We start from the raw sequence: 44,009 nt of genomic DNA, 5'->3' as shown, positions 1-44,009 counted from the left end.
TCAGGCGCTTAACTTGGCCCATTCTGGCGCGGTGCTGTCGTCTTCGAGGCCACCGTTGCGGGCGAATTGTTCCAGCGTCATGGAATCGAGAACGCCAGCAATGGCTTCGCGCACGAGCAGCATTGACCGGCGCACCTGACAGGCGCGGTGATCTTCGCAATCTTCGCAGGGCTGATAGGCCATTCGGCTTGCGCAGCGGATGGGTGCAAGCGGTCCGTCGAGAACGCGGACCACCTGGCCTATCGTGACATCGGCTGCCGGTTTGGAAAGGCTATAGCCGCCGCCGGGGCCTTTCTTGGAGCGCAGGATGCCATCGTTGCGCAGTTCCAGAAGAATGGCGTCGAGAAATTTCTTGGAGATATTATTCTTGGAAGCAATCTCGGCGACGAAAGCGCTTTCGCCGGGTTCAAGCAAGGCAAGATGCGCCAGTGCTTTCAAACCATATTTGCCCTTCTTCGTCAGCATGAACACTCCACGGATAGTCGCCAATGGCTGGTTGCGCATGCTTTTGCACGAAATCGAGCGAATAGATAGTCTATTTACAGGTAATAGACCCCGATGCGCTTCCCGCCGATGATCTCGACTGCGATATCCATATCGTAAATGTCGCTCAGAATTTCCGGATGGATCAGGTCGCCCATGGGCCCAATGTGTTGCCCAATTAAAGAAAAAACACTGCCATAAGCTAAAAACTGGCGGCTGGTCGCAGCCCGATACGACAAGACCCAATATCCCTGCTTCGGCTTCGTCACAATTGCTGCAGTCGGTTTATTGATAGTTCTAGTCCACTAGCGCTAGTTATTACCGGAGACGTATGGTTGACTGCGGGCAGGTTCTACTAAGACGAGGGGAAAAACCAATCCGTATGGATTGGCGATAACCTCGATCGGACATTCATTGTTCGGCACCAGCAGACCTCTGTTGTCCCCCGATCGCTTTGCTGTCTGAGGTAAGGAAATTACCCACAGGATCAGCGCCCAGCACAAAAACGGCTGCGCAGCGATAATAAGATATATGACCTTGATATCATCCATATCTTATCGTTGCAGAGAGGCGGGGCGTCATAAAGAAATGCGTCGCTACGCGGTGTCAGAAATTTTAGATTTAATTTCTTTTGGCCGGTTTCTCGCCGAAATGGAGATTTTCTATCAGCAAGTTCAGTGCTCCATTTAGATTGTACGTGCTGTTTCCCGTAAGCGGAACCGGCACGAGCTTTTCTGTCCTTGTCGGGATAACCGTTTCGTTTCTTCCTTGTTGTACCCAATGTTTCGTTAGCTTGCATTTTCGGAATGGATTTTCTTCACTGAGCGCAAGTTTGAAAATAGAATACTTTTTTTATAGAAAATATCGATTAACCTTCCATCAAGCGCGAGTTTAGGCCTGAAAATCTGCTCGGCGAAGCTATTAAGGGCCGTGTGACGATCAACGGAAGCAGAGGTTGCAACCGCTGTCCGAAATCGCCACTTCGACGAGGGGATTACGATGAAATTAGCGACTTTCAGTGTCATTGCGACACTTGCATTATCGGTTACGGCTGCGGCGCATGCCGAAACGGTGAAGATAGGGGTTGTGCCGGGGGCTTACGCCGAAACGGTCGAGGCGCTTATACCCGAAGCGAAAGCAGCCGGTATTGAAATCCAGCCTGTCGAATTCACCGACTGGACCACGCCGAATGTTGCGCTGGATGCCGGGGATATCGATGTCAATTATTTCCAGCATCGTCCGTTTCTCGATAATGCGATCAAGGACCGTGGCTACAAGCTGAGTGACGTTGGAACGGGCATTCTTGCCAATATCGGACTTTATTCGCTCAAGCACAAAAGCTTCGATGAGATACCGGAAAATGGAAAAGTCGCGATTGCCAATGACCCGGTCAATCAGGGGCGCGGCCTGCTGTTGATCGAGAAGGCCGGTCTGATCAAGCTGCGGGAAGGCGTCGGCTTTCAGGGCACGCTTGACGATATTGTCGACAACCCGAAAAACCTCACCTTCACCGAGGTTGAGGGTCCACAATTGGCGCGAGTAACCGGCGATGTCGATCTGGCGCTCGGTTATCCGCATTTCATTGCCGCTTCCGGCCTGTTCGATCCAGGTTCAGGACTGCTCTATTCGGGCATCGATGACCGTCGTTTTGCGATTTTGTTCGTGGTCAAGGAAGATCGCAAGGACGACCCGACGCTCAAGAAATTGGTAGAGCTTTATCAGCATTCGGATGCTGTCCGTCAGGCTGCCGACAAGGCCTACCATTCCAACGGCAAACTCTACACGCTCTCATGGCAGCACTGAGCGGAGAGGTTTTCGGAACGGCGGCAAAGCCGATACGTTCCGCAGCAATAGAGGGGGCGACATCGGCCGTCGCTCCTGCGATCCGCGCCGGTTCGGTCACTTTCGAACGCCTGAGCAAAACCTACGTCTCGTCCGTGGGTTCGGTGAATGCACTTGAAGCAATTGATCTTGCGATCCCGGCCGGTGGCATATTCGGCATAATCGGTCGAAGCGGGGCAGGAAAATCCAGCCTGCTTCGAACGATCAATCGCCTGGAGGAGCCAACAGAAGGCCGCGTCCTCGTCGATGGACAGGACATCGGGCGTCTGGATGAAAACGGACTTGTTGCGTTGCGCCGCCGTATCGGCATGATTTTCCAGCATTTCAATCTCTTGTCCGCCAAGACAGTCTGGCAGAACGTGGCACTTCCTCTGATAGTCGCCGGGGTGCCGAGACCGCAAATCAACGAACGGGTGGACGAAGTGCTGGCTCTGGTCGGTTTGGAGGGCAAGCATAACGTCTATCCGTCTCGTCTTTCCGGCGGGCAAAAACAGCGCGTCGGCATTGCTCGCGCGCTTGTGCACAAGCCCGAAATCTTGCTGTGCGACGAGGCAACATCGGCACTCGATCCGGAGACAACGCTTTCCATTCTGCAACTGCTGAAGGATATCAATCGCAGGCTGGGATTAACGGTCGTTCTCATCACGCATGAAATGAGCGTTATCCGCGAGATTTGCGACAATGTTCTTGTTCTGGAAGATGGCCGCATTGCCGAGAAGGGACCGGTCTGGGAGGTCTTCGGCGCACCGCAACATGCGGCTACGCGCGCCTTGCTGCAACCGCTGAAGCATGACGTGCCCGACGATATCGCGGCTGATCTTGAGACCTCGCCCGTTAGGGGCGGTGAGACGGTTCTGGAAATTCGCTATACGGGCGGGGAACGAGCCGGTCCGGACCTTTCGCAATTGGCAACGGTGCTCGGCGGCTCTCTCAGCCTGCTGCACGGTTCCATCGATCGCATCCAGGGTCATGCCCATGGAACGCTTCTGATCGCGGCGAGGGATGTTGCTCATGAAAATATCGACGCGCTGCGAGGGCAGGTCGGCAGCGTGAGGATACTCGGTTATGTCCGCCGCAATGTATAGCCGCCTCTGGCTGGCATTTATCGATACGGTGCACATGGTTGGTGTGTCCGCATTGATCGCGCTTGTGATCGGAATTCCCATCGCGGTGTTTCTGGTTGTTTCGTCACCCGGCGGCTTCTTCGAGGCGCCAAAGTTGAACCGGATCATTTCTGCTGTCGTCAACGGATTTCGCGCCACGCCTTTCATTGTCCTTCTGGTGGCGCTGTTGCCGCTGACCCGACTTGTGACGGGTACCACGATTGGCGTGTGGGCAGCCATTGTTCCCCTGTCGATCAGCGCGACGCCATTCTTTGCGCGTATCGCGGAAGTCAGCCTGCGCGAAGTGGACAAGGGCCTGATCGAGGCTGCTCAAGCGATGGGCTGCCGCAAATGGCACATCGTGCGTCATGTGCTGCTTCCTGAAGCGCTTCCCGGTATCGTCGGCGGTTTTACCATAACGGTCGTGACCATGATCGGCGCTTCGGCGATGGCGGGCGCCGTCGGAGCCGGCGGGCTGGGCGACATGGCTATCCGTTATGGCTATCAGCGGTTCGATACGACCGTCATGCTGGCCGTTATCGTAGTGCTGATTGCCATGGTCACAATCGTGCAGTTCGCAGGTGACTTTGCGGTGCAGCGATTGCGTAATCGATAGATGAACGAGGAGAATTGAATGGGCAGGAAGAGCATCGTCGCGGAGCGTCGCGCCAATCATACCAGACGCCCCTCGCCCGCAACGGCGGTGCGCCCGATTGTAACGGACGAAGAGGCTATTGACGCAGCCGAAACGCTGGCACGCCGTTTTGGCAAGAATGCGGCCCTGCGCGATAAACACCGCGTTCTGCCATGGGATGAAATCGAAGCCTATAGCGCAAGCGGCCTGGGAACCATTACCGTGCCGAAAGCCTATGGCGGCCCCGAACTTTCCTTCGTAACGCTGGTTCGCGTGTTTGAAATTCTCTGCACCGCAGATCCTTCGCTCGGGCAGATTCCGCAAAACCATTTTGGCGTGCTGGCGCTTTTGCGCGATCTCGGTTCGGAAGAACAAAAACAGCGCTTCTATGCCGATGTCCTTAAAGGAGAGCGGATCGGTAATGCGGGTCCCGAACGGGGACGCAAGTCGATCAGCCATGTCGCGACACGTGTAACAGCCAAGCCTGGAGGATTAAGGCTCACCGGACAGCGATTTTACTCGACGGGCGCATTGTTTGCACACTGGATTCCGACGCGCGCTATCGATGACGAAGGCCGCCCCGTGCAGGTGTGGGCTCGTTTCGACGCCCCGGGACTGACTGTCATTGACGACTGGTCGTCCTTCGGTCAGCGTACGACAGCGAGTGGAACGGTGGAATTCGATGATGTTCCGATAGAGCCGATACAGGTCGTGCCCGTCTGGCCCGCTGCCGATCAGCCGGGGCTATGGGGGCCGATTTCCCAGATTATTCAGGCGGCAATCGACGCGGGTATCGCGCGTGCCGCCATCGACGAAACAATGGCTTTTGTCCGTGACCGCGCGCGACCCTGGATGGATTCGGGCCTAGAAAGAGCTGCGGACGATCCGACCATCATTCATGAAATCGGGCATCTGGAGACGGAACTGGAAGCAGCACAGGCGTTACTGCATCATGCTGCCGGTATTCTGGACGCATTGAGTGTGCAGCCAGTCACTGCGGAAACCAGTGCAAAAGCCTCGGTTGCCGTGGCTGAGGCGAAAATCCTTACGACCGAAATCGCGCTCGAAGCCAGTGAAAAGCTTTTCGACCTTGCCGGATCGAGCGCCACGCGTGCAGCGCATGGGCTCGACCGGCATTGGCGCAATGCGCGGGTGCATACACTGCACGATCCGGTGCGCTGGAAATGTCATCTTCTCGGAAATTATTATCTGAATGGTGCCCTCCCGGTACGCCATCAATGGAACTGATAAAGGTGGACGAAGCGATGAATGCACGGTCTCAACCAGCCACGCATGCAGCACCCGAAGCCGCTGCACGGCCCACTTTGATAGCCAGCGATGGCGAGGCGATCACCGCAGCCAGACAATTGGCGGTCCAATTTGCCCGCACCGCGAGCGCGCGTGATGCCGGGCGATTGCTGCCCTGGAGCGAACTGGAAACATATAGCGCCAGCGGCTTTTGGGGGGTGACCGTGCCGCGGGCCTATGGCGGAGCCGAAGTTTCCACCGTTACCCTGGCGCGGATCATCGCGATCATTGCTGCGGCAGACGGCTCGCTGGCACAAATCCCACAGAACCATTTCTATGCGCTCGAAGTGCTGCGCGTCGGCGGTTCGGAAGAGCAGAAACGGTTTTTCTTCGAGCGGGTGCTGGCCGGCGATCGCTTTGGAAATGCTCTTGCCGAAATCGGTAAGCGCGATTTCAAGCGCCGTACCCGTCTGGTTCGTGATGGGACGAGTTGGTACGTTCACGGCGAGAAATTCTATTGCACCGGCGCAATTTACGCCCACTGGATTCCCACCCTGGTCTTGGTCGAAGAAGGCGGCGAAGATGTGAGCTATCTCGCATTTATCCCGCGCAATGCAACGGGCGTATCGGTTATCGACGACTGGGACGGGTTCGGGCAGCGTGTGACGGGGAGCGGATCCGTCCTTTTCGAGAATGTGCAAGTCGAGCCAGACTGGATCGTGCCTTTCAAGGCTTCGTTCGATCGCACGACGACCATCGGCCCCCACGCCCAGATCATGCACGCTGCAATCGATCTCGGTATTGGCTTTGGTGCATTTGAAGAAACATTGCGTTTTGTTCGCGAACGATCACGCCCATGGCTGGATGCGAATGTCGAGAAAGCTTCCGACGATCCGCTCCTGTTGCACCAGATCGGCCATGTTCGCGTGCGGCTGCGGGCAGCCGAAGCCCTAGTGGAGCGCGCCGCTGCTTCGGTGGATGAAGCGCAGCAGGCTCCGGATGAAGACAGTGTTGCCCGCGCTTCGATTGCTGTGGCCAAGGCTCGCATCCTCACGACCAAAGCGAGTTTGCTGGCAGCCAACAAGCTGTTCGAGCTTTCGGGCACTTCTTCAACGCAGTCGGAAGACAATCTTGATCGTTATTGGCGAAATGCCCGCACACATACGCTTCATGATCCGGTGCGCTGGAAATATCAGGCGGTCGGAAACTTTCACCTGAATGGCAAGCGTCCACCGCGCCATGGCGCGATCTAGAGCATGTCTCCCAAAAGCGAGAACCGACTTTTGAGGTAAAGACATGTGTAAGAACAAATAGACAGAGCATTTAATTCGAAGATGTCCTGGTTGGTGACAACAGCAATGAAAAAGCAGATTCTTCTAAACGCTTTCAATATGAACAGCGTGGGGCACATCAATCATGGCCTGTGGGCGCATCCGCGTGACAGGTCAACCGACTACAAGAAGATCAGTTACTGGACGTCGCTCGCAAAGACGCTCGAACGCGGATTATTCGACGGAATTTTTATCGCCGACATTATCGGTGTCTATGACGTCTATCAGAAATCGGTTGAGCTGACTTTGAAGGAGTCGATCCAGCTTCCGGTCAATGATCCGTTGCTGCTGGTCTCGGCCATGGCCGCAGTAACGGAAAATCTTGGCTTCGGCATCACGGTCAACGCCAATGCAGAGCCGCCCTACACATTTGCACGCCGCATTTCCACGCTCGATCAGCTGACCGATGGGCGCATAGGTTGGAATATCGTCACCGGATATCTGGACAGCGCCGCACGTGCTGTAGGGCAGGGCGCGCTGACCGCCCATGACACGCGCTACGATAGGGCTGAGGACTATCTGGAAGTGCTCTATAAGCTCTGGGAGGGAAGCTGGGAAGACGATGCCGTTCGCGTCGACAAAGCTGCGCGCATCTATGCCGATTTTGCCAAAGTCCGGCCGATCCATCATCAGGGAGCGTTCTATCAGGTTGAAGGCTATCACCTCTCGGAACCGTCCGTTCAGCGGACCCCTGTTCTTTATCAGGCAGGAACGTCCGGCCGCGGTCGGCGGTTTGCCGCCCGGCACGCCGAATGCATTTTCATCACGGCTACGGACAAGGCGGCTGCCCGTACGACGGCAAGGGCGTTACGCGAGGCGGTTGTTGCAGAAGGCCGAAAACCAGACGACGTCAAGATATTCATCGGAATTTCCATCATTCCGGGACGAACCGAGCACGAAGCGCAGGAAAAGCGCCGGGAATATTTGAGCTATGCCAGTCCGGAAGCGGGACTGGCGCATTTTTCGGCCAGCACGGGTATCGATTTCTCGCGATACGATCTGGATGATGCAATCGAATATGGAACATCGAATGCGATTCAGTCGGCCACCGAATTGGCGCAGACGAAACGCTGGACCAAGCGCGACCTTCTCAACGAACTTGCGCTCGGCGGGCGTTATCCGTTGATTGCCGGTACAGCATCCGTCATCGCTGATGAACTGGAAAGCTGGATCGACGAAGGTGAAATCGACGGCTTTAATCTTGCCCGAACTGTGACGCCGGAATGCTATGAAGATTTTGTCGATCTGGTTGTGCCGGTTCTGCAGGAACGTGGCTGTTACAAGACCTCCTATGGGACTACCAGTTTGCGCAACCGGCTCTTCGGTGCTGGCAGCCGTTTGCCGGACTATCATCCCGGCGCGAGCTTTCGAACGTTGAAATAAAATCAAAAGTGTTAAAGTGCTCGATAGCTTCCACTAGTATTTAGGTGAGAAAACAAAAATACAACCCTGAGGCACAACCGATCTCATTGCGCTCGCCGCAGCTGATGCCGAGGAAAGTCGCTGATAATACAGGAAGCCAGACCCTTGTACTCGTCGTCGAATTTCATGCGCCGGTTTCCAAAGCCTTGGCATAGCCGGTGTTTCCGGCCAGAATGACGAAATCCACCAGCAGCTGAATACCGTGTTTCAATCCATGGCCCATCGCCAATTTCTTCCTTCTTCACTACAAACATCTCTCCGCCGCTGATCATCGAGAGCTTCCCACGCCATCGTAACATAGCGAGGCATCGCCATGTCGATCAGCGCATGGAAGACGGCCTAGGGGAGAGAGCTGCGTCTGGTCTCCAATTAAGCCGACGCCTCCTACCCCAGTGTTAATATTGAGGTGCTTGGTTTGGCGGTACGGGCAGGCCATTAAAATCCCAGACCATTTTAACAGGGGCACGTCATGCCCGCGGTTGCAATTTCGCACATATCCCTTCGATTATATGTTTGAAGCTGACGGACGCTCGGTTGGAAATATAATCTATCAATTTTATATAAAATAGAAAGACAGGTTGTTCTCTTTTTGATTCTGCATGTTGAATTCCGCCTTTATCTGAACCACTTTTCCATTTCGCTCGCGTCCCGTAATAAGACAGAAAAATGTGTATTCCCATACACTTAACTTCAAGAAGCTGGATCCGGGACAAATGGAAAAGTGGTTCAATTCGTGCCGCAAATCAACATGCCAGCATGTCTTCGACCATGCGAAAGCTTAGCGGAAACCGGAAATACAACCACACTGCTTCGGCAATAATCTCAGGCGGAAAGCGGTGGCGGTGGTAAAGCGAGGAGCGATTGTCGTGCATGCCTCTTATCAACTGCTGAGACTTACATCAAAGTTAACGTTACGGTGCCGTCGAAGGACAGATCAACAAGCTGAAGCTTCAGGCACGGTTGATCGGCGCAATGTCAAAGAAGCAGTCATCAAATATGCATCGGACCCAATATTCCACGCAGAAACACAGAAGGGGAAATTCAACCCACCTGCAGTGATTACAAGGCTCACGGACGTGCCGAGAAACAAAGGAGCAAGAGATCCAGGCGGTTTATTCAGCTGGTCAGGGTGTCGCTCTCTGTATCTCACATAGCTGATGCTCATGGTTCCTCGCGAATTGACATTTCGCTCAGCTTGGTATGAGTCTGCGTGTGACGCCGTCTGAAAAACTTCTCACACTCTGCCCCTGTCACGCGGAGTGCAGATACCTCTCTTAAAATGAAATACCAGCATGGGGCTTTAAATGAGTTGCAACGGCGCGGTCGAGCGCTTCGATTGCCCGTTGAGCGCCCTTTATACGACCAGTTGCCGCCAGTGACAATGCAGAGTTCGCCCCGAAAACGAGTTCGGATACTGCGTCCACTCCCAACGTGATTGACGGGTCTTCGCCATTTTGCCTTACCCCCTCTCCATTGATCGTCCACACGCCATTATTCTCGGAGATCTGTTGGTCTTCAATCCGCAGAACCACATCTTGAGTAGCGTTATAGCTACGAGCGTTTAGGAATTTGTGCAAGTCCAGCGGTCTTATCCAGCTCTCATCGCGGAGTTCCGACGTTTGCACAGCCCGCAGATTCTCGACAAACAAAGGTAGCGGATCGTCAACCGGTCGTGACGGCAGAATAACCTTGTGAAGGATATCCTGGGAAAATAAGTGGCCGATTAGTGCGCGCCAGGCGTCGTCGTCGTGAGCCACCATATCATCGACAATTGCTGTTCTTTGAGTGGAAGTAAACCAGTTCTCCGATGATTGAATATGAAACCTTATATATCCCCGTTCGGCGCCCTCAGACCCAACCACCGCCGCATGGTGAGGTGCGGATGCCTTTCTGGTACGTAACTCCTGTATTCTCCACCATGCGTTCCAGCGTGACAAGGTTGCTGCCCGTGGTTTCGGAATCGCTTTGGCAATTCTCTGGAACAATTCAAAGCTCTCAACTGCATCGACAATACGTAAATCACTACGCCGTTCAAGTTTTGGCCGTCCACCATTGGAAAGGTCAACTTCCTGCCGAACAGACCAAGACGCGATTCCGTATCCGTAGCGTCCATAGATGCGAGCGTCGGATGCACGCAACCCCGCGACAACATAACCTTGCGCATGAGCGCGTCTCAATTGCTCGCTCAGCAGCGCGCGGGCAATACCGTTGCGGATCTGGGTCGGGGCGACACCAACGTGCGTCACTGCGAGGTGACTGACGTAATTGCCGCCGGGTAGGGCAACAGAACCGTCATAACCATTGACCACACCCTGCAGTTCACCGTTGATAAATCCACCGAGCGGCGAACCGCTCTCCAGATAGTCGGTTTCGGCCTTCGCATCGGCGTGACCGATGTCTCCAATGCCAAGCATGGCCTGACGAAACTGGGCAAAGGCCTGTCGCTTTTCTTGCGTGCTGGTAAGGGCGCGAACCAATATGGGGCGGGTCTGTTCAGTCATGTGGAGTATCCCGAAAATTGAAAGCAGCAAGGCACGCGCCCCGCATTATAAATGGGCAGCCGTCTTTGGTGTCCTGTCAGGGCAGGACACCTGTCTCTACATCACTACATCGGGGCCAGCAGACCACGGGCTTTCAGGCGGGCGGCAGCGCCTTCACCGAAATGCCAGGCCTCTTCCAGATGCGGCTGGCCGGAGAAGATGAAATGATCAAACCCTGCCTTGTGGTAGGTCTCGACCAGGTCTGCCACCTGCTCATGGCTGCCGACGAGCGCGGTTCCCGCACCACCGCGCACGAGACCGTAACCCGACCACACACCGGGATGGATTTGCAGTTCACGGGCTGATTTTGGCGGTCCATCCCGTTCGGCATGCAGCGCCGTCATATGACTTTGGCCAACCGATTCCGATTTTGCTGCAAGGATTTTGGCGTTTGCCACCTGATCAGGGGAAACCCAACCGAGTAGCTTGTCGGCGACCGCCCATGCCTCATCCTCGGTCTCGCGGGAAATCACATGCAGGCGAATACCAAATTTCAGGTCACGACCTTTGGCCGCCGCCTGTGCTATCAGCTTCTTGATGTTCTCGGCTTCCAACTCAGGCTGGCGCCCCCAGACCAGATAGACATCGGAATACGATGTGGCGACCTCGGTTGCCGCGCCACTTGCACCACCAAAGAAGATCTGCGGCAGGCCGTAAGGGGCAGCATTGATGCGCGCTTCGCGTATGTCGTAATGTTTGCCGTTGAAGGAAAACGGTTTTTTCGCGTTTTCATCGGAGACGCCGCGCAGCACCTGAATGAATTCTGCAGTCCGCTCATAACGGGCGTCATGATCAAGGTGGTCGCCAAACCGTGCCTGTTCAAACCGATCACCACCGGTCACCACGTTGAGCAGCAAACGACCCTGCGTCACCCGCTGAAAGGTGGCAGCCTGATGCGCAACAAGGGTTGGCGAAATCAGACCCGGACGAAAGGCAACCAGAAATTTCAGCCGTTTTGTCTCGGCCGAAAGGGCCGCCGTGGCAATCCATGCGTCTTCGCACCATGAACCGGTTGGGGTCAGCACGGCGTGAAAGGGCTGCGCTTCGGCCGCGCGTGCGACCTCGCCAAGATAGGCGAGGGTAGGCGCACGGTAACCGCCGGCAAAATCGATCAGGTGGCTGTCATTGCCGGAACCGGTCAGGCCGCGACTGTCACCATTGGTTGGCAGATACCAGTGCAGATGAATTTTGCCACTCATGACCGGATCTCCGAAACGACGGATGAAGGCCGCTTCTGTCGTGAAGAAAAGCTGTTGTGTTTCATGCGAAGTCTCGTTGTGTGAAGGAAGGAACCCGGTGGACTGCCTCATCGCGCCGGCCAGGTACGGAGGCGATGAGGGTGCGGGCATAGTCTGATTTTGGTGCGCGAATAAGCGCATCGGCGGGGGCAACCTCGACAATCTGACCGCGTTGCATCACCGCAATCCGGTCGGCAATCGACACGGCGACCCTGATGTCATGGGTGATGAACAACATCGCTAGGCCAAAGTCCTTTTGCAGCTCGGTCAGTAGTGTCAGAACCTGCGTCTGCACCGAAACATCCAGTGCCGAAACCGGCTCATCGGCCACCAGTAATCTGGGCTGCAACATCAGCGCACGCGCCAGCGCGATACGCTGTCGTTGGCCGCCCGAGAAGGCGTGCGGTTTGCGGTCGGCGGCGCTCAAATCAATGCCCACCCGGCGCAAAAGCTCGTTCATGCGCGCCTCTGCCTCATCCCTACTGACGCCGAAATGCCGGGCAGCCTCGGTCAGGATGCGACGTATGCTGTGGCGCGGATTGAGAGAGGATTGCGGGTCCTGGAACACCATCTGCACCAGCGGGCGTCGCTCGCGGGTAAACAGGTCCTTGGCGTTTTCAATGTCATCTCCGGCAAAGCGGAAGGTGCCGGCATCCCGTTCAATCAGCCCAGTAATGACTTGACCGAGCGTTGATTTGCCCGAACCGCTTTCGCCGACCAAAGCAAGCGTTTCACCCTGCCGCAGCAGCAGGTCTACGCCACCAAGCGCTGCCACCGGTTCCCGTGTTTTGCTGAGCAGACGGCGGGAGGCGGCATGGGTTTTGCGGATGCCGTCAAGCTGCAGTAGAACGGCACCACCGACCGGTGGGCGATGTCTGTTGTCATCAAGGTCGGGCACGGCTGCCAGCAAGCGGCGTGTATAGGGGTGCTGCGGCCGCGCCAGCAGATCAGGGGCGGTGCCAGTCTCAACGATTTCGCCGTTCTGCATGACCACGATACGGTCGGCAATGTCGGCAACCACACCAAAGTCATGGGTGATAAACAGCACGGCAAGGCCGCGTTTTTCGCGCAGATCAAGGATCAGTTTGAGAATTTCCGACTGGGTTGTGACATCCAGCGCCGTGGTCGGTTCATCGGCAATCAGCAGTTCCGGTTCGCAGGCAATGGCCATGGCAATCGCCACGCGCTGCCGCTGCCCGCCAGACAGTTCATGCGGATAGCGCTGGCCGATCGTGTCCGGCTCCGGCAGCTTCATGGCGGCAAACAGTGCAGCGATCTTGTCCTTAGGTGCAGGAAAACCGTGCGCCTCAAGCGTTTCCGTCACCTGCCGACCAACCGTCAACAGCGGGTTGAGGGCAGTCATCGGCTCTTGAAAAATATAGCCAATGCGCGTACCACGCAGTCTGCGCAGCTGTACCTCATTGAGAGAGAGAACATCCTGGCCGTCAAAGGACAGAGCACCGCCGGTAACCTTCAATATGTTGCCTGGCAGCAGACCGGCAATGGCTGACGCAAGCACTGATTTGCCGGAACCGCTTTCGCCGACGATGCACAGCACTTCGCCGCGTTTGATCGACACCGTGGCGTTGGACACAGCAAGAGATCGATCAGCCCCTTTGGGAAGGGCAATGTCGAGCCTGTCTATGGCAACAAGTGGGGTGCGTTTCTGGCTCAAGGCTGATGCCTCCCGGCATGTTTGGGGTCCAGCCAGCGTTCCAGCCCATCACCAACCAGATTGAAGGCGAGCACAGTCAAGAAAATTGCCAGCCCCGGCAGGGTCGACAGCCACCAGTTGACGCTGAACGAGGTTCTGCCGGACGCGAGCAGGAACCCCCAGGACACGGAGTCGCGACTGCCAAGGCCAAGAAAGCTGATGCCGGATTCAATCATCACAGCACCCGCAATCAGCAGCGAGGCCTGCACCATCACCTGCGGCAGCACATTGGGCAACACATGCAAAAGGGCAATGCGGAGATGCGACAGGCCACTGATCCGCGCAGCGCGCACCCAGTCGAGACGCCGCAGCGATAGCACTTCTGCCCGCACGATCCGCACGATGGGCGGCCATGAGATCAAAGCGATTGCAAACACGACGGTCCAGCGGGTGGGCGAGAGAATGGCAACGATCATGATCGTCAGCAGGAAACCGGGGATTGTCTGGAAAAACTCGGTGATGCGAATGATCAACTCGTCAACGATCTCGCCAAAGTAACCGGCCAGCAGCCCGAGCACGACACCGAGGCTGACGGCAAATGCAACGACACTGACGGCTACCGCCAGCGTTGCCCGGCTGCCATGCACGAGACCGGCGGTCAGGTCACGCCCCAGCATATCGGTACCAGCGGGAAAGCCAGGCGAGAGGGGCGGCAGGTTTGGCCGCGCCACCATACGCCATGGATCGCCGGGATAGATCAGATCGGCAAAGATCACCAGAATTGCCAGTGCGGCCAGCACCGCAAATCCAAAGATCACAGGTGGTCGGAGCAGGGGATGGTTTGGCCAGCTGATCATACCGTTCCCTCCCGCTCAAGGCGCGGATCGATCAGCCGATAGGCGGCATCAGCAATAAGATTGGCAAGGATCACCCCGAAGGACGAAACGATGAATACGGCAAGAAGCACGTTATAGTCACGGGTGGTAAGCGCGTTGAACGCCAACCTGCCAATGCCCGGCCAGGCAAACACCGTCTCGACAAGGATCGAACCGCCAATCAACTGGCCGGCCTGCAAGCCGGCAATGGTGATGGTCGGCAACAGGGCATTGCGCAGCAGATGGTCGCGCCAGATCCGCCAAGGCGAGAGGCCCTTGGCGCGCGCCGTGCGAATGAAATCCATGCCGGACACCTGAAGAAGTGCGGTGCGCGATACCCTTGCATGGATCGACATATGGAAAAGCCCAAGCGTCAGCACCGGCAGCGCCATATGGGCCAGACGGTTGACAAAGGCCGGCCACCCGCCTTGCGAGGCGATGGAGGCTGTTTCCATACCATAGGAGGGCAACCAGCCGAGTTTGACGGCAAAGATGATGATGAAGACGAGGCCAACCCAGAACATCGGCATGGCAAAAAATGCCACCGAAATGGTGGTGATGATGCCATCCAGTGCTGAACCCGGCTTTCGGGCTGCAAGCGCACCCAGCGTCACGCCGAGAACGATCGAGAACAGAAAACCGCTGATCGTCAGCACAAGTGTTGCCGGAACCTTCTCCAGCACAATGTCGATCACCGGCCGCTGGTCGCGGTAGGACAGTCCAAAATCGAAGGTCGCGACACTCTGCAGATATCTCCACATTTGCAGATAGACCGACCCATCCAGCCCGAGATGGCGGCGCAGGTCTTCGACAAAGGCGGGGTCACTGCCGCCCTGATCTCCGGCCAGAATAAGCGCCGGATCACCCGGCGCCAGACGCAGCAGCAGGAAACTGCCAACGACCACAAAAAGCAGGGTCAGCAGAGCCTTGGAAAGCCGCAACCCAATCGCATAGACGGTTACGGCAGCCCGGCCCCCCTGCGTCGTGTTTTGCCTCGCTGCCATCACTTCTTCAGCCAGACATTCGCAAAATTGTCATCGGTGCCGAGCGCCGTGGTGATCAGGTCCTGAACCTTGTCGCGGTAGAGCGTCGGAAAAACGATGTCATGGGTCCATACCATCGGCACTTCATGCGACAGGATTTTCTGAACCTGGGAATAGATCTGCTTGCGCTTGGCATCGTCCTGCTCATGCGCACCCTGATCGAGCAGGGTATCCACCACCGGGTTGGAATACCCGTTGATGTTGCCGCCGGTGCTGCCGGCATTGTCGCCCTTGACGGTCGTGTAACCGTAGGAAATGCCAATGCCCGGATCGGCCGTGGTGTAGACGAAGTTCTGGGCAATATCATAATCGAAGGTGGTCAGGCGTTTGAACCAGCCGGCAACGTCAACTGACTGGATTTCAACCTTGATACCAACCGCACCCAGCGCCTCACGCAAATATTCCGCCTGCCGCGACCACAATTCACCATAGGGCAGAGGCACCAGCTTCAGCGTGAAACGTGTGCCATCGCCACCCACCTTGTAACCGGCCTCGTCCAGCAGGGCTGCGGCCTTTTCCGGATCAGAGGGGTAAGTCGTCTCGACGCTTGCATCCTTGTAAGCCGACAGGCTGGAGAAGGGGCCGTTGATCGGTTTGCCATAACCAGCAAAGATCGTGTTGATGATGAAGTCGCGGTCAATCGCCTGGGTGATGGCCTGACGGACCGTCCGGTTGGCGAGAACCGGATTGCGGTTGTTGATATGCACATAACCGATCGGCTGCAGGAACTCCCAACCACCTTCATTGACCGCAACACCCTCAAGTGCAGAAAGGCGCGGAATGTCGAAATTCTCGACATCACCGGAGCGCAGCACGTCGACCTGTCCAGTTTCGAAGGCAATCGAGCGGGAGTTCGCATCCGGCACGATCTGGAAATCAATTTCATCGAGATAGGGTTTGCCCGCATCCCAATATTTGTCGTTACGAACCAGACGGATGATGCTGCCCTTTTTCCACTCCGAGAACTTGAACGGACCGGTGCCGATAAATTCCGAATTGGCAGGTGCGGCGCGCAGATCGGTTACGCCGACATATTTATGGGCCGGGACGATCGCCACATTGAGCGACCACAGGAAGGCCGGGTAGGGCGCCTTCAGCGTAAAGACAACGGTCAGATCATCAGGCGTTTCGATGTGGTCGATCTGCGCGCTGAGGTCTTTTGAACGTGCGTGCTGGATCGGCAGGAAGTCGCCGATGCTGAAGGCAACATCCTTTGACGTGAAAGGCTCGCCATCATGCCAGGTAACGCCGGGGCGCAGCTTGAACGTATAGGTCTTGCCATCGGCGGAAATCTCCCAGCTTTCCGCCAGCCGCGGAATAGGTTTGATGTCCCTGGCGGAATAACCAAGCAGCGAATCGTAGATCTTGTTGCCAACAAAGGTCGCCGGACCCAAGCGGTTGATGCCGGGATTGAGCGAGATGGGCTCCGGCTGGACAATCAGGTTCAGTGTGCCTCCGGTCTCCGCCGAAAAAGCCGTGGACGCGAAGGCCAAGCCGACAATCGCTCCAGTTAATCCAAGCGCAAATGATCTCCAGTCGCGAGCAAACATCTCTTGATCCTCAATTCTATAGTTTTAGTAGATATGATCGAAAAAGGGATCAAAGGTGCGCTGCTTCTGTTCTAAATTTGGGCCGAAAAATGAAATTCTTCTATCGTTAAGTGGTGAAGGCATGATTGCGCAGCGCCGCTTGTGAGCAAGAGCGAACAAAAGTTAGCGGAAGCGTATTCCCCATACGGTGTGTGAGGCGGACAGATATTTTCCCGAACGCGCGGAGTTTGGAACTTTGCGACACTCGCAGAATTTTCGAAATCTATAAATATTATAGACATTATCAATTAAGGTTGTTCCAATGAAATCTTATTCTCACTGCTCAGCACTGGGACGTGTTGCATCGAGCCTTGCCATTATCGTTTCGCTTGGGGGAGAGGCGCTGGCAGGTGAGCCGCAATATGGCGGTACGCTGCGCATTGCTTCCCTGCAGGCAGATCTCGATGCCTTTGATCCGCTGACGGGTTACAGCACCGATTCCTGGGAGATCCTGCGGGCAGTCACCCGCCAGCTGGTCACCTATCCTGGCGCATTCACCGATATCAAGGACGATACCAAGCTGGTGCCTGACCTTGCCAAGTCCTGGGACGTGTCGGATGAAGGCAAGACCTACACCTTTCATCTGAAAGACGATGTGTTCTTTTCCGGCCCCATCGATCGCAAGATTGTAGCAGGCGATTTCGTATATAATATCAAGCGCTTCTGCGACCCGAACAAGCAGGTCGCAGCCATCAACTACTTCAATCTGGCGATATCAGGCTTCAAGGCCTATTGCGAGGAGTTTGCCAAGGTTCCACCAGGTGATCTTGCCGCAACCAAGGCATTCATCGATTCCCACGAAATCTCTGGCGTCAGCGCCCCTGATGACAAGACACTCGTGATCAGGTCGGATTCAAAAAACTACGACTTCCTCAACATTCTCTCGATGAACTTCGTGTCGCCGCTGCCGCCGGAAGTCGCGTCGAAATATTTCCCTGACTCTGCGGAGTTCCGCAAGAACTTCCCCTCCAGCGGTCCTTATTACGTGGATAGCTATCAGGATGGCCAGAAGCTGGTGCTGAAAAAGGCCAAGGGCTTCAAGGCCGAAAGCGACGAAGCCCGCAAAGCCTATGTCGATGAGATCATCGTTGATTTTACCGCCAACAGCGAAGACAGCATCGTCCAGAAGATCGAAGCGGGTGAGGCGGATCTGTCGCTTTATCTCGACACACCGCCAAGAACCGCAATCAGACGTTTCCAGACCCAGAAGGCGGAACAGCTGCATTCGTCCAACAGTGGTGCGGCCAACTTCATCACCTTCAACGCTCGCCCGGAAGCCCAGAGCGACGGCGCCAACGCGCTGAGAAAGCTGGAAGTGCGCCAGGCTCTGACCTATGCCGTCAACCGCGCCCATCTGGTGCAGGTACAGGGTGGCCCGATTGCCGCCGTGCCGCTGTCGCAGATCATCACCTCGACCATTCTCGGTCACGAGGCGTTTGATCCGTACCCGACCGAAGGCAACAAGGGTGACGCGGCGAAGGCCAAGGAGTTGCTGGCAAAGGCCGGTTACCCCAATGGCGTGAAGTTTGATGCAATCTACCGCACCACCGCCCAGTTTGAGGCAATTGCCGTTGCGGTGAAGGAAGATGTCGCTGCCGCCGGTATCGAGCTTAACCTGATCCCGGTTCCGCCAACCCAGTGGTATGCCTTCATTCAAGACGCCAAGAGCAGATGGGATATTTCGCTTGGTGGACAGTTCGCGCCAGACTGGCAGGGTCCAAGCACCCGCATGCTTCTGGGAGGCTGGCTCAACTCGGATGCTGCACCTTGCGGCACCGGCAATGTCAACTCTATTTGCTACAGCAATGCCGAGCTGAACAAGCTGGCCGCTGAGGCATTCCCTTCGGATGACCCCGGTCCGATCTGGGCCAAGGCTGACAAGATCGTCTCTGCCGACATTCCGTGGATCCCGCTGTTTGAAAAGCGCAAGATCGCCATCACCTCAGACCGCATTACCCACTGGGCATGGTCTTCGCTGGCTGTTCAGGCGGATATCACTAACATCGCAGTGAAGAAATAAGTCCGATGAGCGTCTTCTCCGTACACGATTTGCAGGTTCGTTTTGGCACCGTCGAGGCTGTCAGAGGCGTATCATTTGATGTCGAAGCGGGAAAGACGCTGGCCATCGTCGGCGAGTCCGGATCGGGCAAGAGCACCAGCCTGCTGGGGGCGGCTGGTCTCCTGCCAGCCTCGGCAAAGGTGCGCGGCAGTGTTCTCTACCGTGGGCGGGAGATACTAGGTGCGTCACCGGCGGTGTTGCGAAAGATAAGGGGGGCCGAGATCGGCTTTATCTTTCAAGATCCGCTGAGCAACCTTCATCCGCTCAAGACGATTGGCGACCAGATCGGTGAGGCGATATCGGCTCATCGATCCATCGGCAAAAAGGAGAAGCGCGAGCGTGTACTTGCGCTTCTCCACGACGTTGAAATATCGAACCCGGAAAAGCGGCTGGATGATTATCCGCGCCATCTCTCGGGCGGCATGCGCCAGCGCGTGATGATTGCCATTGCCATTGCGCTGAACCCCGGCCTGATCATCGCCGATGAGCCGACCACGGCGCTCGATGTGACTGTTCAGGCCTCGATCCTTGATCTGCTGCGACGTTTGCAGGAGAGGCACGGTACCGCACTGGTCTTCGTCAGCCATGATCTGGCTGTCGTGTCCGATATCGCCGATGATGTGGTGGTGATGCGAGACGGTCTTGTGGTCGAACGTGCCGCCGCCGATGCCATCTATGCCACGCCAAAACATTCCTATACACGCGAATTGCTGAGTGCAGCACGGCTGGATGGCCCAAGAACTTATACACAGCCACCTGCGGTCAGCGCAAGCCAGTCGCTGCTTGATGTGGACGGTCTCAGCCGTTCCTTTGTTGCAGGCCAGCCGGTCCTGGAGGACGTAACGTTTTCTATCGCCAAGGGCGAAATTCTCGGGCTGGTTGGTGAATCCGGTTCTGGAAAATCAACCATTGGCCGGCTGATTGCCGGTCTTGATCGGCCGGATGATGGCTCCATTGCACTCTCCGGCACCAATTATGCACGGGCCGGCCGCCCTACCACGCTGACCGGCGCCGCACGCCGCGACATTCAGGTGGTGTTTCAGGACCCTTACGCCAGCCTCAATCCGCGTCGATCCGTTGAATCCATTCTTGGCGACAGTTTCGTCATCGCCGGTGAACGCGACCGCACGCGCCTGCGCCAGCAGGTTCACCAATTGCTGGCAGAGGTGGAACTACCGGAGGCCATCGCCAGCCGTTTCCCGTCGCAACTCTCGGGTGGTCAGCGGCAACGTGTTGCCATTGCACGGGCAATTGCTTCACGGCCATCGCTCGTTGTCGCGGATGAGCCGGTGTCGGCACTCGATATCACCACTCAGGCCAAGATCGTCGAATTGCTGCGCCGTCTGCGAGATCGCATGGGAATTTCTTTCCTGTTCATTTCCCATGATCTCGCTGTGGTCGGTGAATTATGCGATCGCATCATCGTGCTGGAGAAGGGGCATATCGTTGAGGCTGGCCCAACCGGGCGCATCTTCGAACGTGCCGAACACACCTACACAAAACGTTTGCTGGCCTCGATGCCCGGCAGCAAACGGCAACCCGTCAATACAGTTGTGAAGGCCGTGTCCTATGTCGGTTGAGATCATTGAGGACGCACCGCGCCGTCACTGGTTGCCGGAATTTGTCGGCGTCTTGTGGCGTGAGCGAAGCGTGCGGGTTGGCGCCATCATCGTTTTTGCAGTGCTGGTCGCAGCGGTCTTGGCGCCACTGGCTGCCTATCTGACCGGGCATGGCCCGACGGACCTGTTTCCGGATGTGGCGCTGGATGAAATGGGCCTGCCGGTTGGCCCATCCTGGGCCTTTCCGCTGGGCGCTGATGGAAATGGCCGCGATGTGTTCGTGCGCACACTGTTCGGCGCGCAGATTTCACTGCTGGTCGGTATTCCCGCGACCACGGCTGCAATGATCATCGGCACGTTGATTGGCATGATCAGCGGTTTTCTGGCGGGCCGGGTCGATCGGATCGTCAGTCAGGCAATCGATGTTGCCATGTCGTTTCCCTTCGTCGTCACTGCACTCAGCCTGTTGTCATTGAACAGGGGCGAGCAGGGCATGCCGTTGATTTCGCCTGTCGTTGTGGTCATTTTGGTGATTACGCTGTTTTCGTGGACCTACTTTGCCCGCCTGACGCGCGGCATGGTGCGGGAACTGCGCTCAAGTCCGATGATCGAGGCATCGCTGGTGGCGGGCGCTTCAAAATCCCGCATCATCTGTCTCGATATCCTGCCCAATATCCTGCCGACCCTGCTGGTATATTGGGCGGTGCAACTTCCGGCCAACATAGTGGCGGAGGCCACCTTGTCGTTCCTCGGTGTGGGCATTCAGGCACCGGTACCAAGCTGGGGCAACATGATTGCCGAAGCCCAGCGCACCTCGCTTTATCAGGACCAGCCCTGGTTTTTGGCCGGACCCGCTCTTGCGCTTTTTCTCACCGTGGTCGGCTTCAACACCCTGAGTTCCGGTTTGCGAACCGTGCTCGATCCGCATCAGAGGCGTTTGTAATCCATGACCAGAAACTTCATTTCAACCGTGTTTCGGTCCGCGTCGACACTCGTCATCGTACTGATCCTGTCTTTCTTCATCACTCGCATTGCCTATCGTAATCCTGCGGCCATGCTGGCGCCACGCAACGCCACGCAGGAAACCATTGACGGTGTGGCGCGGGCCTTGCGCCTCAACGAGCCATGGTACGATCAGCTGTGGTATTACCTGTTTCGTGGTCCTGACATTCAAGGCGCGCCGATGGGCTTGATGCACTGGCCACCGGCGCTTGGATTTTCGTTTCGCAAGCAGGCGCCAGTCACCGATCTCATTCTGGCAAAGGCCCCGGTGACCATTTCGCTGGCACTTGGCGCACTGGTCATCTGGATGGCGATCTCCATCATTTCTGGCGTTGTTGCCGCCCGGTGGCATGGCCGTTTCATTGATCATGTATTGGCGCTTTTTGCCTATGTCGGCCTGTCGATCCCGACATTCCTCAGCGGCATTCTGATTTCCTATTTTTTCTTTTATCAACTGACCAACCATGGTTACAGCTGGTTTCCGAGCAGCGGTTATGTGCCCCTGACGGAGAACGCGCTGGAATGGGCGCGTCATCTGGCATTGCCCTGGGCAACGCTGGCCATTGCTGAAATCGGCATTTTCCAGCGCATCGTCAGGGCAGGCATGCTCGATGTTCTGGGCCAGGATTATATCCGCACCGCCCGCGCCAAGGGGCTCAGCGAAAGCCGCATCTACCTGTCGCACGCCTTAAAGGCGGCCCTCAATCCCATCATCTCGCTGGGTGGGCTTGAGCTTGCCGTGATCATGGGCGGCGCAATCGTCACGGAAACGATCTTCGGTCTCGATGGTATTGGCCGGATGGCGATTACCGCCGCACTGGACGGCGATTTTCCGCTGGTCATCGGCACGACTATCTTTGCCGCATCCGTTTTTGTGGTTTGCACCCTGATCGTTGATTTGGTCGCGCAATGGCGTGACCCGAAGTGATCCGACGTGACCCGGCCAATCCAGTCCGATGCGCTGATGCCGGCGCTTAACCCCTCAAACCCGACAATCCTGCAGATGGCCTTCAAGGCTCGTCGCCAACACAACAGACATTCGCGCCCGCATCTTTTGCTGATGCTGTGCCACTATGAAGGAGAATGACATGACCGCAGTAGATGCAACGATTTCACGCAGCTATTTGCGCCCCGCAACGGCACGAGAAGAGGCACTCGTCGAGCGCTTCCAGCCGGTCTTTGACCGTATTGCCGAAGGCAGTATTGAGCGTGAGCGCAACCGCACCTTTCCCTTTGAACAGGTGCAGTGGCTGAAGGATGCCGATTTTGCTCTGGTGCGTGTGCCGGTGGAGTTTGGCGGTTTTGGTGCCTCGCTTGAGCTGGTGTTTTACCTGCTTTCCCTGCTGGCAGAGGCCGACGCCAATGTCGCCCATATCTGGCGCAACCATCTGGCCTTTGTTGAGGACCGCCTCAATGCCCGGCCATCCGCCGCCAATGAACGTTGGCTGCAGCGCTTCCGCGACCGCGAATTTGTTGGTGGCGGCTGGACGGAAGCCAATAACGGCACCTATGCCACCATCAAGACCACAGTCACTAAAACCGATGACCACTACCGGGTATCCGGCGCCAAGTTTTATGCCACCGGCAGCCTTTATGCCGACTGGCTGGATGTTATCGGCAAGGACGCCGACGGCACGCTGATCACCACACTCGTCAACCGCCACCAGCCCGGCGTTGAGCTGACCGATGACTGGCCGGGTTTTGGCCAACGCACCACGGCCAGCGGCAGCGCTGTTTATACGGATGTTGTGGCGCATGAGGGCGATGTTTTTCCAGCCAGCGAACGTGTTGTCTATCAGGGGCATTTCTACCAGACGGCGCTGCTGGCGGTTCTGACCGGCATCACCCGGGCCGTGCTGCGTGATGGTATCAAGGCGCTCAAATCCCGTGGCCGCAATTATCCGCAAGGGCTTGATCCGGTGCCGGCACTGGATGCGCAACTGTTGCAGGTGATAGGTGAGGTTTCGGTGCGTGCCTTTACGACCGAAGCGGCACTTCGCCGTGCAGCAGCTTCGCTTGACCTTATTGCTGCCGCCCACGCTGCTGGTGATGTGGAACTGCGCGACAAGCGCGCGACAGCCGGTGAGGTGGCTGTTGCGCAGGCGCAGATCGCCATTGTCGACAACACGCTCTATGCCGCAACCCATGTGTTCAACGCGCTTGGCGCCTCGGCCACATCAGAGGAAACCGCGCTCGATCGCCACTGGCGCAACGCCCGAACGCTGGCCTCGCACAATCCGGTTGCCTACAAGGCCCGCATCCTTGGTGACTATCTGGTCAACGACAAATCGCCGGTGTCGAGCCTCGCGCGGCTTGGTCGCGGCGGGCAGGGCAACTAAGGAGCGACACCATGACCAGACCTTATCTCGCCCTTGCATTGGCCGGTCCACATCTGGTGGAACTGACCGGCAGCCGTGAACTGCTGGCACGCTGGGATGCCTTGCCGGTTGCCTTTACGGTGCTTGGCATCGACCGCATCGATGGTAGCGAGCCGGCAGCCGTGACGCTTGCCAGCAGTGCCGCCGGTGCCACGCTGGCCGGTGCGACCGAAAACGGCCGCTTCCTGATTGCCGCTGCACCACAACGTGACCACCCCTATAATCTGGCACGCCGTGTTGCGTCGCTTGCCCATCTCTCCGGCGGCCGCAGTGGCCTGCTTGTCGGTATTCGTGATGCCTATGCACCGGAAGGGCCAAAGGATGCTCCGGCATGGGGCGGGGCGGGGCTTGGCGGCGGGGCGCAGCTTAATGCCAAGACGGCCTATGACACGGCCGTTGCCGTAAGAGCGCTGGAGCAAAGCTGGCCGCATGACACGATCATCGGTGACCGTGAAAGCGGTATTCTCGTGCAGTCGGACCGTATCGTGCATGTCGATATTGCCAACAGCTTTTCCATTGCCGGACCGCTCAATGCACCGGAACCACAGACCGGTGCCTCGGTCATTGCCTGGTACGGCCACACAAAGGCGGATGCGCCACCGGCGGGAGACAATAACCCGATTGAGCTGGTGTTGGGTGGCGCGGGTGCTGTGCCCGTAGTCTCCTTGGAGGAGACACCACCCACCCAAGGTGTGACCGGTGTCGTGCTGAAGGCAGGCAACGAGCAGTCGGTGCGCGCGTTGCTGGATGCGGCAGAGCGCCTGTTGGCGGATGGTTTTGAACCAACGTCGCTTGGCGGCTCCCTGCGAGATGCCATCAAGCTCGTCCCACCGCAGCCGCTGCCATCCACGGTGCGTGCTGCTTTCCCGGCGCCAAAACCTCAAGTCGCGCTGTAGACGGTATTGGAGACATTTCAGATGACAAACAAACGATCTGGCCACGTCCTGCTCGGCATCAACGTGCTGGTTCTCGGCTATCTTCCAGCCGCTTGGAAAACACCCTTGCTGGAAAAGGATGCCTTTATTGATCCGGCCTATTGGGAAAACATCGGCAAGACGGCCGAACGTGGCACGCTGGATGCGCTGTTTCTGGCCGATGGTCCGCTGCTCGGTGACCCGGCCTATGATGCCAATCCGATACGGCTGGAACCTTCGGTCAATTGGGGGCACGTGGCGGCCGCAACCTCGCATGTTGGTCTGGTCGCAACGGCCTCTTCAACCTTCAACGATCCGTTTGAACTGGCCGAGCGCTTTTTATCCTGGGACCACCAGACCGGTGGACGTGCGGCATGGAATGTCGTGACCACACGTGGTGTGCCGGCGGCGCGCAATTTTGGCATTCCCGACATTCCGGCCCGTGATGACCGCTATGAACGGGCCAGCGAATTTGTGGATGTCGTGCGGGCGCTGTGGGCTTCGGCGGTTGACGGGCGCGACATTAATCATCAGGCCGAGTTTTTTAACATTTCCGGTCGCCTACGTGTGCCGCCATCAAAACAGGGCCAGCCAGTCATCTTTCAGGCCGGTGGCTCACCGCAGGGCCGCACACTGGCAGGCCGAATTGCCGAAGGGGTATTTGCAGCAGAACTGACCAAGGCTCAGGCAATCGAACATTACCGGCTGGTCAAGGGATTTGCCCGCGACAATGGCCGCTCGCCGGATGATGTAAAAATCCTGCCGGGTCTGCTGCTGAGCCTTGGCAGCACGGAAGAGGAGGCACGTCGCCGCAGCGATGAAATCCATGATGCCGGTCCAGCATCCTATTCCATCGGTTGGCTGTCACAGGCCATCGGTTACGATGCATCGAAACTGGAACTGGACGAACCGTTTCCCGATGAGGTTCTGGGTCCTATCAAGGACACCAAGACCTTCCTTGGCAGCATCGGATTTCGCGAATCCATCATCACGCAGATCCGCAGGACCAACCCGACGGTGCGCGAATATCTGCGCCAGACCCGTTACACCGGTTCGGGCCACGCCGGTTTCGTCGGTACGCCGGAGCAGCTAGCAGACCATATCGAGGACTGGTTCCACGCTGGCGCCATCGATGGTTTCAACCTGCAGCCTGACCGGCTGATCGATGGCCTGCCGGTGATTGCCGATGAGCTGGTACCGATCCTGCGAAAGCGCGGTCTCTATCGCCATGAATATGAGACCGAAACGCTGCGCGGCCACCTTAAAGCTGCTTCGCCAACGCCTTTTGTCTGAGTAGTTGTGAGCAATATTGGGCTTGGCGTAGGAGGTTACGGAGTTTGGGAACGGCGGTAAAACCGCCAATTCCAACGAATGTCGGTATCGGTAGTTGCGGCCCCCGCAACCAGAATAGAACCAAAAACCTCGAGCTTCTTTACCACACGGCCGTCAGCTGCGGCGGTGGTGTTCGGCTTTGCAATCGGGGCAGTGCTTGGCATTGCCTTTGCTGCGGCGTTGGCTTCCTCACGCCTTGCCGACAGGCTGGTAATGCCGACCTTCAACGGGCTGAAACAGATATCACTGCTTGCATGGATTCCGCTTATCTCGGTCTGGTTCGGCTTTGGTGAGCAGGCGAAGATCGTTTTCGTGGCGCTTGCCGCCTTCATTCCAATCGTTCTCAACACTTATGACGGCATGCGTGCAGCCCCTGCCGATCTGCTCGAGGTCGGGCACGCGCTGAAATTCAACCGTCGCCAGCGGATTCAGCGTATTTACCTGCCATCCGCAATGCCATCCATCGCAACGGGCGTGCATCTGGGTCTGATCTATTCTTGGCTTGCGACGGTTGGGGCAGAATATTTCCTTGCCGTCGGGCCGGGCATCGGCGGACGCGAACGGTTCGATATGGCGATGGTGATGGTCGGTGTAATTATTCTCGGTCTTGTAGGATTTTCGCTCAATCGTCTGGCCTATACGCTGGAAGCATACCTGCTGCGGTGGCAGCCGAAACGCTCTGCATAACCGGCATCGATAAGGTCAGCGCAGCAGCGGCAGCAATTGATCGCCCTGCCTTTTGATCTCTGAAAGATAGGGCGTATCGGACAAAACGAAGTGGGAAATCCCGAGATCCTGATATTTTTTCAGCGAACGGGCAACCTCTTCGGCAGTGCCGACGAGCCATGTGGTGCCAGCCCCGGCGGCTCCAGCCTTCCCCGGAGCGGTATAGAGATTGTCATCCAGAACATCGCCGCGTTCATGCAGGGCGAACAGTCGTTGCTGACCTACGGCAACCATGCGGCGATGATCGTGCCAGCGGTCTACTGTGACCGTGGTCATAGCCGCGACCTTGGCTTGAGCATCCGCCCAGGCCTGTTCCGCGGTGCCGCGGATTAGCGTCGTGATACGCAACCCGAATTCAAGCGGCGGAAGGTTGCGGTCTAGTTTTGAACTCAGGCTTTTGAGCCGGTCGATCCGCGCTGCGATATCCTCGATCGGCTCGCCCCAGAACAGTTGCACATCGGCTTCGGTTGCTGCGACCTGTTCGGCAGCATGCGATGCGCCGCCAAAATAGAGTTTAGGGTGACGGCGTCCACCACGTTCCACGATGCTGGGGGCGACCGTCGAATTTGTGACATGAAAATGCTCACCGGCCCACGTCACATTTTCTTCTGTCCATAGACGGCGGATGAGATTCATGAATTCCCTGGTGCGGGCGTATCGCTGTGGCTGATCACCTTCGCTGTCGCCATAGGCGGCGAGATCATCCTGGCCCGAGACGATATTGATCCGTATGCGGCCATTGCTGAGATGATCAAGAGTCGCTACGGCGGCGGCAAAATGAGCCGGGCGCCAATAGCCCGGACGTATCGCGATCAGTGGCTCGAATGTGCGGGTACGGGCAGCAAGAGTTGCGGCGACGGTGAATGTGTCCGGCCTTCCCCATCCAGTACCGATCAGCGCACCCTTCCAGCCATGATCTTCAACGGCAGTTGCCTGCGAAAGCAGGGCATCCAGACTGTTGTGATCTGGTTTCGCAATGTCACCTCGATGACCGGGCTTGGTATCATTGGGAATGTACCATAGAAATTCAGATGCCATGCTTATCCCGTGCTCAATCGATTTCTGTTTAAAAATATCCGCGACTATGTCGCCTGCGAATGAACAAAACCCGGATTCTTGCTCTATGCAAAGTTATAAATTCTATAGAAGCAGCTACGCGTAAAACATCTTTGCGGAAATATCTCATTCTTGTTCGAGGAAGGGCGAATGAAAAGCGACGGTTACGTTAGCTTTTGTTCAAGTTCGAACAGGAATGTGGGCGATATGCTTTCCTTTTATTGAGGTTTCACGTGGTTTTCCCTGGAATATTGGATCGAGAAGCTACCTCGCCAACGCCCACTGAATGGCATTCAGAATAAAAGGGTTGTTCCGCTTATCAGGCAGACAAACGTCTTAGAAACCGTCGCGACGGGTGTCCTGCCTCATGATCCAGCACAATACGGATGTCCGCGGCTTCAGGTGAAAACTTGTTCGTTGCCTTGCTCATATCGGCTCCGCTTTCATAGAAGTAGGTTTCTCAAGCAAATCTAGTGCGGTTCACCTGAACTGAGGATCGGAGGCAAAGTTGTGTTGAGAGTTTAAGATGCACCATTAATGGTGATCACAAAAGTTCCGTTTGCACTGAACACAGGTTCCTGACTAAGGAAGGAGTGTTCAAAAATTGGACGGTTAGAGGCTGAAGCGGTGGGAGATAGCGGCAAATGTTAGGTTCTGTGAAAAAAGCGGTCACCATCATCGAGGCCTTTGCGGATGGGCAGCGTGAATGGTCCGTCACCGAACTGAGCCGCGAACTGAATTTGCCACAGCCCTCCCTGCATCACTTCCTTTCCACGTTCCGCAATGTCGGATGGGTCGTGCAGGACCCGGCCAGCAAGCGTTATCGCCTCGGTATCAAATTGTGGGAAATCGGTTGTGCTGCCGTCAATTTTCGGGAGAACGCGGAAAGCGCACGTCCCTTCCTGCATGGGCTTATGGAAGCGTGCGGCGAAACGGTCCATCTGGGCATGATTTCGCAAGAAGACCCAGCAAACGTTGTCTATATCGACCGGGTTGATAGTGCAGAGCCTGTGCGGATCGTGACAGCCCTGGGAAGTCGGGCGCCGTCGCATTCATCAGCGATGGGCAAGGCCATTCTTGCGCATAATGAACGCTTTGAAAATGCGGTCGTGGCAAAGCCTCTCGTAGCAGTTACAAGCCACACGATCACCGATCCGGTCTTACTGAAACAGGATTTCGCCGAAACGCGGCAGCGCGGGTATTCAATCGGCAAGGGCGAGTTTATCGGTGAAATGATCGGTATTGCTGTGCCCGTGCGCGACCGGTTCGGCGAGGTGACGCTCGGTATCGGTCTATGGGCGCCGGCGCAGCAAATGACCACTCAATATATAGATCGGATTGCGCCGATCATGCTGGAAACCGCCCGAAAGGTTTCGCAGCAGCTCGGTTATCTCTCAGCGCACATTTGAGAAAATCGGTCTAATTCCAGATTGAGAATTGAAAATCCATTCGTTGAATGCGGGCGGTTTGCCATTATTCTTTATATGAAACTAGATTTCATATTATGAAATATGATGGAAGATCGAAGTGAGCGTCGAATTAATAGGCTATGTTCCGCATACTAGGGCCACGGAAACTTCCGGCCTGTGGTGGTCGTCGGATTTTGATGTCGATTACATTGAAGAAACGGCTTTGGCCCACGAGGAAGCGGGTTTCGACAGCGTTCTGGTCGGGATGCATTCCTGGTCGCCCGATCCGTGGATGATCGCTTCGCATATTTTGCGCATTACGAGAAAGCTCAAGGTTCTGGTTGCGCATCGGCCTGGTACTGTGCAGCCGACCCTTGCAGCAAGGCAGGCAATCACGCTCGACCGGCTTGCCGGCGGCGGGCGCCTGGGTCTGCATATCATCACCGGCGCGCCGGGTGGCGAATTGCAGCGCGATGGCGACACGCTGGCGGATGATCTGCGCTATGAACGCACGGCTGAATATATCGACGTCCTGCGCAAGGTGTGGACCGCCGATCAGCCATTCGATCATGCAGGCCCATATTATAGCGTCAAGCAGGGTTTCAGCTCGGTACGGCCTTTGGCGCAGCCTGCGATCAGTTTTGCGGGGTCTTCCGCAGGGGCTTTAGCGGCAGGACCGGGCCGCACAGATTATTACATGGTCTGGGGTGAGCCTCTGGCTGCATCCAAGGCAACCTTCGATGAACTGCACGGCCTTGCCAATGAGCGCGGTCGACCCCTGACGATCAGTGTTTCGCTTCGCGCAATCATTGGTGAGAGCGAGGACAAGGCCTGGAAAAAAGCCGAAGACATCTACACTCGCGCAGCCTCAGAGCTTGCGACGGTCGGCACGGCTGAAGGCAATTTAAAGCAAATGGAGCAGAAAGCCGATTCCGTCGGGGCCATCAAACTCGACGCTATAGCGCGTCAGGGCGATGTGCAGGATGAACGTCTTTGGCTTGGCTTCACACGCCTCGTAGGGCGGGGTGGTTCTACCGCCACACTGGTTGGAACGCTCGATCAGGTGACGGATTCATATTTGCAATATTACCAGCTGGGTGCCAGCGCCTTCTATCTGCGCGGGTGGGAGATTGCCGCAGATGCACGGAAATACGGACGGCAGCTGATCCCAGCGCTGCGGAAAAAAATCGCGAAATATGAGCTGCGGAAAAACGCTGTACATCAGGCCGCCGAATAACCACCCCCCAAATTGTTCGAGATCATGTCAAACAGCCATCAACAGACACCGCGCCGTTCCGGTCTTATTCTCGGCCTGAGCGTCACCTCCAACGGTTCTCACACGTCCGGCTGGCGCTATCCCGGTGCGCCTGCAGATTCTTCGCTTGATATCGATTTCTGGCAGGACCTTGCGCGCCGCGCGGAAGCCGCCAAAATCCACTTCATCTTTTTTGCTGACGGTGCCGCAGTGCGGCAAGGCGGGGACGATCCGGAGGCGCTACGCTATATCGGCAAGGTCGACCAGTTCGAGCCTTTGACCCTGATCTCGGCGTTATCGATCGCAACCAGGAATATCGGCTTTATCGCGACCGCCTCGACTACCTATAACGAGCCATACACGGTTGCGCGCAAATATGCCTCTATTGACTATATCAGCAAGGGGCGCGTGGGCTGGAATGTCGTCACCTCCTGGAGTGAGGCTGAAGCCCAGAATTTCAATCTCGATCGCTCTCTTGAACATGGTCTGCGCTATCGCCGCGCCAGCGAGTTTGTCGATGTTGTGTTCAAGCTCTGGAACAGTTGGGAAGACGATGCCTTCTCGCGCAACCAGACTTCAGGGCAATATCTCGATCCGGCTAAGCTGCATATCCCCAATCACAAGGGAGAGTTCTTTTCCGTCAAGGGCCCGCTCAACGTCGCCCGTCCCATTCAGGGCTTTCCGGTTATCGCACAGGCGGGGTCGTCGGAACCAGGCCAGCAACTGGCCGCGCGCACAGCCGATCTCGTCTACACCGCACAGCAGAATTTCGAGAATGCCCGTGTCTTTTATGAAGGTCTGAAAGCGCGTCTTCCAGCTGATGGGCGAGGCCGGAATTCGCTGAAAATCCTGCCGGGTGTCCTGCCCATCATTGGGCGTACGCGGGAAGAGGCAGAGGAGCGCCACCAGAAGCTGCGGTCGCTCATTCATCCAGCCGTTGTTTATGCGATGCTGGAACCGAAATTCGGCGATATGTCTGCCTATCCGCTGGATGGCCCCATTCCGGATCTGCCGGAAACCAATGGGATCAAATCAATCAAAGCACAGCTCGATGCGGCGCGCGCGAAGGGGCTGACGATCCGCGAATTATACGAAACATCGGGTGCAGGCGGCCATCGCCAGATCGTGGGCACTGCGCAAGAAATTGCCGATCTCATCGAGGAATGGTTTGTCGGCGAGGCCTGCGACGGATTCAACATCATGCCACCTTATTTCATCGAGGGTTTGCAGGATATTTTTGATCTTCTGATCCCTGAATTGCAGAGGCGTGGCCTGTTCCATAGCGATTATGAGGGGCACACCTTGCGCGAAAACCTCGGTCTGGAGCGCCCCGCTCATCCCGCCGCACAACTAGCTGCCAATGCTGCCGCTGAATAATCACGAGAGACAGATCATGACATCATTCAATCGCAGTGCTTTTATTCTAACCGGTATTGTCGCGCTCGGCACAAGCCTTGCAGGCACACCGTCCAGAGCCGAGGAAGCGCTCGTCGTGGTCGGGCAGGGCGGCTCCTATCAGGAGGCGCAGCGCAAGGCGTTCTTTGAACCCTTTACCAAGGAAACCGGCATCCGGATTATCGAGCAGTCTCCCTCCGATCCAGCCAAGTTTCAGGCCATGGTTGAGAGCGGAAATGTCGAGTGGGACGTGGTCGATGTCGACCAGGAATTTGTCTATCGCGGCTCAAAGCTCAATCTTTTCGAGAAAATCGATTATGCGACCGCTGGCATCAAGGCTGGTGATTTTGATGCGGGACTGATCAGCGATTATTCGGTGCCGAGCATCGTCTGGTCAACGACGCTCAATTATAATTCCGAGCGTATTGATGCAGAAAAATCAGCCAAGTCTTGGGCCGAATTCTGGGATGTCGAGAAATTCCCCGGCGATCGCACCTTGAACAAGCGCCCAATCAACACACTGGAAATTGCTCTTCTGGCCGACGGCGTAGAGGCGGATAAGCTCTATCCTTTGGATGTGGATCGCGCTTTCAAAAGTCTCGACAAGATCAAGCCGCATGTTCAGGTCTGGTGGGAAACCGCAGGCAAAGCGGAGCAATTGCTAGTCGATGGCGAAGTTGCCTATTCGGCAGCTGGCAATGCCCGCGTGCAGAAGGCAAAACGTGACGGTGCGCCTGTGGATGTGAACTGGGGACAGGCCCTTCAAACATCTCAGTCGTGGGTTATCCCGCGTGGTTCGCAGCACAAGGACGCTGCGGTGAAATTCATCGCTTTCGTATCCCAGCCAGAACGGCAGGCAGACCTTGCAAAGCTCATTGATTATGGTCCGAGTAACAAGCGCGCATTCGAATTTATCGATGATGATGCGCAATTGCCGACTTCGCCGCGGTTGCAGGAACAGGCTGTGAAAACCGATCCAAAATGGTGGTCCGAGAATTACGAAAAAGTCAGTGAACGTTTAAATCAATGGCTGCTTAAGTAAATCTCTGAAGGGAGGGCCTCGCCCTCCCGTCCTCTTCCTATAAAATATGGACGACAGTCGTGCCTCCCTTAAACGACGACAATATCATTCAGATCAGACGGCTGAATAAAAATTACGGTTCAACGCCTATTCTGCGCGATGTCGATCTTGACGTTCGGCAAGGTGAATTCCTAACCCTGCTTGGGCCAAGCGGGTCGGGCAAAACCACGCTTCTCAATATCATTGCCGGTATCCTCCAAAGCGATTCCGGTTCTATCCTGCTGCGTGGTCGTGATATTTCGCATCTGCCGCCCGAAAAGCGCGACATTGCGGTCGTTTTCCAGAACTACGCGTTGTTCCCGCATATGACGGTTGCGCAGAATGTTGCTTTTCCGCTTAAAATGCGGGGCATCGGCCGCGATGAGTGCCGCAAACGCGTGGAAGATGCACTTTCTATTGTCAAGCTTGAGACATTTGCTGGCCGTTATCCCTCGGAGCTGTCTGGCGGGCAACAACAGCGTGTGGCTCTGGCGCGTGCTCAGGTCTTTGGTCCAGCCATCATGTTGATGGACGAGCCGTTAAGTGCACTTGATAAACGGTTGCGTGAGCATATGAAGACCGAACTCAAGCTCATTCAGCAAAGGCTGGGCCTGACGGTCATCTATGTCACTCATGATCAGGGTGAAGCGCTGGCTTTGTCCGATCGTATTGCCGTGATGGAAGAGGGGCGTATCGCGCAATTATCCTCACCGCAGGAGATTTACGAGCGCCCGGCTAACCGTTTTGTGGCCGAATTCATTGGCGAAGCCAATCTGATGCCGATGGAACTGTTCAAGCCGGGACAAGCGGGAACCATGCTTGTTCGTCCTGAATATATCCATGCCGGCGATCCGGTCTCGCGCTCGGATTACAGGCTGGATGCGCAGGTGCAGACTGTCATCTATGAGGGCACGCATTACATCGTATCCCTACAGGCACAGGAACGGCCAATCACCGTCCGGCTCGAAAAGGGTAAACTACCCGTTTCTTTGGAACCGGGCCAATGGCTGCAACTCGGATGGAATGCCAATAACGCGCATGAGTTAGCGCAATGAGCAATTTTTCAGCCGCCTATCCGTCGAAAATAGCCGGAGAAAATGGCCATACCCTGCTTGCGCGCTTTCAGATGCGCAAAGCAGCCTTTTCAGCCTATCTTCTCTGTGCTCCCGCTCTCGTCGTACTGCTGTTCATCTATCTTGGCCCGATTGTGCAGACGCTGATGCGCAGTTTTGCGACCCAAGGCGCATGGTATGAAAACTATGCCCGGCTGTTCTCGACCGATATTTACTGGCAGTCCTTTGTCATAACGTTTCGCATATCGGCCATCGTCACGCTGGTCTGTCTTGTGCTTGGCTATCCGGTCGCCATATGGCTCACACGGTTGACCGTGAGGCGGCGCGCGATTGCCTTCGCTTTCATCCTGATACCCTTCTGGACCAGTGCGCTCGTCAGAACCTATGCCTGGACTGTCATCCTGCAAAAGCGCGGTCTCATCAATGCCACGCTTAAAACTCTCGGCCTGATCGATACCCCGCTAACGTTGTCCTATACGACGCTTGGAACGATTATCGGCAATGTGCACATCCTGCTGCCTGCCATGATACTGACGCTATATGCAGTTCTTTCTAGGATAGATGTTTCGCTGATCAATGCTGCGCGTTCGCTAGGTGCACGGCCCGTTTCGGCGTTCCTGCGCGTTTATCTGCCCTTGTCGCTTCCGGCGATCATCGCGGGAAGCACACTGACTTTTGTGGCCTCTCTTGGCTCCTATATCATCCCTGCTCTACTTGGGGGACGCGAAGACCTTTTCGTAGCCCAACTGATTGACCAGCAGGTCAGCAAATTGCTCAATGTCCGCTTTGCTTCGGCCATAGCCATGGTTCTGCTGGTGTTGTGCCTCATATTATGCGTGGCTTATGCCCGTTTTATGGAGCGGGGCGAACGGCGGAGCGGAACAAATGGCACTCTTGTTGTCAAATCTTCGGGATGGGGTCTTCCATCCTATGCGGCACTGGTGCTCCTGTTTCTGGTTCTGCCTACCTTTGTGCTAATCCCGCTTTCGTTCAGTTCGGCGCGTTATCTGACATTTCCACCGCCCGGTTATTCCTTGCAATGGTATCAGTCTTATCTTGGCAATCCTGCATGGATGGAGGCTACATTTCGCAGTCTGCGCATTGCGCTGGCCGCAGCCATCGGCGCGGCCATTTTGGGAACCCTTGCCGCACTCGGCATGAGCCGTATGAGCAAGCTGTCACGATATATCTTTACAGGATTGATGCTTTCGCCGCTGCTGATCCCCAATATCATCTTCGCGCTTGGGCTTTACCAGCTTTATTCAGCTTTGGGCCTGATCGGTACGGAGACGGGACTGGCGATGGCGCATACGGTTTTGGGCCTGCCCTATGTCATTATCACGGTCAGTGCGGCTTTGTCGGCCCGCGACCATCATCTGGCGGTGGCAGCACGCAGTCTGGGTGCCGGCCCGGCAGATGTCTTTCGCTTCATCCAGTTTCCACTGCTTCGCAATGCCATTCTTGCCGGCGGGTTTCTCGCCTTTATAGCGTCCTTTGACGAAGTGCTGATTGCGATCTTCATTTCTGGTGCGCGCACGTCAACATTGCCGAAAATGATGTGGGATGGCGTGACGACTGAAGTCAATCCGACCATATCGGCGGTATCGGTCATAGTGATCTCGATTTCGTTGCTGGCAATGCTGCTTATGAATTTGCTGCAACCGCGAAAAGAGAGGTCATCCAAATAGGTTTGACGCCATTTCCCCTATTCATGCGAACAAGGTTTTACTTAACCTGGAAACTAAGGTTCTCATTTCTTTAAATGCTAATGGCGCAGGACAATATTGGAATGACTTCAGGAAGGAATCCAAAATGACGGCTTTAAAACTTGTCGGTTTGGCAGGCAGCTTCAACCGGCCCTCAAAGACATTGTCCCTCGTGCAGCATATCGCAGAACGTGCGAGCGCCGAGTACGGCTTTGAAGCCACGAGCTATGATTTGCACGATGTTGGGCCATCACTTGGCCGGGCTCTGTGGCGCAACGACCTTGACGAACAAGCCGAAGGCATCATCAATCAGATTGTTGCAGCCGATGTTCTCGTCGTCGGTTCTCCTACCTTCAAGGGATCCTATCCCGGACTTTTCAAACATCTTATCGATCTCATCGATCCGCAGGACTTACGCGGCAAGCCGGTTGTCATCGCAGCGACCGGTGGCGGCGACAAGCATGCTTTGATCGTCGAGCACCAGTTGCGGCCATTGTTCGGGTTTTTCTCCGCGCATACGTTGCCGAGCGCTATTTATGCATCCGAGCGTGAATTTACGGATTATCGCGTGTCTTCCGAGCCGCTTTTCCGCAGGATCGAGGATGCAGTTTCGGAACTTGGCGCTTTTTTCCCGAAGGTAAAGGCTTCGCTTGTCGCTGCCGAGTGACGCCCGTTTGCTTCGCGGCGGCGTGATTGAAATGGAAACAGATATCGGGGTATGGAATGCCACTCCTGCCCGCGGGGCTTCGTATTGTGATGATCAACTGCATTGCAGTCCAGCCATCACCCGTCTTAGGTATGAGCCAATCGGCCTTGCAACGCCCCAATGGAACGCCGCACCGATCTTTGAAATTGATGTCGAGCGATTGTCATTGGCGAACTGGTTCGTGGGGAGCAAATCAGAATAAGCAGTTCAACGTTGTCAATGCGGTGAGGCGGGTGGCAGACCTAGCGATTCTTGACTGGCAATCAAAGGGTGGGTTCTAGCTTGAAGTGCGACTTGCACAGCAACACTGACCTGACGCAGGTCAACCAGGCGCAGTTGACTGCCCTCGCCCATGATCTTAACGCAACCCCGCGCAAGTGTCTTGGATTCAAGACACCCGCTGAGGTGTTCGCCTCCCTTTTGCAGGAAGCAGCATAATCAGATATGCCTCCTCAACGGCATGATGCACTTGGGATAGCTTTTCCAGCATTTCTTGTGATGAATTATTTAGATGGCTCCATTATCAAGTTGCCTGATTGGCAGCACTTGCTTAATAAGAAGGCCGGTGGGCGGATTAAGCTATTCTGAAAATTGAGATTGCCAAATATCGTATTAAGTCGTGTAGGGCGGCTTTTTGCTATGTTGGTTGGATTTCAGGTTCCTGAAAAACGCAGGAATTTCAGTATAGGCGGGATGTCCTCTGATTTTTGAGGGGGCGGCATCTTGCATACAGAACAGTCAAAAAATAGAATTACACTTTCTTTTACAGAAAGAAATGATGCATTTCGCAAGGTTGACTCGTCACAGATCCGTGATGTTAACCATAGTATTTTTTTATTATTTTTCGCTTTATTATTTATAATTACTGTAAGTACATTTGCTTCTGCGGCTTCGATCGCCAGCTTGAGCGCCGACCGATCAACCTATACTTTTCCCGGCACGGTCATAACATTCACGATGTCATTTCATACAGACAATCGTGCCTGGAATGGAGCGGAGTTTTCGGACCAGGGAGGGCATAGTTTTAGCCAGGTCTTGTGTCCAGCAGGTAACAACGCAACCAACCAGCAGATAACATGCACATTTCAGTATGCCGTCAAGGCCAGTGACTTATCCAATGACCTGGAGTTCATTCCAGAAGTTACAATCTCGGGTCTTGATACGGCAACGTATAGTGGCGTGTTACGAGTAGCTTACAAAGCGCCAGATGCAGCAAACATATCCGTCACTTCATCACCTAATCCTTCGACACTCAATCAGGCTGTAACCATTATCGCCACCGTCACGAGCAATACCGGTTATACTCCAACCGGATTGGTTGAGATATCGAACGATGATTATTCCATTATTGAGACTGTTACTCTGGTCAATGGCTCCGCTACACTGACCACGACGCATCTTGTGGCCCCGACCGACAATATTTACGCGGTTTATTACGGTGACACCTACAATGGCGGTGGAGAAGCCTCGATCACGCACACAGTCAATGCCGGCCTGCTGCTGACAGCCACTCCAGCGAGCACCATGACTGTCGGCGAGGCCTACTCGCAAGCGAACACTGCGACTGGTGGCACGGCGCCTTACAATTTCGCAATTTCAGGCGGTGCGTTGCCAAACGGACTTTCCATCAATTCTGCTACAGGTTTGGTGTCAGGCACACCGACCCTCGCAGGTCCGTTCAGCTATACCGTGCAGGTCACCGACCGCACTGCGCCAACGCCTTCTACCGCCAGCTATACGACGACGGGGACCATCGCCCGAGCCAATCAAATCATCTCATTTGACCAGCCCGCTAATACGTCTATTGCAACGAACTCAATCCTGCTGTCAGCCAGTTCCTCGTCTGGTTTGCCAGTTACTTTTTATTCCAGCACGACAGGGATATGCACAGTCTCCGGCAGTATAGTAACATTGGTTGCGGCAGGAACTTGCTCGATCAGTGCCGATCAACCCGGTGATGTCAACTATCTGGCCGCATCAACGGTGACACGTGACTTTACAGTCAGTCCAACGCTACCTGGCGCTCCGACCATAAGTAGTATAACGGTGCCCGTTGGTGGGGATAGCGCCCAGTCTGGATCGGCAACGATCAGTTTCGCGCCACCTGCATTCAATGGTGGTTCCCCAATCACGCAATATACTGTTATCTCGAATCCCGGCGGTCTGATGGCGACCGGAACGTCCAGCCCTTTGACGGTCTCGGATCTAATATTCGGGACGGCCTATACATTCACTGTAACAGCGCGCAATGCTGCCGGATCAGGAACCGCATCAGCCTCATCGGTCAGTGTGACCCCCATCAAAACACAGACAATCAGATTTGATAATCCTGGTTCCAGAACCTTCGGCACGACGACGACGTTGGTTGCAACAGCAACCTCTAACCTCGCAGTTTCTTTTGAGTCTTTGACAACTAATATCTGCCAAATAGTCACGACAACGAGCGTCACGGCCAAGGCTCCTGGCACCTGTACTGTTCGGGCAAGTCAGGCCGGAAGTGCGGCCTACCAGGCTGCGACCGACGTGACGCAGAGTTTTGCGATCACTGTGCCTGGCGGTGTGGTGTCCATGGCCACAACGAGCCTGCCGGCACCAACGCGAGGTATAGCCTATAGTCAGACGCTCCTTGCTTCAAATGGCGCCCCCCCTTATTCATTCACGGTTTCAACTGGCACATTGCCAAACGGTTTGACCTTATCGCCGTCGGGCAACCTTTCTGGCATTGTCACCTCAACAGGTTCTTCAACTTTTTCAATCCAGGTGACGGATCAGGCCGGACAAACCGCAACACAATCTTATTCGTTTACGATCATCGCCCCTGCATTCGCCTTCTCACCAACGTCTCTCCCCAAAGGAACCGGCGGCGTGATCTATCCTGCAACCACCGTGGCGGCTTCAGGGGGAATCGCGCAATATTCCTACGCCGTTACCGCTGGCGCTTTGCCCAACGGTCTCACCTTGTCTCCAGCTGGCGTGATATCGGGCACACCAAGCGCCGCAGGTACTTTCCCTTTTACAATCACGGCCACGGACACTTATGGGGTAACCGGCGCACAGGCCTATTTCATGACTATTGGCGCGCCCGCTCTTTCCATTACTCCTGCCACGTTGCCAAGCGGAATGGGGAGTGAAACTTACAACCAAACCTTCACCGTATCCGGTGGTACTGCACCCTACTCCTTCGCAATTGCTTCGGGCGAACTACCACCAGGCATCGCATTGGCTCCTGATGGCCAACTATCAGGCCGCCCGACGCAAGCGGGCAATTTCACTTTCGACCTAAAGATCACCGATGACCTCGGCTTTACCGAAATTGTCAGATTTTCAATTTCGGTTTCCGCTCCAACCATAGCAGTATCCCCATCCAATCTTCCCGCCGTTGTTGGTGGAACCGCCTATAAACAAGTATTCAGTGCATCCGGTGGCACGGGTCCCTACAGTTTTGCTGTAAGCGACGGGAAACTTCCTTCAGGGTTGTCTCTCAAAGCGGATGGAAGTCTCTCCGGCGTCCCGGACGAGGCTGGTGCCTTTGCAATTGTCTTAACGGCAACCGATAAAGACGGTTTCAAAGGAACGGCAAATTACACGCTTTCGGTCAACGCGCCTGTACCGGTGGTCCAAAATCAAGTCATGGAACTGACGGCCGGAACCACCGGGCGCGTGAGCCTCACCAAAGGCGCAAGTGGCGGGCCGTTTACAGGGGCGGCTCTTATCCAGCAGCCAGGCGTTGATGAAGGCTCCGCGTACATAGATCAGGAAGCTGGGGATTACGTCCTGGTATTTGCCGCAGCACCCACCTTGAGTCAGGCCGTGACCATTCGATATAGCTTGTCCAATAATTGGGGTACGTCGGCACCGGCGGAAGTTCGCTTCAGTATTACCTCTTTATCTGATCCGGCGCTCGATACAGAAGTGACAGGGCTTGTTAATGCGCAAATTTCTTCCGCTCAACGCTTTGCAGCGGCTCAGATAACAAATTATCGCGGACGTCTCGAACAATTGCATGATGAAGGAGATCGTCGCGCCAACTCCTTTGGTATGGGGATTGGTAAATCTCGGGACAATGAAGAACTCGCATATCTGCCTCAAAAGGAGGCCGATCCTGTGGCAAGGGCGCTTGAACGAATGGCAAAGACTGAGCGACAGCAGGATCTGCAACTCGCTCCGCGATCAGGTGAAGATTCATCGAAGCTTGCATTCTGGAGCGGGGGATTTGTCAATTTCGGTTCCCGCGACGACAATGGGACAGATCTCGATCATACCCTTGTGGGAATGACAGTTGGCGCAGACTATAAATTTTCTTCGAGTTTCATTGCCGGCATTGGCATGGGCTACGGTCGCGACGTCACGGACGTCGGCAACAATGGAACTCGAAACAAAGGTCAGGCCTTCAGCGCTGCGCTATACGGCAGCTACAAACCAATGAACCGTGTCTTCGTAGACGCTCTCGTGGGCTACAGTTTTCTCGATTTCGATAGTAATCGTTTTGTAACGGATACAAGTGATTTCGCGAATGGCCAGCGCAACGGTAATCAGGTTTTCGGCTCGTTATCCCTGAGCTATGAACACAGAGCCGATAGCCTGCTTCTTTCTCCTTATGGAAGCATCGATGCCTCATGGTCAAAACTTGACGGGTTCAGTGAATCTGGCGCTGATTTGTATAATTTGCGGTTCGACGATCAAAATACAAAGACTGTTTCCGCTATTCTTGGCCTACGTGCAGAATATGCTATAGCGATGGACTGGGCCATGTTGCGACCCAAGGGACGAGTTGAATATACGCATGACTTCACCGGCTCGAGCCGAGCAAGCATGGGTTATGCTGACCTATCAAACGGCTTTCCCTATACTTTCAATTCTGATCCGACAGAACGCGATTATTTGTAAGCGCTGTCCTGACCCCACCTTCCGGATCATCGCTTGATCATTGATGTTCAACCTCGAAAGAGGGCTAGGACATATGTCGATTTCAGAACTTACGCTTAAATCCAAGGATGAGCCGATACGCCGGTTTGAGGTGTTCACAGGCAATGGCCGTCGTCGCGAATGGAGCGACGATCAGAAGGCGCAGATCATTGCGGAGAGTTGCGAGCCTGGCGTCACGGTGTGCTCTGTGGCGCGGCGGCATGGATTGACGCCGCAGCAGTTGTTCACATGGCGACGGCTCGCCCGAAAGCCGCTTGATGTGTTGTCGGTGCCGGAGCAAGCACCAATGTTTGCACCAGCAGTCGTCGTGTCGCCCGAGAATTCGGAACCGAAGAGGGCGCGGCAAGCACGTTTGCCAAGAAGAACTTCTCCGGAGGCGGCCATTGAATTGCGGATTGATGGAGCCTGGCTGCGTATTGCCTCTGGCACCGATGCTGCAACCATTGCCGCCGTCATCCAGGCGTTGAAGGCTCAGTCGTGATTGGCCCGTCCGGTGCGGTAAAAGTGATGATCGCCACCAAGCCTGTCGACTTCCGCAAAGGTGCTGAAGGATTGGCGGCATTGGTAAAGGCCCAGATGGGTGCCGACCCGTTCTCGGGCACGATCTACGTATTCCGGGCCAAACGAACGGACCGGATCAAGCTGATCTTCTGGGACGGCAGCGGCGTGTGCCTGGTCGCCAAGCGGATCGAGGATGGCGAGTTCCATTGGCCTCGAATGCAAGACGGTGTGATGCATCTGACGGCCGCCCAGTTCTCGGCTCTGTTCGAAGGATTGGACTGGAAACGCGTGCATGCGCCGAGCGAAACGCGCACGCCGATAAAGGCCGGATAACGGGCGCGACCAATTGAATCAGAGCCATTCAGCGTCTCGCTCCGAGCGGCAAAATATGCTGTTCTCGATCCATGACGATGACGGCAGACGAGCTTCCGGATGACCTGAACGCGCTGAAAGCAATGGTGCTTTCGCGTGAGGCGGAGAATGCCCGCCTGCGGCAGATCATCAAGGAATTACAGCGTCACCGCTTTGGTCGACGGGCAGAGACGCTTCCAGAGGACCAGCTTCTGCTTGGGCTTGAAGAGGCCGAACAGATCGAGGCTGCCGGGCTGGAAGAGAAGGAACAAGGCTCGACTGCTCTGCGCCAGGCGCAGGTCGCTAAACGGCGTACGAACCGGGGTTCACTGCCAGCGCATCTGCCGCGCGTCGAGATCGTGGTCGATATCGATAACCATGCCTGCCCCTGCTGCCGCAACGACCTGCATCGGATCGGCGAGGATGTCAGCGAGAAGCTCGATCTTGTGCCCGCCCAATTCCGGGTGCTCGTGCTGCGCCGCCCGAAGTATGCCTGCCGGGCCTGTGAAGAAGTCGTTGTCCAGGCTCCGGCCCCGGCAAGGCTGATCGAGGGCGGCATCCCGACAGAGGCAACCGTCGCCCAGGTGCTGGTATCTAAATATGCTGACCACCTGCCGCTGTATCGCCAGGCGCAAATCTACAAGCGTCAGGGCATCGACCTCGACCGTTCGACGCTCGCCGACTGGGTCGGTCGCGCCGCCTGGCATCTACGCCCGGTCCATCAGCGGCTGCTCGATCATCTGAAGTCATCGTCCAAGCTCTTCGCCGACGAGACGACGGCCCCGGTGCTCGATCCGGGACGTGGCAAAACCAAGACCGGCCAGCTTTGGGCTTATGCACGAGATGACCGGCCGTGGCAGGGCGATGACCCGCCCGGTGTCACCTATGTCTATGCGCCAGATCGCAAAGGCGAACGACCGATGGCCCATCTCGACGGCTTCGTCGGCATCCTGCAGGTAGACGGCTACAGTGGATATCGCCCGCTCGCGGCAAAGAACACCGTGTCGCTGGCCTTCTGCTGGTCCCACGTTCGACGCCGCTTCTATGAGCTTGCTGCCGCTGGTCCGGCACCCATCGCCAGCGAGGCGCTGCGACGCATCGGCGAACTTTACAGGATCGAAGAAGAGATACGTGGCCGGCCCCACGAGGAGCGTCGTGTCGCCCGTCAGGAAAAAAGTCGTCCGATTACCGACAGCCTCGCTCCCTGGCTGCGTGAACAACTCGGCTACATCAGCCAGAAGACAAAACTCGCCGAAGCAATCCGCTATGCCTTGTCACGCTGGGACGGCTTGACCCGCTTCATCGACGATGGCCGGATCGAGATCGATTCCAACGTCGTCGAACGGTCAATCAGGCCAATTGCCCTCAATCGCAAAAATGCGCTATTTGCCGGTTCTGACGCCGGGGCCGAACACTGGGCGACTATCGCCTCGCTCATCGAGACGGCAAAGCTCAACAATGTCGAGCCACTGGCCTATCTCTCAGACGTCCTCACCAAGATCGTCAACAATCATCCAAATAGCCAGATCGACGACCTGCTGCCTTGGGCCTATGCCGCAACGCACGATCTCAAAGCCGTGGCCTGAAAACAGCGCTTAC

The 44,009-nt window shown here is 56.0% G+C and carries 34 protein-coding genes and 3 pseudogenes; 27 read left to right on the top strand and 10 right to left on the bottom strand.

Translation table 11 applies throughout. The features are described 5' to 3' along the window. Both ACTJKP_RS21970 and ACTJKP_RS21965 read right to left on the bottom strand, forming a co-directional pair. Positions 1–465, bottom strand: a complete 465-nt coding sequence (locus tag ACTJKP_RS21970) for an Rrf2 family transcriptional regulator (RefSeq protein ID WP_078338419.1) — start codon at positions 463–465, stop codon at positions 1–3. Between the two features lie 74 nt (positions 466–539). After that, positions 540–638: pseudogene (locus tag ACTJKP_RS21965) on the bottom strand (iron ABC transporter ATP-binding protein); the annotation flags it as partial. Between the two features lie 844 nt (positions 639–1,482). Here ACTJKP_RS21965 and ACTJKP_RS21960 point away from each other — a divergent pair. From ACTJKP_RS21960 to ACTJKP_RS21935, 6 genes are all read left to right on the top strand, one after another. Next, entirely contained in the window at positions 1,483–2,286 is an 804-nt protein-coding gene (locus tag ACTJKP_RS21960) for a MetQ/NlpA family ABC transporter substrate-binding protein (protein ID WP_440632166.1), read from the top strand. Beyond that, a complete protein-coding gene (locus ACTJKP_RS21955; RefSeq protein WP_440632165.1) occupies positions 2,274–3,410 on the top strand; it encodes a methionine ABC transporter ATP-binding protein in 1,137 nt (378 codons plus the stop codon). The genes ACTJKP_RS21960 and ACTJKP_RS21955 overlap by 13 nt, the downstream gene beginning before the upstream one ends. Next, entirely contained in the window at positions 3,391–4,044 is a 654-nt protein-coding gene (locus tag ACTJKP_RS21950; RefSeq protein WP_199057988.1) for a methionine ABC transporter permease, read from the top strand. The genes ACTJKP_RS21955 and ACTJKP_RS21950 overlap by 20 nt, the downstream gene beginning before the upstream one ends. 18 nt (positions 4,045–4,062) lie before the next feature. Beyond that, a complete protein-coding gene (locus tag ACTJKP_RS21945) occupies positions 4,063–5,310 on the top strand; it encodes an SfnB family sulfur acquisition oxidoreductase (protein WP_440632164.1) in 1,248 nt (415 codons plus the stop codon). Then, positions 5,301–6,563 carry an SfnB family sulfur acquisition oxidoreductase gene (locus ACTJKP_RS21940; protein WP_440632163.1) on the top strand — a complete coding sequence of 421 codons (1,263 nt, stop codon included), beginning with the start codon at positions 5,301–5,303 and terminating at the stop codon, positions 6,561–6,563. Before ACTJKP_RS21945 ends, ACTJKP_RS21940 begins: the two co-directional genes overlap by 10 nt. 105 nt (positions 6,564–6,668) lie before the next feature. After that, positions 6,669–8,024 (top strand): LLM class flavin-dependent oxidoreductase, encoded by a 1,356-nt coding sequence (locus ACTJKP_RS21935; protein WP_440632162.1) that lies wholly within the window; start codon positions 6,669–6,671, stop codon positions 8,022–8,024. Positions 8,025–8,812: 788 nt separating this feature from the next. Here ACTJKP_RS21935 and ACTJKP_RS21930 read toward each other — a convergent pair. The 7 genes and pseudogenes from ACTJKP_RS21930 to ACTJKP_RS21900 form a co-directional block, all read right to left on the bottom strand. After that, a pseudogene (locus ACTJKP_RS21930) lies at positions 8,813–8,935 on the bottom strand (IS6 family transposase); the annotation flags it as partial. 402 nt (positions 8,936–9,337) lie between these two features. Then, positions 9,338–10,564 carry a GNAT family N-acetyltransferase gene (locus tag ACTJKP_RS21925; RefSeq protein WP_440632161.1) on the bottom strand — a complete coding sequence of 409 codons (1,227 nt, stop codon included), beginning with the start codon at positions 10,562–10,564 and terminating at the stop codon, positions 9,338–9,340. Positions 10,565–10,668: 104 nt separating this feature from the next. After that, on the bottom strand, positions 10,669–11,802 hold the full coding sequence (locus ACTJKP_RS21920; protein WP_440632160.1) for an LLM class flavin-dependent oxidoreductase: 1,134 nt from the start codon (positions 11,800–11,802) through the stop codon (positions 10,669–10,671). 61 nt (positions 11,803–11,863) lie between these two features. Beyond that, positions 11,864–13,516 (bottom strand): dipeptide ABC transporter ATP-binding protein, encoded by a 1,653-nt coding sequence (locus ACTJKP_RS21915; protein ID WP_440632159.1) that lies wholly within the window; start codon positions 13,514–13,516, stop codon positions 11,864–11,866. Next, entirely contained in the window at positions 13,513–14,352 is an 840-nt protein-coding gene (locus ACTJKP_RS21910; protein ID WP_440632158.1) for an ABC transporter permease, read from the bottom strand. Before ACTJKP_RS21910 ends, ACTJKP_RS21915 begins: the two co-directional genes overlap by 4 nt. Continuing rightward, entirely contained in the window at positions 14,349–15,374 is a 1,026-nt protein-coding gene (locus ACTJKP_RS21905; protein WP_440632157.1) for an ABC transporter permease, read from the bottom strand. The genes ACTJKP_RS21910 and ACTJKP_RS21905 overlap by 4 nt, the downstream gene beginning before the upstream one ends. Continuing rightward, positions 15,374–16,906 (bottom strand): ABC transporter substrate-binding protein, encoded by a 1,533-nt coding sequence (locus ACTJKP_RS21900; protein WP_440632156.1) that lies wholly within the window; start codon positions 16,904–16,906, stop codon positions 15,374–15,376. The genes ACTJKP_RS21905 and ACTJKP_RS21900 overlap by 1 nt, the downstream gene beginning before the upstream one ends. Before the next feature lie 358 nt (positions 16,907–17,264). Here ACTJKP_RS21900 and ACTJKP_RS21895 point away from each other — a divergent pair, with 358 nt between their 5' ends. From ACTJKP_RS21895 to ACTJKP_RS21860, 8 genes are all read left to right on the top strand, one after another. Further along, positions 17,265–19,022 (top strand): ABC transporter substrate-binding protein, encoded by a 1,758-nt coding sequence (locus ACTJKP_RS21895; RefSeq protein ID WP_404573386.1) that lies wholly within the window; start codon positions 17,265–17,267, stop codon positions 19,020–19,022. A gap of 5 nt (positions 19,023–19,027) precedes the next feature. Further along, a complete protein-coding gene (locus tag ACTJKP_RS21890) occupies positions 19,028–20,641 on the top strand; it encodes a dipeptide ABC transporter ATP-binding protein (RefSeq protein ID WP_440632155.1) in 1,614 nt (537 codons plus the stop codon). Then, on the top strand, positions 20,631–21,563 hold the full coding sequence (locus tag ACTJKP_RS21885) for an ABC transporter permease (protein WP_440632154.1): 933 nt from the start codon (positions 20,631–20,633) through the stop codon (positions 21,561–21,563). Before ACTJKP_RS21890 ends, ACTJKP_RS21885 begins: the two co-directional genes overlap by 11 nt. 3 nt (positions 21,564–21,566) lie before the next feature. Continuing rightward, positions 21,567–22,550, top strand: coding sequence for an ABC transporter permease (locus ACTJKP_RS21880; protein WP_440632153.1), 984 nt, complete (start codon positions 21,567–21,569; stop codon positions 22,548–22,550). A 160-nt stretch (positions 22,551–22,710) separates the two neighbouring features. Further along, a complete protein-coding gene (locus ACTJKP_RS21875) occupies positions 22,711–23,961 on the top strand; it encodes an acyl-CoA dehydrogenase family protein (protein ID WP_440632152.1) in 1,251 nt (416 codons plus the stop codon). An 11-nt stretch (positions 23,962–23,972) separates the two neighbouring features. Further along, a complete protein-coding gene (locus ACTJKP_RS21870) occupies positions 23,973–24,896 on the top strand; it encodes a hypothetical protein (RefSeq protein WP_440632151.1) in 924 nt (307 codons plus the stop codon). 21 nt (positions 24,897–24,917) lie between these two features. Then, a complete protein-coding gene (locus tag ACTJKP_RS21865) occupies positions 24,918–26,207 on the top strand; it encodes an NtaA/DmoA family FMN-dependent monooxygenase (protein ID WP_440632150.1) in 1,290 nt (429 codons plus the stop codon). A 78-nt stretch (positions 26,208–26,285) separates the two neighbouring features. Beyond that, complete coding sequence (locus tag ACTJKP_RS21860) at positions 26,286–26,933, top strand: ABC transporter permease (protein ID WP_280992169.1); 648 nt, start codon at positions 26,286–26,288, stop codon at positions 26,931–26,933. Positions 26,934–26,948: 15 nt separating this feature from the next. Here ACTJKP_RS21860 and ACTJKP_RS21855 read toward each other — a convergent pair whose 3' ends face one another. Then, complete coding sequence (locus ACTJKP_RS21855; RefSeq protein ID WP_440632167.1) at positions 26,949–28,016, bottom strand: LLM class flavin-dependent oxidoreductase; 1,068 nt, start codon at positions 28,014–28,016, stop codon at positions 26,949–26,951. 656 nt (positions 28,017–28,672) lie between these two features. On the opposite strand from ACTJKP_RS21855, the gene ACTJKP_RS21850 reads away from it, so the two are divergent. From ACTJKP_RS21850 to tnpC, 13 genes and pseudogenes are all read left to right on the top strand, one after another. Beyond that, positions 28,673–29,437, top strand: a complete 765-nt coding sequence (locus ACTJKP_RS21850) for an IclR family transcriptional regulator (RefSeq protein WP_280992168.1) — start codon at positions 28,673–28,675, stop codon at positions 29,435–29,437. Positions 29,438–29,555: 118 nt separating this feature from the next. Further along, positions 29,556–30,674 (top strand): LLM class flavin-dependent oxidoreductase, encoded by a 1,119-nt coding sequence (locus ACTJKP_RS21845; RefSeq protein WP_440632149.1) that lies wholly within the window; start codon positions 29,556–29,558, stop codon positions 30,672–30,674. Between the two features lie 24 nt (positions 30,675–30,698). Next, positions 30,699–32,069 carry an LLM class flavin-dependent oxidoreductase gene (locus tag ACTJKP_RS21840; RefSeq protein WP_404573378.1) on the top strand — a complete coding sequence of 457 codons (1,371 nt, stop codon included), beginning with the start codon at positions 30,699–30,701 and terminating at the stop codon, positions 32,067–32,069. A gap of 16 nt (positions 32,070–32,085) precedes the next feature. Continuing rightward, entirely contained in the window at positions 32,086–33,129 is a 1,044-nt protein-coding gene (locus ACTJKP_RS21835; RefSeq protein WP_440632148.1) for an ABC transporter substrate-binding protein, read from the top strand. A 59-nt stretch (positions 33,130–33,188) separates the two neighbouring features. Then, entirely contained in the window at positions 33,189–34,202 is a 1,014-nt protein-coding gene (locus ACTJKP_RS21830; RefSeq protein ID WP_280992164.1) for an ABC transporter ATP-binding protein, read from the top strand. Then, positions 34,199–35,908, top strand: a complete 1,710-nt coding sequence (locus ACTJKP_RS21825; RefSeq protein WP_440632147.1) for an ABC transporter permease subunit — start codon at positions 34,199–34,201, stop codon at positions 35,906–35,908. The genes ACTJKP_RS21830 and ACTJKP_RS21825 overlap by 4 nt, the downstream gene beginning before the upstream one ends. A 124-nt stretch (positions 35,909–36,032) precedes the next feature. Beyond that, positions 36,033–36,593, top strand: a complete 561-nt coding sequence (gene msuE / locus ACTJKP_RS21820; RefSeq protein ID WP_404573374.1) for an FMN reductase — start codon at positions 36,033–36,035, stop codon at positions 36,591–36,593. Positions 36,594–36,624: 31 nt separating this feature from the next. Then, entirely contained in the window at positions 36,625–36,834 is a 210-nt protein-coding gene (locus ACTJKP_RS21815) for a hypothetical protein (RefSeq protein ID WP_404573373.1), read from the top strand. A gap of 98 nt (positions 36,835–36,932) precedes the next feature. Then, positions 36,933–37,070, top strand: a pseudogene (locus tag ACTJKP_RS21810) (IS30 family transposase); the annotation flags it as partial. Between the two features lie 285 nt (positions 37,071–37,355). Beyond that, on the top strand, positions 37,356–41,519 hold the full coding sequence (locus ACTJKP_RS21805) for a putative Ig domain-containing protein (protein WP_440632146.1): 4,164 nt from the start codon (positions 37,356–37,358) through the stop codon (positions 41,517–41,519). Positions 41,520–41,592: 73 nt separating this feature from the next. Then, the gene (gene tnpA / locus ACTJKP_RS21800) at positions 41,593–42,039 is read left to right on the top strand and encodes an IS66-like element accessory protein TnpA (protein ID WP_181375986.1); all 447 of its coding nucleotides are present in this window, start codon (positions 41,593–41,595) and stop codon (positions 42,037–42,039) included. Continuing rightward, positions 42,036–42,392 carry an IS66 family insertion sequence element accessory protein TnpB gene (gene tnpB / locus ACTJKP_RS21795; RefSeq protein WP_109366349.1) on the top strand — a complete coding sequence of 119 codons (357 nt, stop codon included), beginning with the start codon at positions 42,036–42,038 and terminating at the stop codon, positions 42,390–42,392. The genes tnpA and tnpB overlap by 4 nt, the downstream gene beginning before the upstream one ends. Before the next feature lie 71 nt (positions 42,393–42,463). Next, the gene (gene tnpC, locus ACTJKP_RS21790) at positions 42,464–43,996 is read left to right on the top strand and encodes an IS66 family transposase (protein ID WP_121539677.1); all 1,533 of its coding nucleotides are present in this window, start codon (positions 42,464–42,466) and stop codon (positions 43,994–43,996) included. The last annotated feature ends 13 nt before the right edge of the window (positions 43,997–44,009 follow it).

The sequence above is a fragment of the Brucella sp. 22210 genome, from assembly GCF_052045675.1.
GTDB lineage: Bacteria > Pseudomonadota > Alphaproteobacteria > Rhizobiales > Rhizobiaceae > Brucella.
This window is presented reverse-complemented; position numbering and strand designations above follow the sequence as displayed.

Coding starts and splice junctions, on each gene's coding strand:
- ACTJKP_RS21940 (WP_440632163.1), top strand. CDS start 5,301: ATGGAACTGATAAAGGTGGACGAAGCGATGAATGCACGGTCTCAACCA.
- ACTJKP_RS21895 (WP_404573386.1), top strand. CDS start 17,265: ATGAAATCTTATTCTCACTGCTCAGCACTGGGACGTGTTGCATCGAGC.
- ACTJKP_RS21970 (WP_078338419.1), bottom strand. CDS start 465: ATGCTGACGAAGAAGGGCAAATATGGTTTGAAAGCACTGGCGCATCTT.
- ACTJKP_RS21865 (WP_440632150.1), top strand. CDS start 24,918: ATGACAAACAAACGATCTGGCCACGTCCTGCTCGGCATCAACGTGCTG.
- tnpC (WP_121539677.1), top strand. CDS start 42,464: ATGACGATGACGGCAGACGAGCTTCCGGATGACCTGAACGCGCTGAAA.
- ACTJKP_RS21835 (WP_440632148.1), top strand. CDS start 32,086: ATGACATCATTCAATCGCAGTGCTTTTATTCTAACCGGTATTGTCGCG.
- msuE (WP_404573374.1), top strand. CDS start 36,033: ATGACGGCTTTAAAACTTGTCGGTTTGGCAGGCAGCTTCAACCGGCCC.
- ACTJKP_RS21945 (WP_440632164.1), top strand. CDS start 4,063: ATGGGCAGGAAGAGCATCGTCGCGGAGCGTCGCGCCAATCATACCAGA.
- ACTJKP_RS21925 (WP_440632161.1), bottom strand. CDS start 10,564: ATGACTGAACAGACCCGCCCCATATTGGTTCGCGCCCTTACCAGCACG.
- ACTJKP_RS21890 (WP_440632155.1), top strand. CDS start 19,028: ATGAGCGTCTTCTCCGTACACGATTTGCAGGTTCGTTTTGGCACCGTC.
- ACTJKP_RS21910 (WP_440632158.1), bottom strand. CDS start 14,352: ATGATCAGCTGGCCAAACCATCCCCTGCTCCGACCACCTGTGATCTTT.
- ACTJKP_RS21955 (WP_440632165.1), top strand. CDS start 2,274: ATGGCAGCACTGAGCGGAGAGGTTTTCGGAACGGCGGCAAAGCCGATA.
- tnpA (WP_181375986.1), top strand. CDS start 41,593: ATGTCGATTTCAGAACTTACGCTTAAATCCAAGGATGAGCCGATACGC.
- ACTJKP_RS21885 (WP_440632154.1), top strand. CDS start 20,631: ATGTCGGTTGAGATCATTGAGGACGCACCGCGCCGTCACTGGTTGCCG.
- ACTJKP_RS21875 (WP_440632152.1), top strand. CDS start 22,711: ATGACCGCAGTAGATGCAACGATTTCACGCAGCTATTTGCGCCCCGCA.
- ACTJKP_RS21850 (WP_280992168.1), top strand. CDS start 28,673: ATGTTAGGTTCTGTGAAAAAAGCGGTCACCATCATCGAGGCCTTTGCG.
- ACTJKP_RS21870 (WP_440632151.1), top strand. CDS start 23,973: ATGACCAGACCTTATCTCGCCCTTGCATTGGCCGGTCCACATCTGGTG.
- ACTJKP_RS21860 (WP_280992169.1), top strand. CDS start 26,286: ATGTCGGTATCGGTAGTTGCGGCCCCCGCAACCAGAATAGAACCAAAA.
- ACTJKP_RS21815 (WP_404573373.1), top strand. CDS start 36,625: ATGGAAACAGATATCGGGGTATGGAATGCCACTCCTGCCCGCGGGGCT.
- ACTJKP_RS21825 (WP_440632147.1), top strand. CDS start 34,199: ATGAGCAATTTTTCAGCCGCCTATCCGTCGAAAATAGCCGGAGAAAAT.
- ACTJKP_RS21920 (WP_440632160.1), bottom strand. CDS start 11,802: ATGAGTGGCAAAATTCATCTGCACTGGTATCTGCCAACCAATGGTGAC.
- ACTJKP_RS21905 (WP_440632157.1), bottom strand. CDS start 15,374: ATGGCAGCGAGGCAAAACACGACGCAGGGGGGCCGGGCTGCCGTAACC.
- ACTJKP_RS21960 (WP_440632166.1), top strand. CDS start 1,483: ATGAAATTAGCGACTTTCAGTGTCATTGCGACACTTGCATTATCGGTT.
- ACTJKP_RS21880 (WP_440632153.1), top strand. CDS start 21,567: ATGACCAGAAACTTCATTTCAACCGTGTTTCGGTCCGCGTCGACACTC.
- ACTJKP_RS21840 (WP_404573378.1), top strand. CDS start 30,699: ATGTCAAACAGCCATCAACAGACACCGCGCCGTTCCGGTCTTATTCTC.
- ACTJKP_RS21950 (WP_199057988.1), top strand. CDS start 3,391: ATGTCCGCCGCAATGTATAGCCGCCTCTGGCTGGCATTTATCGATACG.
- ACTJKP_RS21935 (WP_440632162.1), top strand. CDS start 6,669: ATGAAAAAGCAGATTCTTCTAAACGCTTTCAATATGAACAGCGTGGGG.